The 57,671-nt window shown below is 61.6% G+C and carries 42 protein-coding genes and 1 pseudogene (2 of these 43 running past the window's edge); 6 read left to right on the top strand and 37 right to left on the bottom strand.

Annotated elements, in window-relative coordinates; genetic code table 11:
• On the top strand, positions 1-70 hold the end of the coding sequence (locus ACILSR_RS10045; RefSeq protein WP_395749629.1) for a VPGUxxT family thioredoxin-like (seleno)protein, type 2. The gene continues 869 nt to the left of window position 1, outside the view; 70 of the gene's 939 nt are visible here — the last part of the coding sequence; its start codon lies beyond the left edge, outside the window; it ends in the stop codon at positions 68-70.
• Here ACILSR_RS10045 and ACILSR_RS10040 read toward each other — a convergent pair.
• The 5 genes from ACILSR_RS10040 to ACILSR_RS10020 are packed head-to-tail and all read right to left on the bottom strand — an operon-like array spanning position 54 to position 3,220.
• On the bottom strand, positions 54-1,019 hold the full coding sequence (locus tag ACILSR_RS10040; RefSeq protein WP_395749628.1) for a right-handed parallel beta-helix repeat-containing protein: 966 nt from the start codon (positions 1,017-1,019) through the stop codon (positions 54-56). The two genes, ACILSR_RS10045 and ACILSR_RS10040, sit on opposite strands and share 17 nt — an antisense overlap.
• Positions 1,020-1,057: 38 nt before the next feature.
• Entirely contained in the window at positions 1,058-1,744 is a 687-nt protein-coding gene (locus ACILSR_RS10035; RefSeq protein WP_395749627.1) for an SDR family NAD(P)-dependent oxidoreductase, read from the bottom strand.
• Positions 1,745-1,771: 27 nt separating this feature from the next.
• A complete protein-coding gene (locus ACILSR_RS10030) occupies positions 1,772-2,197 on the bottom strand; it encodes a DUF1348 family protein (RefSeq protein ID WP_395749626.1) in 426 nt (141 codons plus the stop codon).
• Positions 2,194-2,805, bottom strand: a complete 612-nt coding sequence (locus tag ACILSR_RS10025) for a pyridoxamine 5'-phosphate oxidase family protein (RefSeq protein ID WP_395749625.1) — start codon at positions 2,803-2,805, stop codon at positions 2,194-2,196. The genes ACILSR_RS10030 and ACILSR_RS10025 overlap by 4 nt, the downstream gene beginning before the upstream one ends.
• A gap of 43 nt (positions 2,806-2,848) precedes the next feature.
• Entirely contained in the window at positions 2,849-3,220 is a 372-nt protein-coding gene (locus ACILSR_RS10020) for a hypothetical protein (RefSeq protein ID WP_395749624.1), read from the bottom strand.
• A gap of 122 nt (positions 3,221-3,342) precedes the next feature.
• On the opposite strand from ACILSR_RS10020, the gene ACILSR_RS10015 reads away from it, so the two are divergent.
• Positions 3,343-4,236: a LysR family transcriptional regulator gene (locus tag ACILSR_RS10015; RefSeq protein WP_395749623.1), complete on the top strand. Its 894-nt coding sequence runs from the start codon at positions 3,343-3,345 to the stop codon at positions 4,234-4,236.
• Between the two features lie 5 nt (positions 4,237-4,241).
• Here the strand turns inward: ACILSR_RS10015 and ACILSR_RS10010 are convergent, their stop codons facing one another.
• The 14 genes from ACILSR_RS10010 to ACILSR_RS09945 all read right to left on the bottom strand — a co-directional run bounded on the left by ACILSR_RS10010 (position 4,242) and on the right by ACILSR_RS09945 (position 26,150).
• Complete coding sequence (locus ACILSR_RS10010) at positions 4,242-5,126, bottom strand: GH25 family lysozyme (RefSeq protein WP_395749622.1); 885 nt, start codon at positions 5,124-5,126, stop codon at positions 4,242-4,244.
• Positions 5,123-5,860 (bottom strand): phytanoyl-CoA dioxygenase family protein, encoded by a 738-nt coding sequence (locus tag ACILSR_RS10005; RefSeq protein WP_395749621.1) that lies wholly within the window; start codon positions 5,858-5,860, stop codon positions 5,123-5,125. Before ACILSR_RS10005 ends, ACILSR_RS10010 begins: the two co-directional genes overlap by 4 nt.
• Before the next feature lie 15 nt (positions 5,861-5,875).
• Entirely contained in the window at positions 5,876-6,820 is a 945-nt protein-coding gene (locus ACILSR_RS10000; protein ID WP_395749620.1) for an alpha/beta hydrolase fold domain-containing protein, read from the bottom strand.
• 31 nt (positions 6,821-6,851) lie between these two features.
• On the bottom strand, positions 6,852-8,354 hold the full coding sequence (locus ACILSR_RS09995; RefSeq protein ID WP_395749619.1) for a sulfatase-like hydrolase/transferase: 1,503 nt from the start codon (positions 8,352-8,354) through the stop codon (positions 6,852-6,854).
• Positions 8,355-8,404: 50 nt separating this feature from the next.
• On the bottom strand, positions 8,405-10,300 hold the full coding sequence (locus ACILSR_RS09990) for a sulfatase (RefSeq protein WP_395749618.1): 1,896 nt from the start codon (positions 10,298-10,300) through the stop codon (positions 8,405-8,407).
• Positions 10,297-11,673 carry a sulfatase gene (locus ACILSR_RS09985; protein ID WP_395749617.1) on the bottom strand — a complete coding sequence of 459 codons (1,377 nt, stop codon included), beginning with the start codon at positions 11,671-11,673 and terminating at the stop codon, positions 10,297-10,299. The genes ACILSR_RS09990 and ACILSR_RS09985 overlap by 4 nt, the downstream gene beginning before the upstream one ends.
• Positions 11,674-11,723: 50 nt before the next feature.
• The gene (locus tag ACILSR_RS09980) at positions 11,724-13,211 is read right to left on the bottom strand and encodes a hypothetical protein (RefSeq protein ID WP_395749616.1); all 1,488 of its coding nucleotides are present in this window, start codon (positions 13,209-13,211) and stop codon (positions 11,724-11,726) included.
• Positions 13,212-13,243: 32 nt separating this feature from the next.
• On the bottom strand, positions 13,244-14,704 hold the full coding sequence (locus tag ACILSR_RS09975) for a sulfatase (RefSeq protein ID WP_395749615.1): 1,461 nt from the start codon (positions 14,702-14,704) through the stop codon (positions 13,244-13,246).
• A complete protein-coding gene (locus ACILSR_RS09970; RefSeq protein ID WP_395749614.1) occupies positions 14,704-16,473 on the bottom strand; it encodes a sulfatase in 1,770 nt (589 codons plus the stop codon). Before ACILSR_RS09970 ends, ACILSR_RS09975 begins: the two co-directional genes overlap by 1 nt.
• A 5-nt stretch (positions 16,474-16,478) precedes the next feature.
• Entirely contained in the window at positions 16,479-20,222 is a 3,744-nt protein-coding gene (locus ACILSR_RS09965) for a family 16 glycoside hydrolase (protein ID WP_395749613.1), read from the bottom strand.
• 115 nt (positions 20,223-20,337) lie between these two features.
• On the bottom strand, positions 20,338-21,774 hold the full coding sequence (locus tag ACILSR_RS09960; protein ID WP_395749612.1) for a sulfatase-like hydrolase/transferase: 1,437 nt from the start codon (positions 21,772-21,774) through the stop codon (positions 20,338-20,340).
• Positions 21,775-21,797: 23 nt separating this feature from the next.
• Positions 21,798-23,204 (bottom strand): sulfatase, encoded by a 1,407-nt coding sequence (locus tag ACILSR_RS09955; RefSeq protein WP_395749611.1) that lies wholly within the window; start codon positions 23,202-23,204, stop codon positions 21,798-21,800.
• Positions 23,205-23,250: 46 nt separating this feature from the next.
• A complete protein-coding gene (locus ACILSR_RS09950; RefSeq protein WP_395749610.1) occupies positions 23,251-24,681 on the bottom strand; it encodes a sulfatase in 1,431 nt (476 codons plus the stop codon).
• A 41-nt stretch (positions 24,682-24,722) separates the two neighbouring features.
• Positions 24,723-26,150, bottom strand: a complete 1,428-nt coding sequence (locus ACILSR_RS09945; RefSeq protein WP_395749609.1) for a sulfatase — start codon at positions 26,148-26,150, stop codon at positions 24,723-24,725.
• 113 nt (positions 26,151-26,263) lie between these two features.
• On the opposite strand from ACILSR_RS09945, the gene ACILSR_RS09940 reads away from it, so the two are divergent.
• Positions 26,264-26,737 (top strand): hypothetical protein, encoded by a 474-nt coding sequence (locus tag ACILSR_RS09940; protein ID WP_395749608.1) that lies wholly within the window; start codon positions 26,264-26,266, stop codon positions 26,735-26,737.
• A gap of 155 nt (positions 26,738-26,892) precedes the next feature.
• Here the strand turns inward: ACILSR_RS09940 and ACILSR_RS09935 are convergent, their stop codons facing one another.
• The 8 genes from ACILSR_RS09935 to ACILSR_RS09900 form a co-directional block, all read right to left on the bottom strand.
• Positions 26,893-27,954 (bottom strand): cytochrome P450, encoded by a 1,062-nt coding sequence (locus tag ACILSR_RS09935; RefSeq protein WP_395749607.1) that lies wholly within the window; start codon positions 27,952-27,954, stop codon positions 26,893-26,895.
• A gap of 154 nt (positions 27,955-28,108) precedes the next feature.
• Positions 28,109-29,506: a sulfatase gene (locus ACILSR_RS09930; RefSeq protein WP_395749606.1), complete on the bottom strand. Its 1,398-nt coding sequence runs from the start codon at positions 29,504-29,506 to the stop codon at positions 28,109-28,111.
• A gap of 61 nt (positions 29,507-29,567) precedes the next feature.
• On the bottom strand, positions 29,568-29,936 hold the full coding sequence (locus tag ACILSR_RS09925) for a hypothetical protein (protein WP_395749605.1): 369 nt from the start codon (positions 29,934-29,936) through the stop codon (positions 29,568-29,570).
• A 54-nt stretch (positions 29,937-29,990) separates the two neighbouring features.
• The gene (locus ACILSR_RS09920; RefSeq protein ID WP_395749604.1) at positions 29,991-33,350 is read right to left on the bottom strand and encodes a family 16 glycoside hydrolase; all 3,360 of its coding nucleotides are present in this window, start codon (positions 33,348-33,350) and stop codon (positions 29,991-29,993) included.
• A gap of 131 nt (positions 33,351-33,481) precedes the next feature.
• Positions 33,482-37,675 carry a PVC-type heme-binding CxxCH protein gene (locus ACILSR_RS09915; protein ID WP_395749603.1) on the bottom strand — a complete coding sequence of 1,398 codons (4,194 nt, stop codon included), beginning with the start codon at positions 37,673-37,675 and terminating at the stop codon, positions 33,482-33,484.
• Positions 37,676-37,889: 214 nt separating this feature from the next.
• Positions 37,890-39,437: a response regulator gene (locus ACILSR_RS09910; protein ID WP_395749602.1), complete on the bottom strand. Its 1,548-nt coding sequence runs from the start codon at positions 39,435-39,437 to the stop codon at positions 37,890-37,892.
• 44 nt (positions 39,438-39,481) lie between these two features.
• Positions 39,482-41,689 carry an ATP-binding protein gene (locus tag ACILSR_RS09905; RefSeq protein ID WP_395749601.1) on the bottom strand — a complete coding sequence of 736 codons (2,208 nt, stop codon included), beginning with the start codon at positions 41,687-41,689 and terminating at the stop codon, positions 39,482-39,484.
• The gene (locus tag ACILSR_RS09900; RefSeq protein WP_395749600.1) at positions 41,686-42,270 is read right to left on the bottom strand and encodes a biliverdin-producing heme oxygenase; all 585 of its coding nucleotides are present in this window, start codon (positions 42,268-42,270) and stop codon (positions 41,686-41,688) included. Before ACILSR_RS09900 ends, ACILSR_RS09905 begins: the two co-directional genes overlap by 4 nt.
• Positions 42,271-42,600: 330 nt before the next feature.
• On the opposite strand from ACILSR_RS09900, the gene ACILSR_RS09895 reads away from it, so the two are divergent.
• The 3 genes and pseudogenes from ACILSR_RS09895 to ACILSR_RS09885 all read left to right on the top strand — a co-directional run bounded on the left by ACILSR_RS09895 (position 42,601) and on the right by ACILSR_RS09885 (position 44,946).
• The gene (locus tag ACILSR_RS09895) at positions 42,601-43,890 is read left to right on the top strand and encodes a putative DNA modification/repair radical SAM protein (RefSeq protein ID WP_395749599.1); all 1,290 of its coding nucleotides are present in this window, start codon (positions 42,601-42,603) and stop codon (positions 43,888-43,890) included.
• Positions 43,891-43,901: 11 nt separating this feature from the next.
• Positions 43,902-44,798, top strand: a complete 897-nt coding sequence (locus tag ACILSR_RS09890; RefSeq protein ID WP_395749598.1) for a TIGR03915 family putative DNA repair protein — start codon at positions 43,902-43,904, stop codon at positions 44,796-44,798.
• Positions 44,795-44,946, top strand: a pseudogene (locus tag ACILSR_RS09885) (DUF2256 domain-containing protein). Before ACILSR_RS09890 ends, ACILSR_RS09885 begins: the two are co-directional and overlap by 4 nt.
• Here the strand turns inward: ACILSR_RS09885 and ACILSR_RS09880 are convergent.
• The 10 genes from ACILSR_RS09880 to ACILSR_RS09835 all read right to left on the bottom strand — a co-directional run.
• Positions 44,947-46,470 (bottom strand): LamG-like jellyroll fold domain-containing protein, encoded by a 1,524-nt coding sequence (locus tag ACILSR_RS09880; RefSeq protein ID WP_395749597.1) that lies wholly within the window; start codon positions 46,468-46,470, stop codon positions 44,947-44,949.
• Positions 46,463-46,996 (bottom strand): RNA polymerase sigma factor, encoded by a 534-nt coding sequence (locus ACILSR_RS09875; RefSeq protein WP_395749596.1) that lies wholly within the window; start codon positions 46,994-46,996, stop codon positions 46,463-46,465. The genes ACILSR_RS09880 and ACILSR_RS09875 overlap by 8 nt, the downstream gene beginning before the upstream one ends.
• Before the next feature lie 449 nt (positions 46,997-47,445).
• Positions 47,446-51,054: a beta strand repeat-containing protein gene (locus ACILSR_RS09870; RefSeq protein ID WP_395749595.1), complete on the bottom strand. Its 3,609-nt coding sequence runs from the start codon at positions 51,052-51,054 to the stop codon at positions 47,446-47,448.
• A gap of 386 nt (positions 51,055-51,440) precedes the next feature.
• Positions 51,441-52,190 (bottom strand): SDR family NAD(P)-dependent oxidoreductase, encoded by a 750-nt coding sequence (locus ACILSR_RS09865; protein ID WP_395749594.1) that lies wholly within the window; start codon positions 52,188-52,190, stop codon positions 51,441-51,443.
• The gene (locus ACILSR_RS09860; RefSeq protein ID WP_395749593.1) at positions 52,171-53,142 is read right to left on the bottom strand and encodes an amidohydrolase family protein; all 972 of its coding nucleotides are present in this window, start codon (positions 53,140-53,142) and stop codon (positions 52,171-52,173) included. The genes ACILSR_RS09865 and ACILSR_RS09860 overlap by 20 nt, the downstream gene beginning before the upstream one ends.
• 15 nt (positions 53,143-53,157) lie before the next feature.
• On the bottom strand, positions 53,158-54,264 hold the full coding sequence (locus tag ACILSR_RS09855) for a D-TA family PLP-dependent enzyme (protein ID WP_395749592.1): 1,107 nt from the start codon (positions 54,262-54,264) through the stop codon (positions 53,158-53,160).
• Between the two features lie 15 nt (positions 54,265-54,279).
• The gene (locus tag ACILSR_RS09850; RefSeq protein WP_395749591.1) at positions 54,280-54,672 is read right to left on the bottom strand and encodes a RidA family protein; all 393 of its coding nucleotides are present in this window, start codon (positions 54,670-54,672) and stop codon (positions 54,280-54,282) included.
• Positions 54,669-56,138 (bottom strand): M81 family metallopeptidase, encoded by a 1,470-nt coding sequence (locus tag ACILSR_RS09845; protein ID WP_395749590.1) that lies wholly within the window; start codon positions 56,136-56,138, stop codon positions 54,669-54,671. The genes ACILSR_RS09850 and ACILSR_RS09845 overlap by 4 nt, the downstream gene beginning before the upstream one ends.
• A 6-nt stretch (positions 56,139-56,144) precedes the next feature.
• Positions 56,145-57,485 (bottom strand): aspartate aminotransferase family protein, encoded by a 1,341-nt coding sequence (locus tag ACILSR_RS09840; protein ID WP_395749589.1) that lies wholly within the window; start codon positions 57,483-57,485, stop codon positions 56,145-56,147.
• Positions 57,482-57,671, bottom strand: partial view of a fumarylacetoacetate hydrolase family protein gene (locus ACILSR_RS09835; RefSeq protein ID WP_395749588.1) — the 3' end only. The gene runs 692 nt beyond the window's last position; the window shows 190 of its 882 coding nt (coding positions 693-882); its start codon lies off the right edge, out of view; it ends in the stop codon at positions 57,482-57,484. Before ACILSR_RS09835 ends, ACILSR_RS09840 begins: the two co-directional genes overlap by 4 nt.

Here is a 57,671-nt window from a genome sequence, read left to right as displayed (position 1 = left end):
CACCGATCCCGCCAGGGCTTCAGGCTTCCTCACCAAAGCTCAGCAGGCGCAGCTCAAGGGCGGGTCTTGACGATCAGGCTCTCCAACGGTGGTGCCTCGTGCTCCCCGGTGTTTTCATAACCGGGCAGCTCCTTGCCGCCGTGGCGCTCCTCGCGCGTCTTTACCTCCGGACCATAGGCCATGCGCAGGATTTTCAGGTCTTCGATTTTATCCTCAGCCCTCACGCCTAGCAGAGTGTGGTAGATGGCGCAGTCCTCGATGCGCACACGGGCATCCCCACGCCCACCGGGACCGCGTGCGCGGATGGCCACCTCGTTGTCATCAAAGACGCAGTGGGAGATCAGTGCGTCGATGTGCTCCTTCAAATTCAGCGCAGCCCGTGTGCTGATCTGGCTGGGTTGGTTCCAGCCGTGCATGTAGCACTGGCGGATGATGAGCTTGCAGCGCTCGCCATCAGGCGGGGTCTTGGAATCAAAGGCGTTCTCTCCCGGGCTCTGCCCTTTCTTGAAACCGGGAGCGTCCTCGGTGAGAGGGCCGGTCCACAGATGGCATTTTTCAATGGTGAGGCTGCCGCGCTGCTTGCGGTCAGGATCAAACTGGACGCAGTCGCCCGTGATGTGGGAGATGTCGCAGTTGCGGATGGTCACATCGCCCCAGCGTCCGGTGATGCCATGGGCATCCGTCTGCTTTTCAAAGGTGCCATTGAGGAGGTGGTGGATGCGGCAGTTCTCAATGACCACGCGCGTGCCAAACACGCCCACGCCATTGCCCGTGCCGTTGAAGATTTCGCAATTGCGCAGCGTCACGTCATCCGCCGTGATTTTCACGATGTTGCCACCCGCGCCTTGCGCGTCCACGCGGTAGTTTTCATACACACCGGGTTTGGTGATCTCCAGGCGGTGCACGAGCTTGGCGCCTGAGCTGGTGCCCACAGGGCCGGGCGCGCCGGCGAGATCCACAGCGTGAAGCGTGGGCAGGAGGCAGGCGATGGCGGAGCAGAGAAGAAGAGTGCGCGGCATGACACCCACAACGCCGCTTCAGACTCGATGCTTCCAAATCACCATGGAATCACTGCGCGGTCCTTGAGGAATTTCCCGCGCAAATCATGCGGTGCCTCCAGCGCCAGCCAGGTCAGCGTGTCTGCACCCTCGCCCGGGCTGCGCGGTGCATCGCTGCCGCCCATCTCCGTGCGACACCAGCCTGGGCACATGCTGTTCACCATCACATGAGGCAGTGCAGCGGCGAGCTGCTGCGTGAGCATGTTCAGCGCAGTCTTGCTGATACAGTATGCCGGAGCCCAGGCCTGCGGCTCGCCATCGAGCTGACCCGCGCCGCTGGACACATTGATGATGCGCGGTGCGTTGGATTTCGCGAGCAGCGGGGCAAAGGCCTGGCTCACACGCAGCGTGCCAACGACATTTGTGTTCAGCGTCTCCAGCAGCACTTCGGGTTTGAGGTCGAGCAGGCTTTGATAGTGGTCCAGCAGGATGGCGGAGTTGTTTGCCAGTGCGTCCAGGCGGCCGAATTGCTTGTCGATCTCGGCCACCGCCGCCTTCACGCTGCCGACGTCCGTGATGTCCAGCGCCACAGCGCTGACGCCAGAACCCAGCCTTTTTGCCGCCTCTACGGCGCGGTCTTTTTCGCGGCTTCCAATGATGACTTGTGCGCCACGTGCGGCCAGCTGCCCCGCCGCGGCAAAACCAATGCCGCGCGTGGCTCCAGTGATAAGGATGATGGGATTCATGAGTGCTGTCTGGGATGCCACGCAAACTCAGGCGCGCGCCCAGCGGAACTTACGCTCCTCTTCACGAATCGGTTGATCATTGATGCTCGCGTAGCGCTTCGCCATATAGCCGTTTTCATCAAACTCCCAGTTCTCATTGCCATGGCTGCGCCACCATTGGCCGGCGTGGTCATGCCACTCATACTCAAAGCGCACCGCGATGCGGTTTCCGGTGAAGGCCCACAGCGTTTTCTTGAGGCGGTAGTCCAGCTCCCTGGCCCATTTCTTTTTCAGAAACTCCACCACCTCGGCGCGCCCGTTGAGAAAGACATCGCGGTTGCGCCATTCGGTGTCCGGTGTGTAGGCCAGCGAAACGCGTTCAGGATCGCGGCTGTTCCAGGCGTCTTCGGCGGCCTGGATTTTTTGGATGGCTGTTTCTTCGGTGAAGGGCGGCAGCGGTGGTCGTGGGTTCATGGTGTTGAGTTGTGAAGCTTGAGCTGGGATTCGAGTTCGGCAATGCGGGCTTTCAGCGGAGCGATGGCCTCCTGCACTTCCGCGGCGGTGAAGCGCGGTGTGATGAATTTGGGGCAGTTCCAGTCATAGGACAAAACGCTGATGACAAAGATGCGCTCCACCTTCGCGGCATGGCCTCCGGGCGGGGCAATCTTTTCCACCAGATCGGGGTGCTCCCGCGCATCCAGGACTTTCGCATGGCCGAGGATCTTCAGCCGCTCGCGCGCCGGGTAGTCCATGAGGAAGAGGCTCACGCGGTCATTCTTCGCCACACTGCCCACGCTGATCATCTGCCGGTTTCCGCCATGGTCGGCGAACATGAGTTCATTCGGCCCGGTGACACGCAGGAAGCCTTTGGCCCCGCCGCGATGCTGCAGATACGGCCAGCCGTTTTCCGTGATGGTGGCCATGTAGAAGGAGTCGCGTTGTGCTATGAACTCCGCTTCTGCGGCAGTCAGTACATCGCTCTCAGGCGCGGAGTCAAAGGCGGGATAAGTGCGCCCGTAGTAATGACGCTCCGCCTCGAGCACGGCAGGCGTGAGCACGGTATGCATGAATCGGTCGGCCATAATCGAGGTGGAGCGAGGGGTTTGAAGTAGGGGGAGGTGAATATTAGAAAACGAGCGTCTGCCAGCCTTCGGCGAGATAGCGGCGGATGCTGGCCAGTCCTGGCGTGCCGGGCAGGGCGTGGTCCTTGAGCTCCGGCAGGCCGCAGGCCTCCACCTCCTTGGTGGCGCCAAACACCGCGGCACAGCCGCAGGAGGCACCCGTGATGGCCGGGCGCACTGCATCATACAGGCCATGTGCCGGGTGTGTGGGCTTCTTGAGTTCTGCGGGCCAGCGCACGCCGGTGCCGGCAAAGACGACATTCACTTCGTCGTTCTGCGCCTGGGCCTCTGCTGCTAGAGCAAGGCCATTGAAGGCGCGGCCGAGGGCTTCTTCGCCATTGTTGGGATCGGAGGTGATGATGATTGCGAGTTTCATGAGGTGTTGGATGAGGTGGATGTGCTCTTGATTGAGCAAGCCCAGGGTGCCTCACCCGCAGGCCTGCGGGTAATGCCTGTTCCCTGTTGCCGTTATGCCTTTTGTGCATACCCTGCCGTGCCATGCTGGACCGCATCAAAGCCCTGCTCACCGTCATCGAAGAAGGCAGCGTGAACCGCGCCGCCATGAGGCTGCGCATCACCCAGCCTGCACTGAGCCGGCAGATGCAGGCGCTGGAGCAGGAGCTCGGCGGCAGGCTGCTTGAGCGCGAAACGAGCGGCGTGAAACCCACCGGCCTCGGCCATGCTTTGGTGAAAGCCATGCGCCCATTGGTGTCCAACTACGACGCCGCGCTGGCTGATCTGCGCCGCCAGGCACGCGGAGAGCGCTCCGAGCTGCGCGTAGGCTACCTCGCCTCCGCAGCCCAGAGCCTGCTCACGCCGGCGCTTACAAAGCTGCGCAAAGCCCAGCCGCAGGTGAAGCTGAAGCTGCATGACATGTCTCCCCGCGAAATGCTGGGGGCTCTGCGCACAGGGGAGCTGGATGTGGCGCTCATCGGGCAGGAGGGCGTGGCGGCGGCACGGGAGTTTCACAGCGCCAGGCTGTGCTCCCTGCATGTGTGCGTGGCCGTGGCGGATGACGATGAACTCGCTGCGCGAAAGAATATCTCACTCAAAGAACTGAAGGGCCGCGACTTCATCGGCGTGGATGAAGACGAAGTGCCCGGGCGCAACCGCTGGGCGGCAGCGCTGTGCAAAGCGGCCGGGTTCAGGCCGCGTTTCGCCGTCGTGGTGGATGGCATCTCCAATGTGCTTTCGCAGGTGGTTTCGGAATCGGGCGTCACACTGTTGCCTGGTTATTTTGAAAAGCAGCAGCACCCGGGCGTGAGTTTCATTCCCGTGAGCGACGAAAATGCCCGCTGGGATTTCTTTGTGCTGTGGCAAAAAGGCCGCGCCTCCGCCGCCATACGTGCGCTGGTGGATGCCCTGAAGCAGGTCGCGGCAGAGCTGCGCTGAGCCGATCAATGCAGCGGCAGGCCATGCTGCTGCCAGAAGGACTGCATGGCCCCATGCGAGCCGTTGAAGACATTGCGCTCCACCGGACGGTCGAGATTGCCAAAGTAGAGGCTGTTGTGGTTCATGCCGTGATTGTACACTTTCGGCTGGGAGCGGCCGTGCGACCAGTCCACGCCGCCGTACTGCCACATGGCCCAGTCTGACCACACTTGATACTGATGCAGCAGGCCGTGCGGTGTTCCCGGCGCAGGATACACCGGACCCGCTCCGCCATCGTGCGAATACAGCGCCACCCAGTAGGGCATGCGGCGCAGTTTTGCTTTCGTGGCCGGGTCAGCACTGCTGAGCATCTGCTTCAGGTGCGTGCTGTTTTCCAGATACGCCACCGGCACCACGCCGGTGCGGGACTCTACGCGGTCCATGAATCGCAGGATGTCGGACATACGGGAGTTTGCATCAAAGTCTGCGCACAGCAGCAGCGCGGGCGCATTCCACGTGCGGCCCCGTGCCAATGAGCGCGCGCGGGCGCAGAACTGATCCGCCTGAGCCACGGCATCCACATGCGACTGCAGCCGGTAGTAAACACCCGGCAGCATCCCCGCGCGATCCGCCGCAGCCAGGAAGTTCCCGCATTTCTCGTCCAGGTTTCCGCCCTTTCCCGCACGTGCGATCAGCGCGCTCGCACCGTTCGCGCGCAAAGCCGAGACATCGTGCTCCGAGTAGCCCTGCCCCGGGCGCTGCTTCTCCTTGGGGTCGTAAGCCGAAACATTGATGACCTGCGGCATGCCCCAGGAGGACATTGGCGGCTGGCTCGCAGGCGGACCACCGGTGGGAGGTGTGGAGCAACTGGCAACAGCCAGGAGAAAGGGCAGCAACAGGGTGGGTTTCATGGGTATATATTCGTTTGTGGCACCAGTGCTGGATTGACCGGCCTTTGGCAAGGAGCCTCATCCCACGCTAGAGGCTGAGGCAACGAAAAGCTCGCAAACTCCACATGCAGAATGCGGCGGCGCCTGGCGCTGACAGAACGGGAGGACGCATGGAGCAGCAGCGGCCGCATCAGCAGCACGTCACCGGCCCGGGCCTCGCAGAGCACCTCATCTTGCGTCTCCCGACATTGGCGGATGGCCTCGGCGCTCAGCCGGCCCAGACGATGGCTTCCGGGGATCACCCGCAGGGCGCCGTTGTCCGCATCGGTGTCATCAAGATGCAGACGGGCTGTGAGCATGTGGTCCAGCAAATGCATGGGTGGCTGCACATGCGGCACGCCATCCTTCACGCTCCACGGGCCGAATCCCGGAACTTCGGCCTGTTCTTTGAGCGCGAGAGTCAGATCCTGATGCCAGGCCACCAGCCAGTTTCTCTCCGGCCGTTTGTCAAAGTAGATGCCGCGCACGGGTAAAGGCGTATCCGGTAAATGCGGTCGCACGAGATCGCTCAGAGCCGACTGCGCCAGGTCCTCCACCGCCCGCAGGCGCAGCACGCCGCGCGTTCCTGCGCCATCGGCATCTCCCAGCAGAGATGCCAGTGAAAGGCATCCTTCGACATCGAGAACGCTCGGCACAATGGCGAATCCATGGGTGTCCAGATGAGAGGCGAGAGTCATGCCACCGATGAGTTGCATGCTCGCCGCCTTGCTTCAAGGAGCCTTTGCATCCGCCAGATGCTTCAGGAAGAACGCCGTCGTCTGCTGATCGATCTCCGCGATCGTCGGAGAGATGGCATCGCCGCTGAAGCCATGCCCGGCACCCTTGGAGATGATGCATTCCACGGAAGCGCCTTTCGCCTGCGCCGCATCCCGCAAAGCGATGGCATTGTGCACGGAGAGGACTTTGTCATCATCTCCATGCGCCACTAAAACAGCCGGGCTGTCCGCGCGCAGAAGCTCAATCGGGCTGAGCTTCAGCGCCAGCTCGCGCTTTTCGGTCAACAATCCGCCGAGCAGGGGGATCATGCGCTGCGGCCTCTCGAAATTGCCGCCCTTCATGCACTCCGCATCCACAAACGAAACCAGCGGGTAGAAAGCCGCCACGCAGCGGACTTTCGCGGGTGGCCCCTCCATCGCAGGATCACAGGGGTAGTCGCTGTCCTTGCCGAGCGCCGTCACCAGCGTGAGGTGCCCGCCGGCGGAGGAGCCAAATGTGCCGATGCGGTCTGTGTCGATGCCATATTCCTGCGCATGCTTCACCATAAAGCGTAGCGCATCCTTGCAGTCGGCCACGGCATCGGCGGCCAGCGTCGGTTTGCCATCCACCAGACGATATTCAACACTCGCGCACACGAACCCTGCCTGACTGAGGCTGCGGATCACACCGATGACATCTTGCCGCAGCACCTTGTACCTGTCGCCACCGCCCCAGCCGCCGCCATGAATGTAGACGACGAGCGGGGCTTTCTCATACTTCTTCACCAGCGGCTGAAACAGCATGAGCTCCAGCTGCTTCTCACCGATCTGCTTGAAGACAATGTTATCGACGATTTTCAGATCCGTGGGCAGGCGCGGCGCGGCTTCGCGGGCTTTGCCAGCGGCCGTGACGATCTGCGTGGCAAGCAGCAGAGCGCAAAAAATGAGAAGAGGTTTCATGGTCGGAAGTGATCGAGCGGGAAGTGAGAAATCATTCGTCGTTATCTGGCTTCGCGCCTGGCAGGGTGTCCAGCGGCACCGGAAAGTCCTTTGTGAGTTCCTCGTAGATTTTGCGTGAGGTGTTCTTTTTCTCCGTGAAGGCGGCGCTGACGTCCTTCACTTCGGTGATGTCATTCTGAACATCGTAGAATCCGCCGCCCTCAGGATACATGCTCTTGTCCTCACCCTTCCGAATCATCTTCGGTTGCAAGGCCACCGCATCCAGCTTGTGATCCCCATTGCGGATAGACCACGCCTGCCTTCCCAGCCTTCGGAAGAACAAAACATCATGCGGGCTGCCCTCCTTTTTTCCGGTGAGGAAGGGCATCACGTCCACCCCATCCATTGTGCGATCCGTCGGCATCTTTCCTCCTGCAAGCTTCACGGTCGTGGCAAAAATATCCATCGAGCTCACCACCGCCGCCGTGTTGGTGACACCTTGCGGCAGCGTCCCCGGCCAGCTCATCACAAAGGGCACGCGCACGCCGCCGTCATACACCGAGCCCTTGCCGCTGCGCAGCGGCAGATTCACACTTCCCAGATCGTTCGGACGCGCCAGCGCACCACCGTTGTCGCTGAGATAAAAAATCAGCGTGTTCTCGCGCAGCCCCTCCTTCTTCAGCGTGTCCAGCAGGCGGCCCACGCCATCGTCCACCGCCAGCAGCATGGAAAGATACGTCAGGCGCAGCAGCTCCTGGTCGAGATCGGTGCCTTTGAAATTGCCGAAATCGAAATTCGGCGCAGCATACGATGCCTTGCGGCCTTTGGCGGAAGTGTGTGTTTTCATCCGCTCAAAGGCGGCCTTGTAGCTCGGGTCATGCTCCACGATGCGGCGCATCAGCGGCTCCTTGCTGCAAAACGGGCTGTGCGGCGCGTGATGCGCGATGTAGGCAAAGAACGGCTGCTTTTTGTGCTCGCGGATGAAAGCGATCGCCTCGTCGGTGATCGCATCCGTCACATACGGTCCGTACTCGCGCATGCCACCCGCCGCCCAGGCTTTGGGATGCGGCGTTTTCTTCATGAAGAAGTCCTGCGCGGATGTGAGGTAGGCCTGGTCAAAGCCGCGCCCCTTCGGACTCAGCTCGCCTGTGCTGTCTCCATCAGGTCCGCAGTGCCATTTGCCAAACATGGCCGTCGCATAGCCCGTGCCCTGCAGCGCACGTGGAATGAAAATCTCCTTCGCCGTACCAAAGAAGCCGTTTTCCTCCACCGCAAACCGGCTGGCCGAGCGCCCCGTCAGCAGCGACTGCCGTGAAGGGCCGCAGGTGGAGAAGGCGACGTAGCCATTTTTAAACACCACTCCCTCCTTCGCCAGGCGGTCCAGATTCGGCGTCAGCGCCTGCTTCGAAGCCGGCAGCCCTTGAAAGCCCACATCGGCGTAGCCTTGATCGTCCGTCAGAATGACGATCACATTGGGTTTGGCACCCGCCGCAGAAACAGCGGAAGAGACAAAGGCAAAGCAGAACAGGAAGTGAAGGAAGGCAGGCAGCTTCATGGCCGCGCTGAAACGCAGCGTGGCATGCTTTCTAGCCAGCGTTCTCAGACTCAAAATTCCGTCCGCGTCACCTTCGCGCCATTCTCCGAACGCAGCTCGATCCAGTCGATCTCCACAGGCTGCTCCTGCATGGGCAGGTAAAGGCGCACAATGCCAAGCGTGCCTGTGGCGGGAAGCTGCACGTTGATCTCCTGCCAGTCACCACCCTTCAGCGTGAAGGACACGCGCTGCGCCTTTCCGTCGGTAGCCAGCCAGTCGAAGTGAGAAGTTCCCGCCTTGGCCTTGAGGCGGAATTTCGCTGTCGTCGGCCCGCTGTGCTTGCCGGCGGAGAAGCCAAGGAAGCACTCAAAGCCGATGCTGGTCACGCTCACGATGCCGTCCTTCACCGTGGCCTTGCAGTCACGTGCCTTCCAGCCTTGCAGCGCGGGGTCCCCATCATCTTTGGCGGGTGCCTTGGCTTTCGCTTTGCCCTGTGGCTTGCCTTCGAGCTCGGGATGATACTGCTTCGGGTCAAAGGCCGGATTCGGCACGGGCACCACCGCATGGGTGTCTTTGAGGAAATTCTCGATCAAGGTGTCCAGCTCCTGCACGAGTTCAGGCTTCTGCGCAGCGAGATTGATTTTCTCGCCGGGGTCATCGCGCAGATTGAAAAGCAGGTGGCGATGCGCGCCTTTCTCGCCGCCGTGAAAGAGGCGGATGAGCTTCCAATCATCTCGATGCACAGACACACCGGGCGGCAGCCAGTCCGGCACATTGGAAGTGGAATGCGGGAAGTATTGGAAGATGGCCTTCCCGGACAGATCGCCGCCTTTCAGCGCAGGCAGAATGCTGTGGCCATCAAAGATCTGTCCTGGCGCAGGATCGATCGCGAGAGCTTCGAGCAGGCTGGGGTAGTAGTCTTCGCTCTGGATCAGCGCATCGCTGCGTGCTCCCGCCTTGGCAAGACCTGGCCAGACGATCACGCCCGGCACACGCGTGCCGCCCTCAAACAGGCAGGCTTTGCCACCGCGTAGAGGCGCATTGCTGGTGGGCGTGGTGCCGTCCACCTTGTCATACATGTTGCCACCGTTGTCGGCGGTGAAAATGATGATCGTGTTGTCAGCAATCTTGAGCCGGTCCAGCGCATCCAGCAGAGTGCCCACCGCGTCGTCCATGCTCTCCACCATCGCCGCATACGTCGGGCTGCGCTGCGGATCAGCGGGATTCACACGCGCGCGATGTTTTTCGATCAGCGCCTTCTTCGCGTCAAACGGCGCATGCACGCTGAACATCCAGTAGTTCATGTAAAACGGCTGGCCCTTGTGCTTCTCCATGAAGGCCACCGCCTCCTTGGCCATGCGGTCCTCGATGTGCTGGTCCGGCACATCCGGATCTGCGTCAAAGTCCGCGAATTTCCACGGCGCCACATAGCTGCCCGCGGGTCCGGGCCCGGGATGGTGCGGCACATCCACATCAAAGCCATGCTGCAGCGGCGAATAGGGCTCGGGGCCCAGATGCCATTTGCCAAAATGGCCCGTGGCATAGCCTGCATCGTGCAGCGTCTCCGCCAGCGTGCGATATTCGGTCTTCAAACGCGTCGGCGGCGTGGGCTGGATCGCCTTTTGGTCTGCTGCTGATTTTTTGGGCAGCGTCGCTTCCAGCACCACCTGTGGCATGTGGCAGTTCGGCACGGTGATGCCCGTGCGGGCCGGGCTTAGCCCCGTGAGAATGGCGGAGCGCGTGGGCGAGCACAACGGACTCGCGGAATACGCGCGCGTAAAAGTCATGCCACGCTTCGCCAGCCGCTCCACATTCGGTGTCTGGTAAAACTTCGTCGTGCCATACAGCGTTGTGTCACTCCAGCCCAGATCGTCGGCAAGAATGATGATGACATTTGGCTGTGCCGAAAATGACGGCGGCAGCATGATGAAAAGAGCCAGTAATGTGGTCGGGAGAAAAAGTCTCATGGTACGGATACGTTCTTTAAATGCGCCGCAAGACGCTCCCGCATGCGCTTCATGCGATCTGCCTGCGCCGGCTGGTCAGCGAGGTTGTGCAGTTCATCCGGGTCGGTGCGAAGGTCATACAAAAGCTCGCCGCCGTTTTGATCCCAGGCGATGTAGCGAAAGGCGTCCGTGCGCACGCTGTGACCGGTCAGTTTTGTGTTGGTGGCCACCATGGTGCTGACTGCAATCTGACGCCCCTTGGCGGCGGGATCATCGAGCATAGGTTTCAGGCTGCGGCCCTGCAGGTGCTTAGGGAGTGGCAGTCCGGCGAGATCACACAGCGTCGGGTACACATCGACCTGTTCCGCGAGTCCCGCTCGCACTCCGGGCTTTACACCGGGTGCGGCAATGATGAGCGGCACGTGAGTTCCACCTTCAAACAGCGTCTGCTTTGCCCACAGGCCATGTTCGCCCAGCTGATAGCCGTGGTCGCCAGTGAGCACGACGATCGTGTTCTCTGCGAGCTTCAGCTCATTGAGCCTGGCGAGGACACGGCCGATCTGCGAATCCACAAATCCCGTGGCCGCCAGATAGGCCTGCAGCGCATCACGGGCTTCGTCCTGCGTGGGCTCTGCGTAGCGGAAGACGTTGTTGTTGGGCCGCAGCGATGACTGCGGCAGGTGCGTGATCACCTCTCCGCCCTCACGATAAAACGGCGGCAGGCTGAGCCGGTTTTTGTCGATGGCCTCAAAGAACGCCTTTGGCGCCACATACGGGGTGTGCGGCCGGATGAAGCCCACCGCCAGGAAGAAGGATTTCTCTTTAAAAGCATCCAGCGTGGCGATGGCATCATCGGCAATCTGGTAATCGGTGAAATCAGCCGCCGGTCGTGCCGAGGCAGCGTAGGCGCGGTTGTAGCCCTCTCCCTTGGCGGTTCCGTGCGGCTTGTCACCAGGATCGTTCGCCGCCTTGGCTTCGACGAAGTTTTCGGTGTCCTTGTGCAACGCGGTGCGCAGCTCCACATCGAGCTTTGTCTTGGGGTCGGCCACATGGAAGACTTTTCCGATTCGCCCCGTGGCATAGCCATGATCCTTGAAATACTGCGGCAGCGTCACCACCTCAGGCAGCGCCTTTCTCAGGCTGGTCGTGAGATCCATGACCCCCGTTTTCTCCGGATAGCAGCCCGTCAGAAAAGAGCAGCGTGAAGGATTGCACAGGGCAAACTGCGTGTAGGCATGCTCAAACCGCACACCACGCGCCGCCAGCGCATCCATGGCTGGAGTGTGTACGCTCGTGTTGCCATGGCATGAAAGGGTGGTCGTCAGATCATCGACGATGATGAACAGCACATTGGGACGTGCTGCGTTCAGCACAGGCGCGCAGAGCATTGCCATGAAGAGTACAATGGAGCGTAGCATAGGCGGCTGTGGAGTTTGGCTTTCGTTTACGGCTTTGTGCCCCTGCTTTTCTTGTGCAGCCCATCACATTTGGCGATGGCGGCTTTGAGCGGCGTGAGAATGGGATCGATGGGCTCCTCTTGATCGCTGATAAAACCCTCTCGGTACAGGATGCCACGCTGTTCGTAGGATGAGATTTCTCTGGCGTCTCCCTTTTTTAGGGCGGCCAGATAAGGCTGGCGCAGACCGCGCATGTAGCCGCAGTGATGCCAGCCGATGAACCACGGCTGCGCAAACAACTTGGTCAGTGTCTCATCGTAGGTCTGGCCCAGCGCCTTGTAAAATTCAGGGTTCCCACCATTCATCGCGCTGTCCGGCCAGATGGGCTTGCAGGTTGTGTCCCCGTTGATGATGGGCAGGCCGCTCTCTTGATGCACGCTGGCGAGCGTGGCCACCTGCTCGTCGGCAGGGGCATAATATTGCACGTTGATGACATCTACAAATCCATGCATTTGCCGGAGGCACTCCTTCCGTTCCGCAGGGTGTTTGCGGTCGCGGTTCATGTTCAGCTTGTCACCCAGTATAAGATGGTGCGCGTCGTGTTTGCGAATGCTGCGCGCGCGCTCCTCATACCAGCGGTGCATAAGGGCGGAGAGAAAGGCACGGCTGTCGGCTGCGGCGGCAGCGGGGTTTCCCAGCTCGACCCATTGCGTGCATGCGGCGATCTCATCCCAGCTTGTGGCTTTGAGCGCATACACTGCAGCCGCCGTGGCCGGGTCGGCGTGGCGCTTCTGCAGCAGGGAGATCCATGCCTGCTTGCCCGCGGCTGGGGCCGGTTGTGACATCAGGGCATGCACCCACGGGTGCAGCGTCCTTTGCGCAGGAGAAAGCTTCGCATAAGCCGGACTTACTTCTTCATCTTCCACCGTCCACGGCGGGCCGTCGGTATAAGCGTAGCCGAGCAGTGTCGGATCTTGCGCACGCGGTTTCACGAGCTTGTCGGCCACCGCGGCAAGTTCCACGAGGAAACGATCGTCAAACACATCTGTCGGCCGCTTCGCAAACTGGCGCACCAGCTCCGCGCGCTTCATGTTCCAGCCCCACGGCACTTCGACCGGCAGATGGCACACGTAGTAGCCGCCGACTGCCTCCTGCAGGCTTCTGGAGAGCGGGTTGTGAAACCCCAGCGTGTTGAATCCCCATGCCTTGAAGTTCGCCGCCACACGCGAGGCCCACTTCTTCACCGCCACAGATTCATCGTCATACGAGCCGTCTCTGCGGAAAACTTCTCCTCCATAAGTGGTGCGAACAAAGTCCGCATTGCGCGGGCTCTGCCAGTAAACCGGCTCGACATGGTTGGCCCCGATGGACAAAAACGTTTCTCCCGTCGGAGAGCGAAACCACCAGACACCCTCGATCTGGCAGAGGCTCACGGCTGGCTGCGAATCAGCAGCCATGGCCATTCCCGAAGTCAAAAGCACACAGGAAACCAGCGGCATGCAAACGGCAAGAAAGCAGAAGAGGGATCGAATCATGGCAGAGGGGCTGGGTTGGGATGCAGACTGGCTCAGTCGCCGCCGGCCTTCTTGTTCTCCTCGGCGGTCGTCCACCACCGCTTTTCATCGAAGCCGGGATTTTGGGTGGGCCGCCGGGCCCCCGTTCGTTCCAGCCAGGCGTTCAGAGCTTGGGTGAGGTGTGCGGCCTTTTGGGGGCGCTCGGCGGCGAGATCGTGCGCCTCACTGATGTCTTCGCGCACGTTGTAGAGCTCAGTGCGTGGGCCGATGACAAGCTTGCCATAGGGCTTGTCATCCGGGGTGAATCCGGTCGTGTCCAGGTAGTCGCCAAACCAATGGATAAGCTTCCAGTCCCCCTCACGGATGACGGCGCAAGGTGTGCGGCCAAAGTTGGTGGTGTAGGTGGGCATGTGCCAGTGCAGCGCGGTACGTTGGAGGGCGCCACTTTGTTCCAGCAGCGGCATCAGGCTCTCGCCATCGAGCCCATGTTTTGCGGGCGGCGTTGCTCCGGCGAGCGCGGCGTAGGTGGGATAAAAATCGACGGCATGCACCGGCGCGTCGGAGGTGCTTTCAGCCTTCACTTTTCCTGGCCAGCGTACGATGAGCGGCACGCGGATGCCGCCTTCATATGGCGCGCCCTTGCCTTCGCGAAGAGGGGCGTTTTTCGTCACGCGGGAGAGCCCGCCATTGTCGCTGGTGAAGACGACGACCGTGCGTTCACGAAGCCCGAGCTCATCGAGTTTTTCGAGCAGGCGGCCCACCTGGTTGTCGAAATGCTCCAGCATGGCGAGATAGTTTGCGATGGGCCGCTCGGTGGAGCGTCCTTCGTTTGTCGCAGCACGCTGGTAGCCGCGTGCCACATGCTTTGCGATCAGCGCCTCCGGCGCCTCCAGAGGCGTGTGCGGGCTGAAGTGGGAGACGAAGGCAAACCACGGCCTGTCTTTGTTCATCTCCATGAAGTGGATGATGTCATCGGTGATGGCCGTCACGGTTTTGTCCTCGTGATGCTCCGCTCCATTTGCAGGACCGGCGAAATCAAAGCCGTAGGTGTCAAAGTACCCTCCCCCGTCGCGTTTCCTCAGGGGAGCCACGGAGGCATTGTTGGCGATGTGCCACTTTCCGCTGATCCCGGTCGCGTAGCCCGCCTTTCTCAGCGTCGTCGCGAGCGTGGCCACCTCAGGGGCTAAGGCGTCATTGGCTGCAGGAGACTGCATCGGCGCCCTTGAGGGCTCCTTTTCATTGAGCACTTTGAACACGCCCGTGCGTGCTCCGTATTGACCGGACAAAAAGGCCGCGCGGGTCGGCGAGCACTGCGCATCCGCATACGCTGTGGTAAAACGCATGCCCTCTGCTGCAAGACGGTCCAGGTTCGGCGTGGCGACATCCTTGTTGCCATAGCAGCTCAGGGCGTTCCATCCCATGTCGTCCGCGAGAATGTGGAGAACATTAGGCTGCGCCGCGAGGGACGAACGATCTAGGATGCAAAGAAAGATCAGGGCGCAGAGACTTTTCATCAGTTCGCAGGTTTGATATCCAGCGTGCGAAACTCCGCCGCACCAGGCGGCAGATGCACACGCACATGAATGACACGCCCCTCTGCCGGGATTGTAATCTCCTGTGTCTGCCATTCATCTCCCGCTTTCACTTCAAACGGCACACGGTTCGCAGGGAGAAAGTCTTTGTCTCCTTCCATCCGCCAGGCGATGGCGCCCTGGCCGGAGGCCGATGTTTTTAAAACGATTCTGGCCTTCGCAGGCGCGGCCAGCTTGATCTGGCTGCGGGTGATAAAGGTGCCTTTGCCACCTTTGTCAGGAGTGAGGACCAGTACGCCGTCTTTTTCGACAAGGCTGCCTCCACGCGCCAGCCAGCCGCGTGTGGCTTTCGTGTCGGCCTGGTCGGCTTTGGCATCGGGTTTCGGTGCGGGCTTTCCTTCAAGGTAAAAGTCAAAATAGTCATTCCACACCCCTGCCATGTGCCCAAGAGCGAGGCCGGGCGGATTCAGATCCGCACACCATGTGGTGAGTTTGCCACGCAGGCGTGTCGCGATGTCCGGATGCTGCGAAGCGAGGCTGTGCTTTTCCTCCAGGTCGGTGGAGAGATCGTAAAGATACTCACGCTCGCCCCCGCGCAGCAGCTTCCAGTTTCCCTCGCGGATGGCGCTCTGGGCCATCCAGCGCCACATCAGCGCCTCATGCGGTGGCTGAGTGTTTTCACCTTTGAGATAAGGAAGGAGATTCACCCCATCGAGATCTCCGGGCTTCACGGCAACGTCTGCCAGCGCCGCCGCCGTGGCTGCGACATCCAGCGCGCTCACAGCATGCTCATAAGTCTGCCCGCCTGGGATCGTCCCGGGCCATGCGATGAGAAAAGGCACATGCATGCCACCTTCGGCCAGCATGCCTTTTTCGCCATTCAGGGGCGTGTTCAGGCTGCCATCCCAGCCGCCTGCATCTCCTTCGAGCGGGGAGTCGGTTTTGTGAATCTTCAGCGGCGCGCCGTTGTCGCCAATGAGGAAGATCAGCGTCTTCTCTGTCAGCCCATGCTGCTTCAGCGTGTCGGTGATCAAGCCGACGCCATCATCCACCGCAGCCAGCATGCCCAGCGCGGCACGGCGGCGCTCGGGCATCGAACCCGGAAAGCGGTCCTTGTACGACTGCGGTGCATCCAGCGGCGTGTGCGGCGCGCGCAGGGCGACATATAGAAAGAACGGCTGCTCCTTGTAGCGTGTGACGATCGCCGCCGCCGCCCGCGTGCAGCCTTCCACATGATAAAGCTCCGGCTTCATCTCGCCCATCGGCTGATCCTTTCCATCCACCGAGATGTTGGCGGTGAACCTCTGCTGCCCGTGCTGCGAGTACGCGTGGGTGAAGCCGTGATTTGTAATCTCGTTCGTGGGTCCCAGGTGCCATTTGCCAAACTGCGCCGTCACATAGCCCGCACGCTGCAGCCGCGTGGCAATGGTGGTCTCCTTGTTAAAACCATCCAGCGCGGAGCCGTTGTTGTCCAGGTTGAAGCGGCCCTGAAACTTCCCCGTCATCAATCCGCCGCGTGAAGGCACGCACTGCGGCGCGGTGCTGTAGCCATTTTTGGCAATGACGCCGCTGCGCGCCAGCGCGTCGATGTGCGGCGTTTTCACATCCTTCTCCACACCCCGGATGCCCAGGTCGGCAAAGCCGTGGTCATCGGTGTAGAAGACAATGAGGTTCGGTTTGTCTGCGGCCGGGCTCGAAACCGCCAGAGTGATTGCAAACCAGCCACAAGCCCATGGAAATCGCTTCAGCATAAGTTTCACTTCTTGAACATCTTGTTCCGTTTGTCTCCGCCCGAGAGAATGTAGGCGAGGAGGTCCTCCACCTCGTCCTGGTTCATGCTGTTGATGAGGCCGGGAGGCATGAGGGAGACGGGCGAAACGGTGCGGCTTTGGATCTTGTCGCTGCGGACTTCGGTGATTTCGCCGGGCGCAGCGGGATTGGTGGCCACCTGCAGGAAACCGCCCTCTTCTCCGGTGATGCGGCCCACCACAGTGCTTCCGTTCCTCAGCGTGATGACGCTGCTCTCATACTGGTCGGAGATGACCTTGCTGGGATCGATGATGTTCTCCAGCAGATCGCGCAGCGTGTAGCGGTTCCCGGCGCCGGTGAGGTCCGGGCCCACGCCGCCGCCTTCATTGCCCAGACGATGGCAGGCCTGGCATGCGGCGGCGATGAAGAGCTCGTGCCCGCGCTCGAAATTGCGCCCGCTTTTGGCGTTCCTGGCGAAGGCCACGACTTCATCGATGCTGTAATTTTTACCGGGGCCCTTCGGCGGATGGATCACGGCGGGCACCGCGTTTTGTACTTTCGGAATGGCGAGGGTGGCGAGCTGCGCGCGTTCTTTGGCCTCCGGCACTGAAGCGAGCGCATCCATGCGGATGGTGTCGAGGAAACCGCGGAACTGATTGCCGCCCTGCCATGGCCCAGTGCTGGCAAACCACGCGAAAAACTCCCGCCGCAGCTCCGGCGTCCAGCCCTCCTTCGTAAACCGCAGCCCATACGCATACGCGATCTGCTGCTGGTTCGGTCGCGCCTCGCCGCTGCGCAGGAAATTCGGGCCGTAGCGGTCATTGCGCGCCATGCGCTCCACCGAGAGCCACGAGACAGGATCGTCCTTGGCCGTGCGCATGAGCTTGAGCGTTTTGGCGACGACTTCCTTCGAACCCAGCGCAGCCAGCGTGCGCGAGAGCTCGCGGTTGAGGTCGTTGGTCTTGGCAGGAAACACCGCATCCAGCCGGGCGATCGTTTGTACGAGCGAGTCTCCTTCCGGCAGGCCGCTGCGTGACACTGTGACTTCATACACGCGCACCAGTGCAATCTGCTGTGCGGGGTCCAGTTTGGCGAAATCGAGCGCATTGAGCATGGCCAGCAATGCCGGCTGGTTATCCTTTCCACCGAAGCGGGCGAGTGCGAGCCCGCTCTCGATCACGGCCCATGGCTCCGTCTGCTTCAGCGCACGCGCGGCCCAGAGCTTGGCGGGCTGGCGCTCGATGGACACACGTGCGGCATAACGCACCAGACGGTCCGCATGACCAAGATAAGGCCAGGCTTTGTCGATGGCTTCGGGCCCGGTACCTTCTTCGTGCAGGTGCTCCAGTTCCACGCGCAGTTTGTGCTCCATCGTTTCAGCGGGGGCGGCGGCGGGGGCGGTGCTCTCCCTGCCCTCATACGTCACGCGATACATGGCCGACTGCGTGCGACGACCGCCGATGGTGAAATACATGGCGCCGTCTTTGCCGATGACGGCATCGGTCAGCGGCAAGGGCTTGCCATAGATGAACTCCTCCAGCTTTGCTTCATAGCCAGCGCCCTTGGGCGTGAGGTGCACGGCGTAAAGCGTGCCATAGGTCCAGTCGCAGGCATAGATGGCGTGCTGATACTTTGCAGGAAATGCCGCGCCGAGTCCGGAGACGACCCCTGTGGGACAACCCGGGCCCACTTCGACCAGCGGCGGCACGATGTCCGGGCAGTAGCCCATGAGTTTGCCCGAAGACTCGCGGAAGCCGTAGTCGCCACCGCTGACGAGGTGGTAGATGCGCGTAGGCCGGTACCAAGGCATGCCCGCGTCCCACTCCATGTCGCTGTCATAGGTGAAAAGATCGCCCAAAGCATTGAAGGCGCTGTCGAAGTGATTGCGCATGCCGTCGGCGATCATTTCAAAGCGTTTGCCATCGGGTGAGACCTTGAGCGTGAAGGCCTGCGGCTCGGTGTCGGAAAACTCCGCGCCTTTGCTGGTGCGCGGCACGATCTGGTCGTCCGCAAACGGCCGCGAACCACGCGTGTGTTCGATCTGCGGCTGCGCCGTGCCGTTGCCGCAAGAAAGATACAGGCTCTTTCCATCCGGCGAGAGTGTGATGCTGTGGTTGCCGTGCTCGCCCTGGCCTTTGATCTCTCGCAGCAGCACCTTCTCATCAAACTGGCCCGTGCCCTTGGTATCACGCAGCCGGTACAGGCCCGCGACATTCGGCTTCTCATTCACCAGTGCGTACAGGCTGTCGAAGGCATACAGCAGACCGTGTGCGCCATTGATCTCCGCGTTGAGTTTTTCCACCTGCGCCTTGTCACCGCTGCCCACCGGCGGCGGCGTGAGGCGGAAGAGGCCGCCATACTGGTCCGTGGCCAGGATGCGGCCTTTGTCATCCACCGTCATTCCCACCCAGGAGCCTTCGTTGTCTTTCGTGACCTTGTAAATCAGCTCCACCTTAAATCCCGGCAGCGCCTTGATGTCCGCAGGTGCGGTGACTTCGTCCGAGACCGCTGCAGGATTCTTCGTGCGGTCTTTGCTGAAGATCTCGCCATACGGCTTTTTGCCGTACGTGTTCACCACCTTCGCCGGCTTCCACTCTTCGGTATTCGGCGCTGCTGCCAGCCATGAGGCATCCGTAAAGAGGGACTGCTCCTTGCCATCGGCAAAGGTCACACTTAGCACGGCCAGAAAGCCTGCGGCGCTGCCTTTGTTGGTGGCTTCGGAACGCAGCTCGTTCTTCCCCCGCTTGAGTTTTTGGGTCACATTTGCCTGCGTGGGCCGCTGCCAGTCAGGATTGGTCAGCACCAGCTCGCCGTTGAGGAAGACCTGCGCGCCATTGTCGCAGCTAACGCGCAGGACAGCGCTCTTGATGGCAGCTTCACCCAGATCGAACTCTTTTTTCAGCCTCGCGGCGTCTTTTGCAGTGGGCGCATCGCTCCACAGCCATTTCCACTCCGCGTTCGCCGCGGCGCTGCCACCCGTCGGGGGCGTGGCCGCTTCCGCCTTCGGCTGCGGTTTGCCTTTGGCCTTTGCCTCCAGCGGCTTTGCGTTTGCGATGATGCTCTTGTCAAAGCTAACCACACCGCCCTCGGGCAGTTCCTTGAGCAGCACGTCCTTGATCTGCACCTTCATGGCCGGACCGCGATGAATCTGAAAAGCAACGATGCCCTCCAGCAGCTGCGTCTTCGCGCCAAAGTCCAGAAGATCGATGGTCTGCTGCCCATCAATCTTGTGCACCAGATGATTCCCCTGCGCGATGATCGTGTACTCATGCCATTCGGCGATGTCCACCTCCACGGGTTCATGCTCGGCCTTCAGCCACTTGGCACCATCGGGATCGATCACCATGCTCTGCCCGTTTTGCACCAGAATGCCGCCCCACTTTTCTCCGTATACCATCGCGTTGTTTGGAGCGGCTGGGTGGATGTCGCACTGATACCCGCCCACGGACCATTTCCCGGTTTCAGGAAATTCGCGGCTGCGATACTGGATGCCGGTGTTGTTGCCCGCCTGCTTCACTTTCACCCGCAGCTCGAAGTTTTTCACCTTCCCGCCACGCCAGATGAGGAACTGGTTGTACTTCAGCTGCTCCGGTCCCGTGGTCTTGCCCGTGATGCAGCCATCTTCCACGCTCCACAGCTCGGGATTCCCATCCCAGCCGCTGAGGTCTTTGCCATTGAAGAGCGGTTTAAAACCTTCCTGGGCCGTGGCGGTGGTGGCAAACAGGAGTGAGAGAAGGAGGAGACGGTTCATGGTGCGAGCGTGGTAAAACGCTCGCACTTGGCGGGAAATACTGGCAAACTATGTGTCGGATTCCGCAATTGAGCCGTGCTGGACCGCAGCGCCGGGACTCAGAACTGCAGGGATTCTATTTCGCCTTCTTCTTTGGCTGCTCGATCAAGGCATTGGCTTCCTGCCCCAACTGGCCGGGTTTTGCGGCGTCTTTCAGAAGTTCCGCGAGCCGGGCACGCATGGCGGCCACGCGTTCGGGCTCGGCGAGGGCGAGGTTTTTCTTTTCGCCGATGTCCGTGGCGAGATTGTAGAGGGCGAGGGTTTCGCCAAACTGCGCTTCTGTGGCTGCATCTGCCGTGCTTCCGGCCTTGGTCTTTTTGCCTTTGCCTTTGCCTTTCCCCTTTGCGCCTGCCGCCGGGGCCTCTTCGCTGTCGGCATCGCTGCCGTTCATCACGAGCTTCCAGTCGCCCATGCGCACGGCGGCGACGGTGGGGGACTGCACGCAAAGGATCGCATCGTGCGGTGAGGGAGCGCCCTGGGTGAGCATGGGCCACACGTCCTTGCCATCGAGCGTTGTTTTTTGCTCCAGGGAACCGCCGGCGAGTTTCACCAGGGTGGGGTACCAGTCCACCGTATGCATGGGCTCTTTGAGGCGCTTGCCCTCGGGGATGTGGCCGGGCCAGTTGGCAAAGGCGCAGCCGCGCACGCCGCCTTCGTAAATACTGCCTTTGAAGGCGCGCAGTGGTGTGTTGGTGCCGGGAGGCGGGCCGCCGTTGTCGGTGGAGAAGATGATGAGCGTGTTTTCCCGCTGGCCGCTGCTTTCCAGGGCGGCGACGATTTGACCGATGGCCTCGTCCACCGCCGCCAGCATCCCCGCAAGCTTTTGCCGTCCGCCCGTAAGTGCGCCGTAGGGCTTCAGGTATTCATCCGGCACCTCCAGGGGGCCATGCACCCCGTTGAATGGTACATAGAGAAAGAGTGGCTTCGCCTTGTCCTTCTCCGTGATGGTGCGGCAGGCCTCCTTCGCGAGAAGATGCGTCGTGTAACCTTCCTCCTTGATCTGCTTGCCATCGCGGTACCAGTCCAGGTCCTGGCCGCGCATGTGGGTGAAGTAGTCCAGCATGCCAAAGTAGTGGCCGTAGTGGTGGTCAAAGCCGCGTGCGGTGGGCAGATAGGCGGGCTCAAATTCACCCAGATGCCATTTGCCGATGATGGAGGTGGCGTAGCCAGCGTCGTGCAACGCATTGGCCAGGGTGCGTTCCGTCAGCGGCAGGCCCCAGGTGGCATGCGGGCGCACGATAGTATAGACACCGGTGTGCGTGGCGTAGCGCCCGGTCATCAATGCGGCTCGTGTGGGAGAGCAAACGGGCTGCACATAGAGCGACTCCAGCACCGTGCCTCCCGCCGCGAGCTTGTCGATGTTTGGCGTATGCATTTCCTTGCCGCCATTGAAGCCGCAGTCCGCATAGCCGAGATCATCCACGAGGAGGAAGACGATGTTCGGTTGTTTCTCAGCGGCGAATGCCGACACCGAGAGGAGCAGCGATGAAAAAAGGAGTGCGATGGTTTTCATGGGAGGAGAATAGAGATGAGCAGTCATTTGGCTTTCTTCTTTTTGCCGGCGCCGGGATCCACCATGGTGACGGGTTCGCCAATTAGCAGTGGTTTTCCAAAGACGGTCTGCTTGTCGCCCTGCTGCTGCATCCAGGCATCCACATCGGCACGCATCTGCTGCAGGCGCTCCGCCTGCGCGGGCTCGGCGGCGAGATTGTGCAGTTCATCGGGGTCGCTCTTCAGATCGTAGAGCTCCTCCGCCGGGCGAATGGAGTAGCGTTTCACGACGGCGGCGGCGGCGGTGCTGGTTTCTGCGGCGGTGAGCCAGCTCTGCCAGTAGTTGTAACCGCTCAGCACATTGCTGGAGCGCGAGATGTGGGTGTGATGCTGAAACTCGGGGTGCAGATTGCGGATGTATTTCCAATCGCGTGTGCGCACGCTGCGAATGGGATAGACATTGAAGTCGCCATCCCCGCTTTGGGTGGTGAAGATTTTTTCGCGGTGAGTGGTGGCCTTTCCCAGCAGCACGGGGGCAAAAGATTTACCGTCAATGCCCTCCGGCACCGTGCCGCCACCGAGCTCGATGAAGGTGGGGATGAGATCCGGCCAGGCGATCAAGGCATCACTCCTGGATGCCGGTTTCAAATGACCCGGCCATGCCGCGATGAAGGGAATGCGGATGCCTGCATCGTACAGATTCCATTTCCCAAACGGCCACTGCCCGCCGTGATCGGCGGTGTAGATGAAGAGCGTGTCTCCCGGCACCTTGTCTTTGGCCAGCGCACGCAGCTCGCCAAGCAGTGTGTCTGCGCGCGTGATGTCCGAACAGTAGCGCGCGCGCTGCTCCCGCGTCGCTGCGGTGTCCAGGTGAGTGGGCGGCAGTTTGATGGTGCCAGCGTCATAGCCTGCATTTTCTCCCCAGGGCACATGCGGGTGATGAGTGCCAAAGAAAAGGCAGAGTGGCTTGGAGGCATCTCGGGTGTTGAGAAATTTGGCCACTTCCACGGTGTCTGAATCGCCCTGCTGCTGGCCGCCGAGAACATCAAAGCCATGGTCCTTGCCGTAGTTGCCATGCGCCACTTTGCCAAAAGCGGCCACCTCATAACCCAGCGCATGCAGCACGGGCGGCAGAGATTTCACCTCGGGATTCTTCGCCTTGTGGTTTGGCTCCGCCCCGTTCCGCGCCGGCCACAGGCCTGTGCACAATGTGGTACGGCTGGGTCCACAGGCTGGAGAGGCTACAAACGCATGCGTAAACTTCATTCCCTCCGCCGCCAGCCTGGCCATGTTGGGCGTGCGGATATCCGTAGCTCCATAGGGCTCGGAGTCCAGCATGCTGTGATCGTCCGAGATGAACACGACAATGTTTGGCGGCGTGATTTTTTCAGCGCCAGAAAGAGGCAGGCTCAGGAGAGCCGCAGCGAACAATGTCAGGGTCAGGTTGGACATGAGCCGGTAACGAACGATTTTGAGGCAACATCTCAGCAAATGCGCATCAGGGTGCCGCCTGCTTTTTCTTCTTTGCCTTTTTCGGGGTGAAGGTCTCTTGCTTCGCGTTTGGATCAAAGTTCGGATTGGGCGTCGGCATCAGTGCGCCGACTTCCTTGCGCCAGGCGATGAGCTTCGCATGCAGCTCCTTCACCTTGTCAGGCTGTGCAGCGGCCAGATTGTTCTTTTCGCCGATGTCCTGAGGGATGTTGTAAAGCTCCAGCGCGCCGTCCTCGTGCCACTCAATGAGTTTCCAGTCGCCATCGCGGATGGTGGTGCATGGCGGGCCGCCTTGATTCGCATAATGCGGGTAGTGCCAGAAAAGCGGCTTGCCACGAGTTGCGGACTCGCCTTTCAGCAAGGGCAGAAAGCTCACGCCATCGAGATGCTGCTCGGGTTTCAACGACTGGCCTGTGAGCTGCAGCAGGGTGGGATAAAAATCCGTGCTGATGACAGGTGAATCGCAGGTTGTGTCCGGCTTGGTCACGCCGGGAGCCACGACGATCATCGGTTCGCGCACGCCGCCTTCATAGGGCCAGCCTTTGCCGGCACGCAGCGGCAGATTTGAGGTGGGATGTCCTTCGGCAGTGGCGAGTCCGCCGTTGTCAGACATGAAGACGACAATCGTTTTCTCCGTGAGTCCGTTCTTTTCCAAAGTGGACAGCACTCGGCCAATGGCGGCGTCAAACTGCTCCAGCATCGCAGCATAGACCGGATTGTTTTGCACGAGGCGCACCTGGTTCGTCCGCTCCTGGCCCCAGGCGTCTGCGGGTGCCTGCTTGGCCTTTTCCTGCCATTTCGCTACGAGTTCGGCGCGTGCGCCGATGGGCACATGCGGTGCGTTGTAGGGCAGGTAGGCATAGAAAGGCTTGTCTTTGTTCGCCTCGATGAACTTCACCGCCGCATCGGTGATGCTGTCGGTGTTCTTCGGATCGTCCTGCTTTTTGCCCTTGCCGCCCTTCGGCCCGGTGCTTTCGCTTGCGTCATGCGTGAAGCCTTGATCACTCGGCATGAAGCCCGCGCCGCCCAGATGCCATTTGCCTGCAAAGAACGTTTCATAACCTGCATCGCGCAGAGACTCCGCAATGGTGACCTCCGCCAGCGGCAGCTGACCTGCATTCGGCGCTGGCAGCAGTTTGCCCGCACGGCCTCCAGGAATGAAATTGGTGACGCCAAAGCGCGGCGGATACTTCCCGGTCATGAGGCTGCCACGCGTGGGCGAGCACACACAGCAGGCCGCATAACCCTGCGTGAACTTCATCCCGCGCTTTGCCAGCCCGTCGATGTTCGGCGTTTCATAAAACGACTTCGGGTTGAACGCACCGATGTCCATCTGGCCAAGGTCATCGGCCAGGATGAAGACGATGTTCGGTTTTGTCTCCGCGAACAGGGACGTGACAAAGGTCAGCGCGAGCAGGGCGAGGAACGGGGCTTTCATGGCTTTGTGAGAAATGTGCGATGGGGGGCGGTGGATGATCTTCAAGGCAGAGGCGGCAGAATCATGGTGTTGTCCTGAGTGTCTGCGTGCCATTGTTTCAGGGCAGCATAGAGGCGTTCGAGGTGCTGGCGCTGCGCGGGGTCGGCAGCCAGGTTGTGGAGTTCGTCGGGATCACTTTGGAGATCGTAGAGCTCGATCAGCGGGGGTTTTCCACCCAGAGCGTGCGGGTCCATTTCCTGCAGGATGCGAAAGGCCTCGGGAAACTGGGCTTTGACGCGCACGGTCTCGCCGTAGATGCGATTGATCCAAGGTTTCATGTCACGGAGGTCGGCATTGATAACCTTGGGCTCGTCGAGATGGCTGCGGACAATGAGCTGATGCGTGGCGTCGAGCACACTGCGCTCCTCCATGCCACGCTGCTGGTTCAAGGAGCGGCCGGAGACCTCGCTGAAGATGAAGTCGTGGCCTTTGGCGTCTGGCTTGCTTTCGAGCAGGGGTCTGAGGCTGATGCCGTGGAGCGGTGAATCATACGGAATGCCGAGCACATCCAGCAGTGTGGGCAAGAGGTCGAGCTCACTGACCAATGCATCGCTCACAAGCGGTTTGCCTCCGGGAAGGCGAATGACAAGCGGAATGTGCAGGCCCAGATGAAACGGAGTCATCTTGCCATGCGGGTAGGCCGGGCCGTGATCACCCATGAAGATGACGAGGGTGTTTGCTTCCTGACCGGACTCCCGCAGAGCGGTCATGACCTCGCCGACGATCTGGTCGTTGTGCTGCACACCGTCGAGATACTCGGCCCAGTCACGGCGTGCGACGGGTGTGTCTGGCAGATGCGCGGGCAGTTTCACCTTTGCGGGGTCAATGGTGATGGGCTGCTTCTCGCTGTTCACAAACGGCCGGTGCGTGTAGGTCGTGCTGTTGTGCAGCAGGAACCACGGCTTTCCCGCCGCCCGAGCGATGACTCCGGTGAGGGCTTGCTTGGAGCCCGGCTTCGGGATGAAGTCATTGTAGGGAAAGCGTTCGTTTGGAGAGACGTGGAGCTTTCCGCACACCGCCGTGTGATAGCCCTGCGCGGCGAGCACCTCAACCATCGTGGCGCCCTGGGAGCGGATGCGCGTGTGCAGGTAGGGAGGAGCTTGTTTCTCCGCTTCCGTGAGTTTGGCAGCGGGCTTGAGGTAATTGTTGGTGTTGTTGACCAGGCCGTTCGTGTGCGAGTGCAGGCCGGTCATGATGCAGGCCTTTGATGCCGAGCAAACTGGATACCCCACATAGGCCCGGCGAAACAAGGCCCCGCTGGCCGCCAGCGCATCCATGTGGGGTGTTTTGACATCCGTCGTGCCCAGAGCGCCCATGTGCGCGCCTTGATCCTCGGTGAGAATGAAGAGGATGTTGGGGCGCTGCTCCGCCGCGAATGACGAGAGAGCGCTGAAGAATGACAAAACAAGAAGGGCCGGGACGCGATGCATGGTGGGTGGTGCGCGTGTAACGAAGGGCTCTGTCATGACATCTCAGCAAAAACTGTGTCGGATTCAGCATGCAGGCTTGTCATTCAAAGAGCGGCATTTTAATTTTTCGCGCCATGACCTCGAAATCGACCGCCGGTTCCTCGACTGCTGCCGCCACCAAGCAGTCCGCTGAATATGCCATCTACAAACCCAACGGGCGCGGCACCGGGGGTGTGATTCGTTTCGAGTTCAACCGTGGCAAAGGCGCCGTATTTGTGGATGCGGCTTCGCAGAGCGGGGAGAAGCAGTTCGACTGGGAGCAGAAGATCACCATGAAGTGGGCCCTCTCGGATCTCGGCGCGGTACTGGCGACGCTGCAGGGACGGCAGGAGCAGGCCAAGCTCTTCCACCAGTCTGAAAAGGCCAACAGCGCCTTTGAGCTGACCTTTCGCGATGATCCGCAGAAGGCACCTTATTTCATGAGCATGTCACGCCAGGATGCGGCGTCGAAAAGCGTGAAGAAGGTCACGATTCCTGTCACGCATGCTGAGGCGGTGATTCTCGAAACCGCGCTCCGGGCGGCGATCACGCGGCTGATCGGGTGGTGAGGTCTTTTTTCGTAGGTTGGGTGTGTTTGGCGCGTGACGCGTGTTCAACACCCGGGGACTGCTTCGCCAAACCGCCCGACTTCGGGAGGGTGCGAGTTATGGGGCGTCTTCACACGCTGACAGACGGGCGGGCTGTCGCCACATCCATCCTACGTTCATGCAAGCGCCTCAAGCTTCACCGTCAGAGAATCGTAGCCGAGGGTGCGATCGAACTTGGCTTCATGCTCGACGCGCTCTTCGGCTTTGAGAATGGTAATGCTCTTCACGCGCTCGCAGCACAGCCTAAGCAGGGTGCGCAGGATGAGGCGTGCATGCGGAGCGCCGAGGCAGAGATGCGTACCAAAGCCGAAGGAGAGATGCGGGTTGGGTTTGCGATCAAGGCGGACTTCTTCGGGCTGCGGGAAGGCGGTGGAGTCGAAGTTGGCGGAGGCCCAGGTGAGAGAGATGCGGTCGCCGGCTTTGACGGTGGTGCCATTGACATCCGTGTCTGCGGGACAGACGCGGCCGATGTGCGTGAGAGGCATGAAGACGCGGAAGAACTCCTCGCTGGCGAGGGTGATGCGCTTGGGATCTTCGCGCAGAAATTCCAAGGCTTCCGGATGTTCCGCCAGATAACCCAGGGCGCAGGAAATGGTGTGGATGATGGTGTCACGGCCACCGGCGAAGGCGAGGTTGGCGAAGCCCATCATCTCCTCACGTGTGAGCTTGCGGCCGCGATACTCGGCTTGTGTGAGCGCGCTGAAAAAGTCTGCGCCGGGATTCGCCTCGGCGCGGTCGAACTGCGCGTGGAGGTAATCCTCCAGCACGTTGCCGGTTTTAAACTCGCCGCCAGTGACTTTGAAGACGTGGATGCCCCAGCCGATCCAGGTTTCGCCTTCGGATGCAGGCACGTTGAGCAGGTGGGTCAGGGCACGTGACTGGATGGGCAGCGCGAACTCGTTGACGATCTCAATCGAGTCGCGGCCCAGCGCCTGCGAGAGCATGCCGTCCATCAGCGCCTCGACCTGTGCAATCACTGCAGGATCTTTGGAACGTTGGAAAAAAGGCTCCACGATGGCGCGGTAGTCGGTGTGCTCCGGCGGATTGGTCTCGATGGGCAGCTGGCGCATGGTGCGCACGGCCTCCTCAGAAGGGATCGGCACCCGGAAGGGCGCGTCGGAGCTGAAGGTCTGCCAGTCCTTCGCCGCCTTGCGCACGTCTTCGTGGCGCAGGATCATGGTGATGTCTGCGGACTTCGCGGAAGGGATCGGAAAAGGCGGGCATGAGAGAGAATAACGAATGCTGAAACAGGAACGCTGAACGCGGACAGCATTCTGCGCAATGGCTGCTCTTTGTAGAATGATGCCTGCGGCCTGTGCTAAGGCCGTTTGGTCACTTCTTTTTCGCCTTGCCCTGCTTGGCTGCCTGTTTTGCCGGAGCGGTGGGGTCTTCGTTCGGAGAGCCATGCCACTGTGGCGCGATATTTTTCGCATTCCATTCATCCCAGGATTTCGCCAGTTTGGCGGCGAGCTCGGGCTTTTCAGCGGCGAGGTTGTGCTGCTCGCCGATATCGGTGCTCAGGTCGTAAAGCTGCCAGCCGGATTGGGTCTTGGTCTCCATGTCTCGCACATCCACCAGCTTCCAGCTTCCCTGACGGATGGCTTTTTGGGGACCAAAGCGCCACGCCAGCATCTCATGCGGCGCGGTTGAGACTTCGCCTTTCAAATGAGGGAGAAGGTTCACACCTTCGACGCCGTCCGGCTGCTTCGCAGCGGTGATGGCGCAGGCGGTGGGCAGAATGTCCATGGTGCTCACCGGTTGGTCATAGGTCTTGCCAGCCGGCAGCTTGCCCGGCCAGCTCACGAAGAACGGTACGCGGATGCCGCCTTCCAGCGTCTGGCCTTTGTCTCCCCGCAGCGGAGTATTGACGCCCGTGTTGTAGGCAAAGAAGGGCTTCCTGCCGGAGCCGCCGTTGTCGCTGAAAAAGAACACCAGCGTGTTCGGATGCTTCGCCTTCAGCTCAGCAGTGACTCGGCCGATGTCATCGTCCAGCGCCAGCAGCAGCGAAAGATAGCCGCGGCGGTTCTCATCGGTGACATCCGCAGGAATGCGGCCCTTGACTCTGTCTGCGATCTCCAGCGGCGTATGCACGGCATTGTAAGCCAGATACAGAAACCACGGCTTGGCCGCGCTGCGGTTCATAAATCCGAGCGCCTCATTCGTGAAGAGATCCGTCGCATAACCTTCCAGATGCTGCAGCTCACGGCCGCGGTAGATCATGTCGTGCGAATGCGCGGAGCCAAACTCCGGCTCCGCATCCTTGTGCAGCAAATAATTGTGTCCGCCCACCAGGAAACCAAAGAACTCATCAAACCCGCGCGACTGCGGATGATGCGCCGCATCAAAGCCCTGATGCCATTTGCCAATAAGCGAAGTCGCATAGCCCTCGTCATGCAGCACATTGGCGATCGTTTTCTGATCCAGTGGCAGCCCCAGCTTCGCCTCATCCCCCACATGCGGATTGAACTCATGCCCAAACCGCGTCTGCGACTTCCCCGTGAGAAACCCCGCCCGCGACGGGCTGCAGTATGGAGCGGTGACATAGCCGTTCGTGCAGCGCACGCCGCTGGCCGCCAGCGCATCAATGTTCGGCGTCGGCACCGCCTTCCCCCCATGCACACCAATGTCCGCATAACCAAGATCATCCGCGACGATGACGAGGATGTTGGGTTTCTCCGCGGCGAGCAGGGAGGGGCAAATGGCAAGCAAGAGCAAGGCGAGACGTTTCATGGGACTAGAGATAACGATGGGGAGAGCGAGTTCTGGCAAAAGTGCGGCACTGGTGTCGTCATCAATTGGCCGATTGCAGTTTTGATAGGAAATCCGACAAATCTTCTCCAGTGTCGGTTGCGCCAAGGCTTTGCAGGTAACGGCGCACCAACTTGCAAAACCTGTTTTGCAGAAAAGCCAGCCAAGTTCTCTGCCTCTCAAGCAGCACGAAGAACCATAGACGGTTGTACTGGGCACTCTGCCGAGGCTGAACATCGACGATTTGGAGGACGATTTTGAACCTGCCCTTATCAAAGAAGAAGGTGCTTGGTGTCGGGTCGTCCGAACCTACTGGACCCTGACAGTTACTGATCCGTATGTCTGGATGTCCCGGCACATGGGCAGGCAGTGATCTGAGCACTCGCTCTGGGATAGAATGGACACTGAGCATGGCGGCTTGAGAGAAGATCTGTCGCACCGCCATTCTGGCAACTAGCGATTCAGCTCACTTCCCAAACATCTTGTTCTCCTTGTCCCCGCCGCTCAGCACGTAGGCCACGAGATCAAGAATCTCGTCCTTCTTCAGCATGGCGAGGAGCATCGGCGGCATGGGGGAGACAGTGCTGAGCTCGATGCTCTTTACTTCCTTGCGGTCCACGTTCACGCGCTGATTCGGATCGGTGAGGTCGGTGTTCAGGGTCACGCCGTCGCCGCTGAGATTCACCACCACTCCGCTCATGATGGTGCCGTCGTTCTTGGTGACGATGATGGGGACGAACTGCTCGTTGATGACCTTGCTGGGGTTGATGATGTTGTCGAGCAGATCGTGCGGGCTGTAGCGGCCGCCGGCACCGGTGAGATCCGGACCGGTCATGCCGCCGGCGTTGCCGAAACGGTGGCAGGTGTAGCAGGCGGCGGCGGTGAACATCTTTCTGCCGTTCTCAAAGCTGCGGCCCTTCATACCAGTTTTGGAAGCGGCGCTGAGTTCGTCCAGCGTCCACATGGTCGGCGTGCGGCCCACGAACATGGCTCCGACGTTCTCGATGGCGCTCTTCACTTCGGGCTTCTTGGCGATGAGTTCGGCAAGCTGCGTGTTTTCTTCAGGTGTGAAGGTGGCGAGCGAGTCTTTGCGGATGAAGTCGATGAAGATGGAGAAGCTGCTGCCACCTTTGTAGTTGGCGGCCTTGAGGAAGAACTCAAGCTGCTGCGTGCGCAGCTCCTTGGTCCAGCCAGTCTTCAGGAAGCGCAGGCTGCGGGCATATTCGACCTGCGGCTCCTGGCTTTCCGCGGAAGCGATGAGGGCCATGGCTTTCGCTGCGGTGTTCGGCGCCTGGAGATAAGCGAGCGTTTCGGTGAGCAGCCAGTTGAGTTCAAAGTTGTCCGCTGGATACGCGGGATCGAGCTTGGCGATGATAGCAGCGACCGTGGCGTCATCTGGATTGCCAAAGCGGTGCAGGACGATCTCAACGAGGCGCACATAGGCCATGCGCTGCTCGTTGCTGAGTTTCTTGAAGTCGCGCTTTAGCAACGCGGCGAGGATTTCATCACGCCTGGCGGTGTTCACCACATGGCCTGCGGTGCGGTGGGTGGGGCACACGCCGGTCATGCGCGTCAGCGCCAGCAGCGCTTCGAGCTGCGCGGTGGCATTCTTTTCATTGAGCGCCTTGCTCTCCCATTCAGAGATGGGGTTGTGCTCCAGCACCGTGCGTGCGGCGCTGCGGATGAAGCGGTCCTTGTCACTGAGATGCGGCCAGGCAAAAGCGACGGCTTTCGGGTCAGCTTTGCCGTGGTAGGCGGCAAGCTCATGGCGCAGTTCCGCTGCGGGTGTGATCTTCGGCTTGGATGTCACCGGGGCTGTCGATTCCTTCCCGGTGTAGGTCACGCGATAAAGTCCGGACTGCACACGGCGGCCGCCGATGGTGAAGTACATCGCGCCGTCTTTGCCGATGATGGCATCGCTCACAGGCAGCGGGCCACCGGTGACGAATTCTTCCTTCGTTGCGGTGTAGGTCGATCCGCTCGGCGTGAGATGAACGGCGTAGATTTTTCCCCAGCTCCAGTCGAGCGCGTAGAAAGCATCCTGGTATTTGGCGGGGAACTTCGCGCCATAACCAAAAGTGCAGCCGGTGGGTGATCCGGGGCCGATGTTCAGCGTTGCGGGCAGGCTGTCATAGTAGAACTCGGGATACTTGCCCGCGCCGTTGCGCCAGCCGTACTCTGCACCGCTGACGACGTGATTGATGCGCGTTGGGCGATACCAGGAAGTGTTGAAGTCATACTCCATGTCGGCGTCATAGACGAAGAGCTCGCCCTCGCGGTTCACGCCGCCGTCGAAGATGTTGCGGAAGCCGTTGGCGAACTGGATGAATTCTTTTCCATCGGGGGAGACGCGATAAACATTCCCGCCCGGGGCCATGACATGGCGGTTGTGACCGCGACCGTCAGGCATGCGCGGCAGCAGGTGGTCATCTCCCCAAAGCTTCTGCACGGGCGAGGTCGGGACGGTTTCCGTGAGCACGGCGTTGTTGCCCGTGATGAGATACAGGCCCTTGCCGTCAGGAGTGAGTAGCACCGCGTGCACGCCGTGATCGCCGCCGGAATCAATCGCACGCAGCATTTCCACCTTGTCGGGCATGTCGTCGTTGTCGCTGTCAGTGATCCGGTACAGGCCGCTGGGGATCTTCTTTTCGTAGTCGTTCACGCCAACGTAGAGCGCGCCAAAGGCAAACAGCATGCCGTTCACCGCACGGATGTCGGCGGGAACCTTCTGCACGTCGCCCGGTTTCAGCGTCTGGCCGGGGGCGGGCATGTTGAAGCGATAGAGACCGCCATACTGGTCGCTGGCATAGATGCGGCATTTGTCGTCTGTGCAGAGATTCACCCAGGAGCCTTCATCGCCACCGGGAACGGAGTAGAGGAGCTCCACTTTGAAATCCGGCAGGGTTTTGATGTTGGTGACCGGTGTGGCCACATTTGCGCCGATGGCCGGACCGACGGCATCTGGACGTTTCGGCTTTCCTTTGGCGGCTGCATTCTTGCCTTTGGCATCGCCCTTGGCCGGAGCAGGTGTAGGCGCAGGAACCGGAGCGGCAGCGGGTGGCTGCGCTTTGCCTTTACCTTTGCCCTTCGCGGGAGCCTTGGCCTCGATGATCTGCGCATCGCTGGGGATGGCCGACTTTTCGAATGAGATGACGCCGCCGTCTGGCAGCTCCTTGAGCATGACGTCCTTGATCTGCACGTTCATGGCCGGACCACGATGAATCTGAAATGCGATCAGGCCCTCCAGCGCGCGCTTCGATTCCTCAAAGTCGAGCAGATCGATCGTCACCTTGCCGTCGATCTTGTGAATCAAATGATTCCCCTGCGCGATGACCGTGTACTCATGCCATTCCGCGATGTCCACCTTCACCGGCTCATGCTCGGAGGCCAGCCAGCGCTTGCCCTCGGGATCAATCACCACGCCCTGCCCGTTTTGCACGATGATGCCGCGCCCGCGTTCTTCATAGACCATCGCATTGTTCGGTGTGGCAGGGTGGATGTCGCACTGATAGCCGCCGATGGACCACTTGCCATTCTCCGGAAGTTCCTTGCTGCGGTACTGGATGCCCGTGTTGTTGCCCGTTTCCTTGATCTTCGCATGCAGCTCAAAGTTCTTCACCTTGCCACCGCGCCAGATGAGGAACTGATTGTAACTGAGCTGCTCAGGTCCGGTGGTTTTGCCGGTGATGCAGCCGTCTTCAACGCTCCAGAGCTCGGGGTTGCCGTCCCAGCCGGTGAGGTCCTTGCCATTGAATAGCGGTTTGAAGCCCTCCTGCGCGGTGGCGAAGGAGGAGAACAGAAGGGAGAAAAGAAGGAGACGGTTCATGGTTGGGCGCGTGGTAAAACGCGCCCGTCTGTCAAAAACTACCGGCAAAGGATGTGTCGGATTCGGCAAAACGACAACGCCGGGCCTGTGAGGGCCCGGCGTTGGGGGATCATTCGTTTTGTAGCTGCTGCTTACTTCATCGGATGCTGCTTCAGCAGCTCGTCGGTGGTGTAGAGCATCATGCGGCCGGGGTTGGCGTCGCGGATGGATTTGACTTCGGCGGGGGTGATGGGGTCGGCTTTGTTGCCGAAGTGGTTGCGGACGAAGGTGAGGACGCTGGCGATTTCTTCGTCCTTGAGCATGCCGCCGAAGGGGGTCATGGGGACCTGGCCGTTGTATTCTTTGTTGCCGACTTTGATGGGGCCCATCAAGCCGTACATGGCGATCTTGATGAGGCGGTCGCGGTCGGTGGTGATCCAGGGGCTGTTGACGATGCTGGGGAAGGCGGGGTCAAGGCCGGCGCCATTTGGCTGATGGCAGGTGACGCAGTGGCCTTCGCGGAAATAGATTTCCTGGCCGAGCTTGAACTGCTTCTTGGCGGCATCGCTCAGGTAGGCTGGAGCAGGCACGACGGGGTGCTCGGGCTTCACGACTTCTGCCACGCCGGCGAGGCGGTCGGCGGCGGTTTTGATGGCGGCTTTGTTCCAGTCATCCTGCGGAAGCTTGGCGGCGATGGCGACGATGTTTTTGGCGGCAGGAATGTTCGGCAGCCAGGAGGCGGCGACGACGGCTTCCAGACGCACGCGGCCGTGTTCATCGGCGGCGGCTTTTTCCAGCAGGGCCACGTGATCGGCGATACGGTGCGTGTTATAGCGCAGGACGCGCACGGCGGCGGCGCGGGCGTGGAAGTCGGGGGAGGCGAGCATCTCGCGCAGGAGGCCTTCATCGGCCTCGTTCAGGCCCCAGGTGGTCCAGAGGGCTTCGAGCTTGGCGTGAGTGTCTTTCTGCTCGGCGGCCCAGGCTTTGACGGCGGGGAGGACTTCCTTGGCATCGTGCGCGCGCAGTTCGCGGCGGGTACGGTAGCGGGTGCGGAGCTCGGGTTCCTTGAGGTTTTCGAAGAGGGTCTTGAGCGGGGCGCCGGCGACTTGCGCGGGCTTCACCAATGGGCGGCCGGGGTAGGTGATGCGGTAGATGCGGCCGTGGACGTGGTCGCGCAGAGGATCGCGTGCGTTGTGCTGCATGTGGCCGATGAGGACGTTGTGCCAGTCGATGACGTAGAGGGAGCCATCGGGGGCGAACTCGAGATCGACGGGACGGAAGTTCCCGTCCTTGCTGGTGAGCAGGTCGTGGCGGTGGGCGGTTTTCCAGCCGGTGCCGTTGTCTTCGATTTTGACCTGCTTGATGCCAAGGAAGCCGATGGCGTTGCAGTAGATCAGGTCGCCCTGCACTTCATCGGGGAAGTGGCGGGAGGAGACGACTTCGAGGCCGCTGGTGGGGCGGACTTTGTGGCCGTCTGGCACGAGGTCGGCGGTGGAGGGGGTCTTGCTGCCAAAGGAGGGTTTCACCTCCACGGGAAGAGCCCAGTTCATGGTGGTGCCGGAGGTGTGGAGGAGGAAGTCCTGGCCCCACTGGTCAAAAACGAAGCCCCAGGGATTGGGGATGCCCATCTGGATGGTGCGCTCCAGCATGCCACGCTGCGGGCTGTAGCGGAAGAAGCCGCCATCGACGCAGCGTACGGGGCCGTAAGGCGTTTCGATATTGGAGTGGAGGAAGACGCCCTCGCAGAGCATGAAGGCACCGCTGGGATCTGCGGTGAAGGCGCTGATGGCGTGATGGGTGTCGTGGGTGTCAAAGCCACCGAGCACGATCTCCATGCTGTCGGCTTTGTCGTCGCCGTTGGTGTCGCGCAGCAGGACGAGATTGGGCTCCTGGGTGACGTAGATGCCTTCCGTGGCGAACTCGAAGCCGATGGGCAGATGGAGCTTGTCGGCGAATACGGTTTCCTTGTCGGCCTTGCCGTCGTTGTTGGTGTCCTCGTAGATGAGGATTTTGTCGTCCGGCATGGCATCACCGGGGCGGTAGTGCGGGTAGGTGGGCATGGTGGCGACCCAGAGGCGGCCTTTGTTGTCAAAGGACATCTGCATGGGGTTCGCGAGATTGGGGAACTCTTTTTCGGAGGCAAACATCTCAACCTTGTAGCCTTCGGGCACGGTGAGGGATTTCACGGCTTCCTCTCCATACATGTACTTCTCACTGCCGTTCTTCACGCTCGGCACATAGTTCGTCGGCACGGGAGGCAGCGCGTGGGTCTTGCTGTCGTCCACCTTCAGTTCGGTGGTTTTGCCGGCGGCCACGGCGTGGATGAGGTTGTCGCGCAGCGCGGTCATTTCGCGGCTCTTCTGCACTTCATCCGGGTAGTTCTGCGGGCCGTAGGGATTGTAGCGGCGGCCGTGGGCGTGGACGCCGTTGAGGATGTTGTAGTCGGTGTTCCAGAACCAGTCTTTTTCCTTCACGGCCTCATGCACGAGCTTGGGGTCGGCCTTGGATTCACGGCTGGCGTGGCCGTAAAGGCCGGTGGCGAGGAGCTTGCCGATTTCTTCATAACCTTTCTCGGTGGGGATGAAGCCACCGGTGGTGAAGAATTCGCTGCCGCCTTTGGACTCGATCTCCTGCGTGGGAGTGAATAGATCGATGTAGGTGAGGCCGTGTTTTTTGGCGACTTTCTCGATGGCGGCGGCATAGAGGAGGAGGTTGGCGTTTTCCACATCTCCCTTGGGCAAGTCGCGTTTCGCGCTCTGATTTTCGTAGGCAATGGGGCTGACGAGCACGACGCGGGGGGCGGTCTTGCCGTTGTAGGCCTTGCTCAAAGTGTGCACCACCCAGGCGTCGAGTTCGGCTTCGAAGTTGCCCACTTTGGAGGGGCCGTCGAATGATTCATTGTAGCCGAAGAAGGCGACGATGGTGTCTGCCTGGAGATGGGTGAGCCACTGGTCGGGGGTGGAGTAGAAGCCCTGGCCGTTGTGGATGGTCTTGTCGGGGTGGAATTTCTCCGCGCCGGGGAAGGCCCACTGAGAGCCGCGTGAGGGATGGGGACGGAAGCCGGGGGTGTCTCCCACGTGGCCCATGTTGCGGAAGAAGAGGTCGCGGTCGGGGTAGCGAAGCTGCAGCTCGGTTTCGATCTTGCTGTACCAAGTGTCGCGCTCGGCAAGGCCGTTGCCGATGAGGACGATGTGCTCGCCCTTGCTGGGTGGTGCGACGGCTTGCGGGCGCGCGGCGGTGGCGGCGGAAGGTTCAGCGCTGGGCTGATGCGGGGCTTTGACTTCTTCGGGTTTTTTGGCGTCTGCTTTTTTGCCGGAGGTTTGCTTGGATTTGTCTTCGGGCATTCCCATCGAAGGGCTGCTCCCGGTGGCGAAGTCGCCGGGTTTCAGATTGCGCTGCTTGAAGTAGGCCGAGTCTTTGATGAAGCCGAAGGCGGTGGGATTAAAGGGATCGATGAAGGCGACGTCTGCCTTGGCAGGCACGGGCAGCTTGAGCAGGGAGTGCACCGCATTGACGATGAGGCGGCGGAGGTTTTCGTCGGTGTAGTCCAGGGAGGCACCCATGGTGGTGCAGAAGGAGCGGCCTTTGGCGCTGCCGTCCGGAGAGGTGTAGTCGTGCAGCCAGGCGATGGGCTGCATGGGGTCGTTCTTGGCGGTGGCTACGGCTTTCGATTTGGGATCAAGGGTTTCGGTGACCGCGCCGCGAAGCAGGATGGTGTCGCTGTCTGGCCTCACATCAGGCGCGCCATAGACGTCTGTTGTGCAGAAGATTTCGCCGACGCCGCGCAGGATTTCGTTCTGGCCGTTGGCCTCGACGACGACGCTGCGGGTGCCTTCCTTTTTGTGCGAGCCGTGGTGGCTGACCCATTTCTCGCCGAGGATTTTAAGGCCGAATTCGCTCCACTTGAAGTCGCCGGTTTTGGCACTGCCGGTGAAGGCGTGTGTGGCGGTGCGGAAACCGATGACGGGTTTGCCGGCATTCAGGAACTTGGCGAAGTGGGCGAGGCTGTCGTCTGGAAGCTGGCGGAAGCGGGTGCCGATGATGAGGAGGTCGGCGTCGTCGATCACCTCGGTGCCGCGGATGTTCTTCTGGTTGTTGGGGTCGATGTAGCCGCCTTTTTCGTCGGTGGAGAAAAGGACGATGCAGTTGAAGCCGTGGGTCTTGGCCAGGATTTTGGCCAGCATGGGCATGCTCTCCTCGGTGCGGTACTCCTCGTCACCTGCCACCAGGACGATCTTTTTGCCTTTGCCAGCGCCGACCGGATTGGCGGCGACTTCGAGATATTCCTGGGCGGACGCGGATGCGACCGAGCCGAGGAGGGCGAGGGTGAACAGGAGATGCTTCATGGTTGGAAAAAACGGGCGGGAAAGCTATTACCGCACGGGGCGACGAAACCGGACAAGAAAAATGTGCGTTTTGACACGGGATTGAACTTTCGGCACTGGTGATGCAAGCTTGACATCCAGACACGTAACCCAAATTCCGTGGTTCCAGTTTAGACTGGGTTTGGAACCCTCTTGCGGAGGGCCATGGCGACTCCCCGGAGCTGCCTGACACCCTTCAACCCAGCAAATCCTGGAGCGCGCTGAGAACCTGCTGAAAGTCCACGGGCTTGGTCAGGTGATATCTAAAGCCGGCGGCGAGAGAGCGCTGCACATCACTCTCCATGCCGTAGCCGCTCAGAGCGATGGCCGGGAGGGGAGTGGTGGTGGAGAGGGTCTTCATGAGTTCGAGGCCGCTGGCATCCGGCAGGCCGAGATCGCTGATGAGACAGTCGAAGGAGTGGGCGGCAGCCAGATCCAGGGCCTGCCCCGCGGTGGATGCGACCTGCACGTGGAAGCCGCGGGAGGCGAGCATGCGGCTGAGCACCGAGGCGCTGTCTGCATGATCCTCCACGAGGAGAATGGACGCGCCCTTGGCGGCGGCCGGGCTGACCGACCGGGAGGTGCTACGTGGCTGGGAGGTCTGCGGCGGCTGGGACTGACCGAGCGGCAGGCGGACTCTGAACACAGCACCGCTGCCTTCCGCGCGGTTGGCGGCCTGGATGGTGCCGCCGTGTGCAGTGACGAGGGCCTTTGAAATGGCCAGCCCCAGGCCGAGGCCGCCAAACTTGCGCGTCACCTCCGAGCTTCCCTGCTCAAAGGCGTCGAATATTTTCTCGGCGTTGTCCACCGGCAGGCCGATGCCGGTGTCCGCGACTTCGATCTGCACCTCCCCGCCGTCCCTGCGGGTGGTTACGGTGATGACGCCACCGGAGGGCGTGAACTTCACCGCATTCTTGAAGAGGTTCCAGAAGACCTGCTGGACCCGGCCGGCGTCCGCGCTGAGCAGGATGCGCTCCTGGGCCAGACGCCACTCCAGGCGGATGTGCTTTGCCTCACGCTCGGACTCGCAGGCCTCCGCGGCGTAGTGCAGCACCTCATGCAGGTCAATAGTGCGGGCATGGATCTGCAGCTTGCCGGTGCTGATGCGCGTGAGATCGAGCATGTCGTCAATGAGGCGCGCCTCCAGCTCGATGTTGCGCCGGATCATTGCAAACGTTTCGATGAAGTCCTGGTTCGTCACGCCGGTGAAATCCGTCTGGCTCACGGCGGTGAGCACCGGGGTCAGAGGGGTGCGGAGTTCGTGGGAAAGATTGGCCAGGAACTGGTCTTTGCGGGTGTTGGCGTCTTGCGCCTCCAGGTAGAGCCGCGCCATTTCGATGCGCTGCTCCTCCAGCAGGCGCTCCGTGCGCGCGCGGTAGATGGCTGCCTCGATGGTGCGGTGCAGCAGCTCAGGATTCAGGCTCTCCTTGGAAAGGTAGTCCTGCGCGCCGGTCTTCATCACCTCCACCGCAATTTGCTCATTTCCCGTGCCAGTGAGCATCACCACCGGGTAACGGCGCGGGCCGCCAATCTCACTGAGAGACTCGAGGAACTGCAGCCCGGTGCCATCGTGCAGGTGGTAGTCCAGCAGGATGCAATGAGGGTCCCACTCACGCACACGGTCCAGGGCGCCGTCCACGGAGTTGTGCTCCACAAACTCATAGGCCACCACCTCCACCCGGGCCAGGCTGCGCCGGCAGGCCTCACGGTCGATGTCATTGTCATCGAGGAGGAAGATTCTCAATTGCACGGTGCCTGAACCGCTCGGGGAAGATGTGGCCGGAATAGTCACTGGGGCTGAAATTGGAAGTAAAACGTGGTGCCCTGGCCAAACGCAGATTCAAGCCAGATCCGGCCGCCGTGGCGTTCGACGATGTTTTTGGCGATGGTCAAGCCCGCACCGGTGCCACCGGTATAAGCGTCGTGAGGGTGCAGGCGTCGAAACATGCGGAATATATCGGTGAAATGCTTCTCCCGGATGCCTATGCCGTTGTCCCGCACGTAAAAAGTGGGCGGCTCGCCCGGCTGCCCGGCCATGGAGCCCACCTCGATCCACTTGCGCTCGCTGTCGCTGTACTTGGCCGCGTTGGTGAGGAGGTTGGAAAAGACTTCGCGCGTCAGCACGGGGTCACAGGAGATGGTGGGGAGCGGGTGGGGACGCCGGACTTCGACGCCCAGCTCACGGAGCATGCCGGAGAGGCTGACGAGCACTTCATCCACCACCGTGTCCAGATTCACCGTATGAGCACTGATCTCCATGCGGCCGATGCGGGAGTAGCGGTTCAGGGTCTCGATCAGTTCCTTGGACTGCGCCACCAAGGACTCCATGGTCTGCACTTTGCGCAGAGCCTCGCTGGAGAGCTCCCGGCCGTGGTCCTCCCGCATGAAGACGAGGTAGTTCTGCAGGCCGCGCAGGGGTTCCCGGAGATCGTGCGCGGCGATGTAGGCGAAGGAGTTCAGGTCCGTGTTCCGGCGCTCCAGCTCCATGTTTTCGCTGAGCAGGGTCTGCGTACGGCGGAGCACCAGGGCATTGATGGCCAGCATCAGCTCCTGTGCCCCTCTGCGCTCCGCCTCTCCCCAGGACCGGGCGCGGCCGGTCACCTTCTCCTGCCAGGCGGCAAACGATTTTCTGGGGTTGAGGCGTTCATTGGCGTCCAGTGGCTTGTCGGGGCGTCCGGCCCAGGTGACGGTCTGCACCACCTCCGGGCGGAACCACAACAGGTAGTGGGGCTCGACACGGGAGAGCTTCACCGCAAGGAGGCCGCTGCCGGTGGCATGAAAGGCGGCGGCCGGCGGGTAGTGCTGAGAGAGTGCCTCGGTCTCAAAAACGGGGTTCAGCTCCTGCGTCTGCAGCCAGGAGATGAGGCCGCCCACCTGCTCCGCCGAGGGAGTTTCTCCCAGCAGGGTGGTCTGCTGGTTCACATGCACGGCGGCACCGCCCGCGCCCATGAACTCCAGCAGCTGCGGCGTGTACTTCACCAGCGCATCCAGCACGTTTTTCTCTCCGGCGATGACATCGAAAAAGCGCGACTGGATTTCGGTGGCCTGCACGTATTGAGACAAACGCTGCGCCTCCTGCCGGGCGCCGATCTCAAACGAGACCACCTGCCCGAAGATCTCGCATACGGCACGAATGGCAAAGGGCAGCACGCGTGGCGTGCGGTGGTGGCAGGCGATGAGGCCCCACAAACGACCCTCCACAATCAGCGAGATGGACATGGAAGCGGCCACATTCATGTTTCGCAGGTATTCCAGATGGATCGGTGAGACGCTGCGCAGGGAGACAAAGCTCATGTCCAGCGGTTTGCCGGTGGCGGGATTCACCACAGGCTCCACGGGCACGGGCTGGTAGGAGGAGCTGGGGATGAGGCGCAGCCAGCTCTTGCGATAAAGCTCGCGCGCCTGCGGGGGGATGTCCGTGGCGGGGAAGTGCAGACCGTCATAGGACTCCACCGGAGCGCTCAAGTGCTCCGCCACCACCTGGCCATGCCAGTCCGGATCAAACCGGTACATCATCACGCGCTCAAAGCCCGTAAGCTGGCTCACAAAGGCAAGCGCACGCTGGTGCTGGGTGGTGAGGTCTGGCGCCGCCTTCAGGTCTGAGAGCGCCTGCTGGAGGTGGCGGTGGTAGTGGGCGTCCTGAGGCCCCGCGGCTTCGAACTCCGTGATCAAGCCCGCTTCCGTGCGGTGAAGTGAGACATCGAAAGACTCCTGCCCGATTTCCACCGTGATGGGGGATGGAAGGACTTCAGACGCCCCGGCCAGCACCTGCATAATCCTGGCTGCCGCACCCGGCGCGACATCCTCCAGCCTCCGCCCGACGACGCCGGTGAATTTGCCGCCGAGAAACGCCCCGCAGTTTGCACTGGCCTGCACGCAGATGAGATCCGCCTCCTGCAGCACCAGCAGTGCGCCATGTGGCTGGATCGATCCAGGGATGTGGATGGGCTCGAGGCCGCAGCCGTCGAGCTGAGCGGGGGTCACAGGATCGTTCATTGGCGTTTGAGGAGCCAGCTCCCGAGCGTGTCGAAAGTTTTCACGGCCGCTGCGGTCATCGCATCGGCACCGGTCTCTGGAAGTGCGGCGAGCATGGCGCAAAACTCCCGCCAGCGCGCAGGCACGTCTTCGCCGTAGCTGGCGAAGTAGTGCCGGGCGTCTTCAGGGATGGCGCTCTTTGCGAGGACTCCCATGATGTGACGGCCGCCCAACGTCGAACCTTCCAGCACATAGGCGCAGCCAAAAGCTTCCGCCAAGGTGGCGGGCTGTGGGAAAGCGGTGCAGCGGGGAAGGGCCGCCACCTCGTTCTGGCTGCGACCAAGTGCACGCAGGTCCTTCCGCAGCATGGGCGGCTTGGCCCGTTCGCTCCAATGGAAGCCGCGCTCCTCCCAGCCAGGAATTATTTGCAGCGCTGCCTCCATGGGTTCGAAGAAGCCCAGAAAGCCTTCAAGGAGGCGGGTGTAGGTTTCACGGCTCGCGCAGGCCTTTGCAATATCGATCTGGTCTTCCAACTGCTGATGCGCGGCTCCCGTCGTGGCACGGAGTCGGGAGAGGATGTCTGAAGGCGGGTCTTGGGTCATGGAGGCGGTTACCCGTCGTTTGGTGCATTTTAAAGCCTCGCGGCCGGGGTCGCGAGTTAGCTGTGTACGTCCACATATCGCGAATGAAAAAGAGCGTGGATGCCTGCCGCTATTGAAGGAGGCGGGGGGAACAGCCGCGGAGAGCGGCTGAAGCGCAGGGGTGTCTTCATCGTGTTTATCATTGAACTGTTCTAAAGAACAGGCAAATATGGGAGGCATGCCCGCTCTGTACCTGAAAAAGACGCTCACTGACCCTTTGGAGGGTAAGGGACATTTTTCGCGCTGAAAAAGGGACGGCGCGGTCAGCAGGCGCGTAAAGCCACCATCCCCATGGACATCACCCGCAAACTTGAGATCCTGGCCGATGCGGCGAAGTATGACGCTTCGTGCGCGAGCAGCGGCGCGGCGCGGAAGGATTCCCGGGGCGGGACAGGTGTGGGGTCCACGGGCGGGATGGGGATCTGCCACTCCTACACGCCGGACGGGCGCTGCGTCTCGCTGATGAAGGTGCTCATGACGAACGCCTGCCTGTATGACTGCCACTACTGCATTAACCGGAGGTCCAGCAATGTGACGCGCGCGCGGTTCACGCCGGACGAGGTGGTGCAGCTGACGCTGGATTTCTACAAGCGGAACTACATCGAGGGCCTGTTTCTGAGCAGCGGGATCATCCGCAGCGCGGATCATACAATGGAGCTGGTGATCGAGGTGGCGCGCAAGCTGCGTGAGGTGCATCAGTTTCGCGGCTACATTCACTTGAAGACCATTCCCGAGGCCTCGCAGGACCTGATCGCCCTGGCCGGGAGATATGCGGACCGCATCAGCATCAATGTCGAACTGCCGAGCCAGCAGAGCCTGAACACGCTGGCCCCGGAGAAAAACCTGGCGCGCACGGAGCAGGCGATGGGGCATATCCGGGGCAAGATCGACGAGCGGCATGCGGAGAAACGCAAGCCGGATGCGCCGAAGCCGCCGCCCTTTGCCACCGGGCAGAGCACACAGATGCTGGTGGGGGCGGACTCTTCGAACGATGCGATGATCCTGGGATGTGCAAACAAGCTGTACACCGCGCACCGGCTGCGGCGCGTGTACTATTCGGCCTTCAGCCCGATCCCGGAGCCGTCGTCGATTTTGCCGCTGAAAGCGCCGCCGCTGATTCGTGAGCACCGGCTTTATCAGGCGGACTGGCTGCTGCGCTTTTACGAATTCAAGGTGGAGGAGATTGCCTCCGCGAGCGCACCGAATCTCGATCTGGCGCTGGACCCGAAGCTCTCCTGGGCGCTGCGAAACCGCGCCAGCTTTCCCGTGGACGTGAACAGGGCGCCGCGGGAGATGCTGCTGCGAATTCCCGGGATGGGCGTGCGCAATGTGGAGCGCATCCTGGCTGCGCGGCGCTACACCCGGCTGCGGCTGGCGGACCTGATACGCCTGCGGCTGCAGATGAAGAAGCTGCTGCCTTTCATCACCACGGCGGATCATCATCCGGCTCGGCTGGGGCTGGACAGCGACGCGCTGCGTGCGCGGTTTTTACCGCCGCCGGAGCAGCTTGAAATCAACTTTGACGCAGCGCCGACACCGGCCGTGAGCGACTTCCTCGCGGTGAGATCCGGAGAACTCTAGAAGGCCTGAGCATGCGCAGCGTCGTCATCGAACCTGAGTATGAAGCCTGGAGGGCGGCGGCGCGGCAGCTGCTGGCGCAGGGCGTGCGTCCCGAGGAGGTGCTGTGGGTGGATGATCAGCGGGAGGGATCGTTGTTTCTGAGTGAAACGCCTGCCGCCTACAACGCGGTGGGAGCAAAAGGGAATGGCATCAAAGTGCCGCCGGCGTTTCTGGACATGGCACGCAGCGCGGCGGCGCATACGGATGCGCGGCGCTGGGCAGTGCTGTACCGGGTGCTGTGGCGGCTCACGCTGGGAGCGGAGCGGCATCTGCTGGCAATGGCCACGGACCGCGATGTGCGGCAGCTGCAGGACTGGTGCAAGGCGGTGGGGAGGGACATCCACAAGATGCATGCCTTTGTGCGGTTCCGGCTGGTGGGCACGGATGCCGCCACGGGGCGCGAGCAGTTCGTGGCGTGGTTTGAGCCGGAGCACCGCATCGTGCGGCTGGCCACGCCTTTTTTTGAGAAGCGCTTTGTCGGCATGGACTGGTCCATCCTGACGCCCTATGAGTGCGCACACTGGGATGGGAAGCGGCTGCATTTCACCGAAGGCGTGCCGCGCAGCAGCGCGCCGGATGAGGACGCGCTGGACGATCTCTGGCGCACCTACTACCGAAACATTTTCAATCCGGCGCGGGTGAAGATCAGCGCCATGCAGTCGGAGATGCCGAAGAAGTACTGGAAGAATTTACCGGAGGCATCGCTGATCGCCGGACTTATTGCCGGAAGTGCGCAGCGGGTGCAGGGCATGCTGGAAACCGAGGAGCGGGCGGTGAAGCCTGCGCCCAACAATGCCTATTTAAAATCGCTTCACGCCCTGAATCAGGGCGAGGCCGCCGATGGAAACGACGAATGTGACCGACCATGAAAGGTGTGAAGAAACAGCATCTGCCGAGCAAGCCGTGCCTCGTATGCGGGCGCCCCTTCACCTGGCGCAAGAAATGGGAGAAAGTGTGGGATGAAGTGAAGTTTGCAGTGAGCGCTGCCGACGCAGCAAGGGAGCGCAGGGAGGATGATCACTTTGCCAGGGCGGTGATTTCCGCATCGCTCAGCGGTCGGTCCCAGAGGGCGAACTCGTCCATGGCGCCGCTGAGGTGGCGGATGGCGACACCTTTGGTAGAGTGGTCGTTCCAGTTGCCGAGTTCGGCGATGCCGATCTTTAGCGGACTGGTGTCTTTGAGCGGGGAGCGGGTGAGCAGCTCGCCGTTGACGTAGTGGCGGACTTCTTTGGCGGCGGGGTCAAACACGACTGCCAGATGGGTCCAGCGGCCGAAGCGTTCCGGTGTGAAGAGGACGGGCGTGTCGTGGTCCGCGTGGCCCACTCCCTTGCCACCGGCAACCCCGAGGCGGACTTTGCCATCGCGGGTGATCTGCCAGTGGATCTTGCGCTCGCCCCAGCGTTCGGACATGAAGAGGGAATTGAAGGCGCGGTCGAGGCCGTTCACGCGCACCCAGACGGCCATGGTCAGCGCCTGGGTTTCGCCAGGAATGTTGAGACGGACGCGGTCGCTGACGTTGCGGAACTCGAGGGCGCGCTTGCCGGGCCAGCGTCCGGTCGTCCAGGAGGCGCCGACGATGCTTCCGTCTTCGATTTGGGCACCGTTCACGGCGTGATTGCGCAGGGAGCGCGAGCCTTCGTCGTCCTGGAAGTCAAAGCGCAGGCGCAGGCCGGGGTCGGCGTTCAGTTTGGCGCTGGAGGCCAGCCATTTTTCAAACTGGAAGCGCTGGGACATCGCGCTGCGGGCATCGATCTCATTGAGCGAGGCAAAGCTGGAGGCATTGGCCGGGAGCAGGGCGGTGTTTCCCGCGATGGCCATGGCCTGGCCTTCTTTGAGCGACTTCATGGTGGCGGCGGGCTGATGCAGCTCCACCTCGCCTTTGAAGACATGCACCTCCTCATTGGCGGCGCTGACGTCCAAACCGAACTCGGTACCGAGATCGACGATGGTGCCTTTGGGAGTGTTGATGCGGAAGCCTTTGGCCTGCGGCGGCACCTGGGCGCTGAGCTTGCCACGAGTGCAGGTGGCCTCGCCGGAGGAGACGAGCTGGAGCTCGGCGGGGCCTTCGATCAAGACGCGGGCACCCTGATAGAATTCGATCTGGGCGATGCCGGATTTCAGCCTGAGCCAGCCGGGAGAGAGCGGCGTACCGGGGGCGAGGGTGGCGGATTCCCATTCGAGGTTTACGCCGCGTGTCAGCACCGCGACGGAGGCGGTGGTTTCCTCTTCCGCCTCGGGGCGCAGGTTCACGCTCTCGTTGATGAACCATGCGCCTAGTAGCGTGATGCACGCAGCCATGGCCGCCACGCTGGTGACGGTGGCGAAGGTGAAGCGGCGTTTCGGCAGCAGGGCGGGCCTGGTGATTTTGTTTTCTGGCAGCAGCGGCTTGGTCGCGCGCAGCATGGCGTCCATGTCGAAGTGCAGCAGCAGGCGCTCGCCGAGTTCGGGGTGGGTTTGCAGCAACGCGTGCAGTTCCTCGGCTTCGGCGGTGGTGAGCGAGCCTTCGAGGTAGTGCTGGATGAGGGTGTCGGTGTCAGGCATGGGCGGGGCCTCCCTGGTTTGACGAGCGCTCGATGCACTCGCGGAGTTTTTCGCGCACGCGGGAAAGGGCGCGGCAGACGGTGTCCGCTTTCATATTGATCTGGTCGGCGATCTGTGGCGTGCCGATGTCATTGTAGTAGTAGAGTTCGACGAGCTCGCGGCTTTTCTCCGGCAGCTTTTGCAGGCAGTTTCGCAGGACGCTGATCTCCTCCTCGTAGCGCGGCGGGGCTTCGCGCTCTTCGGCCAGCAGGCGGATGTGGTCGGCGAGTTTTTGCACGACTTCGGGCTGCTGCCGGGTGCGCTCGCGCCATTGCCGCAGCGCGATGTGGCGTGTCATGGTGGCGAGAAGCGGGCGTGCATCGGTGCTGAGATCCCACTTCGACTCCTTCGCCATGAATTCGAGAAACACCTGCTGCGTGATGTCCTCCATCAGCCCCGGCCAGGGTGCATACTTCAGCGCCACTCCCCTCACAAAATCGTGATGGGCTAGGAAAACCTGCGCGGCCTGGGTTTCGTGCGTGTTCATGGGTATGGCAGTATCTCACGCGGGACGCGGGAACCGGACAGGGAATTTTGTGCAAGGCGCCAGTCATATCAAAGGTATTCACGCGCATCCCACAGAAGCCGCTGAAGTTTTGGGTTATTACCCAACTTTCGCTGTCCGCATTAACGAAGAAGGCTCAACACACGCTCCGGCCACTCAGCCGTCGCGGCTTTCGACATCACACCGCCTTCGCGCAACAACCTCACCAACTTCAGCAGGGTTCGCACTGCATTGATGAGCGATGCCCCGCCTGACATCTTCCTAGGCGACGCGCGGTTAAACCTGAAGGCGCCTGGCGATAGAACGAATGAAGTCATTTCAAAAACCTGCCTCAGCCTGCATTGCCAAATCGCCTTCTCCACAAGAAACGAGGTGCTGCTTCGCTCAAACCCTTGCTACAGGCTGGGATGGTTCTGCACTCCTGAGCATTCCTACCTCCGGCGGCGCAGCATCAGGCAGGCCAGCGCTGCGGCCATGAAACTCACGCGCCCAGGCTCCGGCACCGCCGCAAAGCTGATGTTTCCCAGCGTGTAAAGATCCGCAGTGTTCAGCATCAGATTCGCCGGCAGGTTCAAGTCTGAGGCATCGATGCTGAAGGTGCCGTTGCGGGAGACGAGGCCGCTCCAGTCAAAGAGCTTGAACGTATCGCCATCCGCCCAGGTTCCGCTGGCGATGCCGTTGGGATTTTCCAGCTTCAAGACGGCTCCGAGGGTGATGGTGAGATTCCCGGACAAATCCAGAATGTCCGCGGCAAAAGCATTGCCAGTGCTGTCGCCGAGTCCGGCACCGCCGAAGATGCCGAGGTGCAGTGTACTGGTGCCGCCGAGAATGGTGCTGCCAGCACCGCTGGTGGTGAGAGCCAGGGAGGAGCCGGTGGTATCGCCAGGATTGCCAACAACCAGCGATCCGTTCACGGTGACGGACTTGTCTGCTCCCAAGATGACGGAACCGCTACCGCCCAGGGCCGCGACAACATCGACAGTGACATCGCCAGTACCGAGGCCGGAGCCGCTGGTGTTGTTGACGTAAACGGTGCCGCCCGTGATGGTGCTTCCGCCGCTGTAAGTATTCGCTGCGGTGAGCGCCAGCGCGCCTGCGCCGCTTTTTTCCAAGGTGTCCGTGCTCGAACCGGCGATCACGCCATTGACGGTGAGCGAGGTTCCGGCATCGACGCTCACACCACCGCCACCATTGCTGAGCAGCACGCCACGAGTGGCGCTGAGCGAGAGAGTGGCCGTGGTCTGCAGCACGCCGCCGCGAATGCGCAGGCTGTTGCTGACGACCGTCCCGGGCGTCGCGCCGAGATTTCCCTCGCTGGAGATTTTAACCGTGCCCGCGGCGATCGTGGTGATACCAGTGTAACTATTGCCCGGATTGCTGAGCGTAAGCGTGCCGCCACCGACGCTGGATTTAAACAGCGCGAGCGTGCCGGAAACAACGCCGCTGACTTCGATGTCGGCATTGCCGCCGATGTTGAAATTGCCTGTGCCGGCGGTGGAAATATTGCCGCTGATCAGGAGGCTGCCAGCATCGGAATTAATGCGAGTGTTTCCCGCCGCAATGGCGAGATTGCCGGTCCAGGTGTTGGCGCCGGAGACGTTGCGAAGCGCTCCCGCGTTCGTCGCGGTGCCGTCGCCATTGAGGGAGAGAGCTTCGCCTGCGACGGTGATGTCGCCGGACAGGGCAAGCGTGGCGCCGCTGGCTACGCTGACACCGCCTGCGCCGGTGCCGAGGGCGGCATCGTTTGAAATGCCGAGCGTGCCTGCAATGACGGTGGTCGCTCCGCTGTAGCTGCTGGCGGCGGTGAAATTCAGCGTGCCGGTGCCGGTCTTGGCCAGAGATCCTGCGCCAGCCACACTGCCGCCATAGGTGACAGCGGTCCCAGTTCCGACATCGATCGTGCCTCCCGACGCGCCCAAAGAGACACCCCGGGTGGAATTCAAGGTGAGATCCGCGGTGGTGGCGAGTGTGCCCCCATCGAACGTGAGCTGGGCCAGGGTGGCGGATGTGGGGGCGGCACCAAGTGCGGAGTCGGCGGAGATGCTCAAGGTGCCTCCGCTGATGAAAGTCGCTCCGCCGTAAGTATTGACCCCGGAGAGCGCGAGCGTGCCTGCGCCAGACTTTTGCAGTCCAGCGCTGCCGGCGATGACGCCGCCGTAGCTGAGAGTGCCGGTGGTGGCATTGATCTGGCCGCCAGTGGTGCCGAGATCGATGCCGCGATTCGCATTCAAAGTGAAGCCCGCAGTCGTCGTGAGCGCGCCGCCGTTGATGACAAGCTGGCCTGCAGTGGCTGCCGCAGGCGCGGTGCCCAAGGCGGAATCTGTGGCGATGGAAATGCTGCCTGCATTGATCACCGTCCCGCCGGTGTAGCTGTTGCCGGTGTTGGCCAGCGTGAGCACGCTCGTTCCGATTTTCGTCAGTGCATGAGAGCCGCCGCTTTCAGAAACGATGCCATTGATGGTGATGTCGCCGCTGCCACCGATGGTGCTGTCTCCTTCGAGAACGATGCCCGCCACTTTGGCCGTGGCCGCAAAGGTGCCGCTGCTGAAGGCGATGGTGGGCGCGCTGGTATAGCCGCTGCCGGAGGCGGAGATGGTGTAGCCCACGGTTGTGTAGTTGCTGGCATTGCCGGTGCCGGTGGGATTGGTCCCCGCAGCTGTCACTGTTCCACCGGAGAACGTGATGGTGGGCGCCGTGGTATAGCCCGCCCCGATATTGTTCAGCGTGATGCTGGTGACAATGCCGTTGGTGAGATTCGCCGTCGCGGTGGCATTGGTCGTGCCGCCTGTGATGGACACCGTGGGCGCGACGGAGTACACGGTGGTGCCGCCGTTGATGGTGAAGGAGGCGTTGGTGACGCCCATGGACAGCGTGGCCGTAGCGCCCGTGCCACCGCCGCCCGAGAGAGTCAGATTCGTGGCCACCGTGCCGCTCGCAGTCTGCACGATGTCGGCGATGCCGCTGCTAATGCTCGCAGCATTGCCGGAGGAATTGATCAGCGCACCATTGCCGCCGAAGCCGGTGCCATTGAGGCGGATGACTTCCGTAATGCCCGTCTGCCCCCCCAGGTCCAGCGTGCCGGTGCCGGACACACGGGTGCCGTTGTCCGTGTTGGTTGCGACGATGCCCGCGCGCCCGCCCAAGGCCGAGGCGTTACCCAGCTTCAGCGTGCCGTTGGTGATGGAGGTCAGGCCGGTGTAGCTGTTGGCGCCGGTCAGCGCCTGTGTCCCGGCGCCCGCCTTGGTGACGAGCAGCGTCGCACCCAGCGTGGTGGCCAGACCGTCGCGCAAGACGGTGGAGGAGCTAAAGTCCGCCGTGTTGGTGATGGCGAGCGTGGAGGCATTGCCGTTGTGCCCGCCTACTCCGGCGGTCGTGGCCGTGGTCTGGATGAAACCGCCCGTGCCATTGAGTCCGGTAACGTTTCCGGTGGAATCCGCCTTGCCGCTCGGCGCATTGTTCAGGCTGACGATGCCAGTGCTGCTGACAGTGAGCAGGCCCAGCGAGTAACTGCTGGTTGCATTGAGTATGTTGACGCGCAGCTCTCCGCCGGAGACGCTGGTGGTGCCGCTGACGGAAAGGCCGTGGAGCGCATTGGTGGCGCCGCTCGCGTTCAGGCCAAACTGTGTGGAGCCTCCTGTCACGGTGATGTTCCCCGCGTTCACATTCAGCCCGCCGCCGCCGGTGTTGTCGTAGAAATTCATGTTGAGCGTGCCGCTCGTGATGGTGCTGACATTGAGCATGCTGAGGGAGGAGGAGTTTCCCACGATGTTCCAGCGGTTGGTCACGGTCTTGGTGAGGTTGTTGATCGTGCGCGTGGTGCCGCCGAGCGCCAGCGTAGCGCCGCTGCTGCCGATGAGCGTGGCGTCGATGTTGTCCCCGGCTCCGGGCGTACCGTTCGGAGTCCAGATCGTCGTCGTGGACCAGGAAACCGTGCCGCTGGTCGGATTGAATATGTAGTCCGTGGCGAAGGCCTGAGTGCCAGCCAGCAAAAGAGCACATGCCGCAGCGCGGCGGGTGAAGGGTGCAAAGAAAGTGGTCATGGAGTTGTGCAGGTGAAATTTTTCGAGTGGCAAATGACTGCGAAACAACACTGCACTTTGCGCACCAGAATCCCGCGCCGCCCGGTCCATGTCGTGGTAACATCACGGAACCACGAAAGACCGTTGGTCGTCTTGGATCACAGCATGCCCATGCGACTGCAAAGAGGGTTTTGTAACAGCCCCTCACCCGGCCTCTCCCCGAAGCAAAGGCATAGCTAAGATGACTGGGGCGGGGAGAGGGGATCCGCGCTGAGATGCTCGAAAGCTCAATCGGAGTTCAACGCGCTGCCCCTCTCCCCGCCGAGAGCTTGATTGCCGCTAGGCTTCTTCGGGGAGAGGCCGGGTGAGGGGTGACATCAAGTCTTCTTCATCTGCCGTCACCCCGCTCACTCCACTCTCCCAATCTGCACCGTGGTCAGCCCGCCATCGACGACGATGACCTCACCGGTAATATAGTTTGCCGCTGGCGAGCACAGGAAGGCCACGGCTCCGGCACAATCCTCAGGCCGGCCAAGTTTGCCCAGCAAGATTTTGTTCTCATACTGCGCTACCGCAGCACTGGCACCGGGAGCAGTCCAGGCGCTGTTCAGCGGCGTACGGATCAAGCCCGGAGCGATGGCGTTTACACGAATCCCATGCGGTGCGAGTGAGACAGCCAGCGACTTCATCATCATGAGCACGCCGCCTTTGCTGGTGTCATAGGCCACACTGTCCATCTCGGCCTGAAAGCCGTTGGTGGAGGCCACCATCACCACACTGCCACCGCCGCCCTGAGCCACACGATGTTTCGCAAAAGCCTGCACGAGGAAAAAGGCGGCGCGCAGATTGAGCTGCACGGTCTTGTCCCACTGCGCCTCCGTCATGGTGAGAAAAGGAGTGTCGAAAAAACTGCCAGCATTGCAGACGAGGGTGTCGAGCGTGGGCTGTAGCTCACACGTTTGCTGAATCAGCCGAGCGGGTGCGGATGGGGCGCACAGATCACATGGCACATAAGATTCCCATGCTGTCTCAGATTGCAGTCCATGCCGTACCACGGCTGCGCCACACTCCTCCAGGCCCTGCGCGATCGCAGCGCCGATGCCCTGGGATGACCCCGTCACCAATGCGGCGCGGCCCTCAAGCGAGAATGCTTTCATCGGGCAGCTTCAGGTACTTCAGCGTGTTGGTGGCGGCGATGCGGCGCACCACGTCGGCGGGGCTGGCATGAAGGGCGGCCATCTCGCGCTCATAGGTGCTGATGAGCTTCACCACCTTGCCGCCAAGCTGCGCGGCGTAGCTGTAAAAGGGAGAATCACTGCCCCACATGAACTTGTCCGGATATGCGGCGGCGAGATCGGCGATGACGCGCGCGGGATCGCTGTAGTCGCTGTCAAAACGACGGGCTGGTGGCGCGATATTCGGCATCTCCTTGAGCACGCAGTCGCAGTGGATGCAGTGCGCGGAATTGTCAAACCACGCATTGGGCAGGGCCTGCACGCGGTCGAGACATTCCTTGTCAAACCGGCAGGAATGCGCGGCACAGAAACGGATATCGGGATTGGCCTCGGCAATGTCGAGAATGTCATGCGCCTGCGCCCAGAGATCGTCCGGCGCGACGCTGCTGTGAATGAGGAAGGGCACATCCCACTCGCGGGCGAGATCGAGAAACACGCGGCCCTCATTCATGAGGCGTTTGATGTCCGCCTGCAGGATGGTGCTTTGAATTTTGATGCCGTGAAAGCGAAACTCGGAGCGCAGCTTCAGCAGTTCAGCGGCCTGCGCATCGGTGTGGCGCATGGGGTCCACCATGACGAAGGGCAGAGTCTTTTCGCCCACCTCTGGGAAGAGCCGCTGGCACTCCTCCAGCAGGCGGCGGTTTTCAAAAGCGTATGGCACGCTCTCCAGTCCCGGACCATCGGCGATCTCGCCCTTCCGAAACTTCGTCACGTCCAGGGCCGCGTAGGAGACGAAAGGAAACACCACCCAGTGCGTGATGCCGAGCGCGCCGCCCATGTGTGTCATGTCCACGAGCTGCTGGGCATAGGGGAAATCGCCGTGAAGGTAGAACAACAGGTCGGCGCCGATGTGGTTGTGGCAATCGATGAGCATAATGTGTGTCGTGTTTTAAAGGGTGATCTGGCGTCTGCGTGCAGTGACTTCCCAGCGTTCGGAAGCGCGGCCTTCGCGCACGGCCCAGACATCGTGATGCAGGGCGATGGTGGGGCAGATGTGGCGCGGGATGGCATAGAATACGTGGCCCACGGCAAACTCTTCGGCGCGGGGTGTTTCGATGACGAGATGCTCCTCGCTGTGCATCACAAAGACGGCATCTTCCAGGCCGAGAAGGCGCACACGCGGGTGCGGCATTTCCGAGGCAACGGCCTTGTGCCCCAGATCGAGGCAAAGACGATGCGGCGCGGGTTTGCTGATCACACGCGTGAGCAGCAGCGCGGCATGGAGAAAATCGAGATCGGGAGAAATCTGCGCCTGGCCAAAGTCCCACAGCACCGTGGTGCCGCAGCCCACCTCCACCTCCGGATGCTGCGCATAAAGGGGAAACGTAGGCGTGCCGCTGGCGATGATGCGCGGCACTGCACAGGCCTCCGCCCGTAGATTCTCGGCAAGATCGAGCACGGTTTGAAACGTGCGCTGTGCGGCGCTGACGAGCGCCGCGTGGTCCACATCATGCAAATGCCCGTCATAGGCATGCAGCCCGCCTGCGTGCAGTCCGGGCGCGGTGGCGATGGCGCGGTAAACAGCAGCGGCCTCCTCTCCCGGCACGATTCCAGTGCGATTCATGCCCACATTGAGATCGAGGTAGATTTCCAGCGTGAGCTTTGCCGCCACGGCTGCGCGGCTCAGTTCGCTGACGGTGCCCAGATTATCCGCCAGCATGGCGAAGTGTGTTTGCGGATACGTTTGCACGAGTGCGATGAAACGATCCACATTTGGTCCCACGGGCTGATAGGAAAGCAGCACATCTTTGCCGCCTGCAGCAGCGGTCATCTCCGCCTCGGCGATGGTCGCGGCCTTGAAGCGCGTGATGCCAGCCTTCAGCTTCATCGCGATGATTTGCGGCAGCTTGTGCGTCTTCACATGCGGGCGCAGGCGGTGAGCGCCTCCGGCCTGCTGAATCATGCGCCGCAGGTTTTCCTCCACCCGGTCCGGGTACAGCAGCATGGCCGGTGAAGGCACCGCGCTTTCATTGGAGATGGAAAACCAGTCGGGCATAAGGTGGATCAATCATCATTTCACACGACGCACGGCCACGGCTTCGATCTCGTAGCGCAGTGATGCGGGCAGGCAGTTCGTGATGGTGGTTCGGGCGGGGAAGGGCGCGCTGAAGTACTCGCGGTAAAGCGCATTGAAGGCCGGGACGTCCACGTCATCGCGCACGTAATTGCGCGTCTGCACCACGTGCGCGAGATCGCTGCCGGCGGCTTCCAGCACCTTGCGCAGGTTTTCCACCGAGCGGCGGAATTCGCCCTCGAAGCTGTCTCCCACGATCTTGCCGGTTGCATCCACGGAGGCCTGGCCGGAGACGAAGATGAGATCCCCCACAACGACGGAAGGGCTGAAGGGCAGATGCGAGACGGGTGTGTCAGGGTCTTGCGGATAGGAGACGAGCGGATGAGTCATGAGTCGAGCGGGTAGATGGGACGGCTGACCTTGCGAAAGGGCAGGGATTTCAGATTACTGCTGCATGGCCCGGGTGTGTCCACCCAGAGCATGCGTGCTGCGATGGGATCATACGCACGGCGATGCGCAACCGCAGCCTTCACCACGATGAAATCAAAACTCCCCGGGTCAAAGCCCTGGCTGCGCCATTGCGCGAGGTCAAACGGCGGCGTGCTCTGCGTGGTGAGCAGGATGGTGATGCCACGGTGCCGCACGACGGCGCATGGGCCCATGCTGTAGTGATCGCCAAACATGGAGGCGAGGTGGCTCTGTTTGTCCTCCAGTTCAAAGTGGCCGCCGCTGAGCCTCAGCAGCTCCACTTTGAGAGGCAGCGGTCCTTCATCCAGCGCGCTCCGCCGGCCACCGATGGGCAGCGTGAGCATGGCGCCCTGGGAGTGAGACCAGAGGCGCTGCACGGCGCTGGCATCATTGATGCAGATGGCCGCGCGGCGCACCTGGTGCTTCACCAGCGCGCGCAGCATGCCGGTGCCGTCGCCCGGCGCACCACCGCCGATGTTATCAGAGGCTTCCACCAGCACCGTGAGTCCCGGAGCGGCGGAGTCCAGCGTGGCAAAGACTTCATCCACGGAAGGCTCGGTGATATTGCCCTCCGCCTTCTTTTCAAGCGCGAGAGTGGAGAGGGACTGCAGCGCGGTGCGCGCCTCGCTTTCCCGCCCAGTGGTGGCGATGACGAAGCTCACACCTGCATCCGCCATGTCTGCAAACGCGAAGCCCGCGCACACATTCACCACCCAGAAGGAAGTGGATGCCGCCTCCAGCGAACGGGCGCGCCGCTCCAGGGAAAGCATCGGCTCCACGGCGGTGGCGGTGCCCGTGGGCGGCCACATCACAGGAGGGTGCTGCCAGTACATTTTTGGCAGGCGCTGCGAGGTCAGGCAGCGCTGTAGCAGGCGTGCCGCACGCTGCGCTGACTGCCGGGCATCGCTATGCGGATTCTCGCGATAGGCCACGAGGCAGTTTGCGTGATCCGCCATTCGCTGGGTGAAATTGGCATGCAGATCAAACACGCCAAAGATGGGGACGTGCGGGCCGACCACACGCCGCAGACGCTCCAGCACCTCGCCTTCCACATCGTCGAAGGATTGGGAAACCATCGCGCCATGCAACACGATGAAAACACCTTCGAGCGCAGCGCCCGCCGCGCGGCTTGTCAGCTCGTGGCAGAAAGACTCCACAATGGTATCTTCTACCATCGCTCCCGGCGAGGCGCGAAAATCAGCCGCAGGAATCACCTCCCAGCCAAACTCCCGGGCGATCTCCAAAGCGCCGCCCATGGGCGAGCTGTCTCCCAGCGCGGCGAGCATGTCCTCCCCGAGGATCTGGGTGAACTCACGCGTGCCGCTTGTGCCGTCGAGAAACGTGTGCGTCTCGTGAAACAGGCCTGCGAATAGAATGCGCTTGGGCATGGTCAATCAGGAGGCGGTCCACTCACTCGCATGTTTCGCAAAGGCGCGCGCGGCTCCGGCCAGTGCGGCCTCGATGTCAGCCTCACGATGCGCGAGGCTGATGAACCACAGGCCGCGCTCGATGGCTCGCACACCTTCATCCAGCAGGCAGCGGCGCAGGTGCGTCCAGCGCGGCACGTCCTGACGCCGGGCGTAGTCACGGTAGTCGCGCACGGGGCCTTCGGCCGCGCCGGGCTTGAGCATCACGGTATGAAATACCAGACCGGGACCCTGCGGGCGCAGCGGGATGCCGTGCTGATCCGCGAGAATGCGCAGGCCATACATCAGCTTGCGGCCGAGTTCGGTGATGGCGGCAGGGTGGCTGTCCCCCAAAGACTGCACCTCATCCAGGCACCACTTGCTGGCGGCCAGGCAGAGCGGATTGCCATTGAGCGTGCCTGCGTGCACCACCGTGCCGTCGATGATCTTCTGCATGGCCGAGACCTTGCCAGCCAGCGCCGCAAAGGGCAGACCGCCGCCGATGGCCTTGCCGAGGATCGTCAGATCCGGCACAAAGCCGAGATACTTCTGCGCACCCCCGGCACCGAATCGAAAACCGGTGATGGTTTCGTCCGCAATCATGAGCATGCCTTCGCTGTCGCACAGTTCGCGGATGGTTTCGATCATGCCGGGCAGCGGCTCCATGCAGCAGGTGTTGCAGATGATGGGTTCAAAGATGATCGCGGCGATCTCTCCCGCGTGTTTGGACACCATGCGCCGCAGATGATCGGGATCATTCCAGCGCGCGACGACGAAGGTGTCGAGCACTTCGGGAATCACGCCCTGGCTGGGGTGCAGCTTCGCGGGAGCTTCGTCATCGCCCCAGACATCCGGCGGCGGGCCGTAGCCGACGAGGCCCTCATCGGACCAGCCGTGATACGCGCCCTCGAATTTCAAAATCTTGCGGCGACCGGTGTGCGCTCGCGCAAGCCGAAACGCATGCAGCACCACTTCGGTGGCGGAGTTGTTGAAGCGCACCAGTTCCGCCGAAGGGATCATGGCCTGCAGACGCTCGGCCACCTCGATCTCCAGTTCGCTCTGGGCGGCCCAGTGCGTGCCAAACCGTGCCTGCATGCCGATGGCGTTTGCCATGCCTTCCGGCGCATGGCCGTAGAGCAGCGCACCCTGGCCAATCTGGAAGTCGATGTATTCGTTGCCATCCACATCCCACAGGCGCGGGCCGCGACCGTATTGAAAGTAGAGCGGCACGGGCTGCTCCAGCTTGCGGATGCCGCTGTTCACCCCGGCGGCGATGCTGCGCGCGGCGCGTTGGAAAAGCTGGCGGGATTGCGTGTAGTTGTCAGTCATGGGTTTGAGATGGGAGTTGAAGGCTGAAAAAAATCGGCGCAGGCCACCTGGCGCTGCGCTCCGAGGCCGGTGATTCCGAGTTCCACGACGTCTCCCGGCTTGAGATAACGCGGCGGCTTCATGCCCAGCCCCACGCCCGGCGGCGTGCCGGTGCTGACGACGTCACCGGGCAGCAGCGTCATGAAG

Origin of the sequence: Prosthecobacter sp. (assembly GCF_044222565.1) — a bacterium.
In the GTDB taxonomy this organism is placed as follows: domain Bacteria; phylum Verrucomicrobiota; class Verrucomicrobiia; order Verrucomicrobiales; family Verrucomicrobiaceae; genus Prosthecobacter.
This window is presented reverse-complemented; position numbering and strand designations above follow the sequence as displayed.

Bases quoted from the DNA above. Each gene is read 5' to 3' on its own strand.
- ACILSR_RS10040 (WP_395749628.1), bottom strand. From the start codon at position 1,019: ATGCCGCGCACTCTTCTTCTCTGCTCCGCCATCGCCTGCCTCCTGCCC.
- ACILSR_RS10035 (WP_395749627.1), bottom strand. From the start codon at position 1,744: ATGAATCCCATCATCCTTATCACTGGAGCCACGCGCGGCATTGGTTTT.
- ACILSR_RS10030 (WP_395749626.1), bottom strand. From the start codon at position 2,197: ATGAACCCACGACCACCGCTGCCGCCCTTCACCGAAGAAACAGCCATC.
- ACILSR_RS10025 (WP_395749625.1), bottom strand. From the start codon at position 2,805: ATGGCCGACCGATTCATGCATACCGTGCTCACGCCTGCCGTGCTCGAG.
- ACILSR_RS10020 (WP_395749624.1), bottom strand. From the start codon at position 3,220: ATGAAACTCGCAATCATCATCACCTCCGATCCCAACAATGGCGAAGAA.
- ACILSR_RS10015 (WP_395749623.1), top strand. From the start codon at position 3,343: ATGCTGGACCGCATCAAAGCCCTGCTCACCGTCATCGAAGAAGGCAGC.
- ACILSR_RS10010 (WP_395749622.1), bottom strand. From the start codon at position 5,126: ATGAAACCCACCCTGTTGCTGCCCTTTCTCCTGGCTGTTGCCAGTTGC.
- ACILSR_RS10005 (WP_395749621.1), bottom strand. From the start codon at position 5,860: ATGCAACTCATCGGTGGCATGACTCTCGCCTCTCATCTGGACACCCAT.
- ACILSR_RS10000 (WP_395749620.1), bottom strand. From the start codon at position 6,820: ATGAAACCTCTTCTCATTTTTTGCGCTCTGCTGCTTGCCACGCAGATC.
- ACILSR_RS09995 (WP_395749619.1), bottom strand. From the start codon at position 8,354: ATGAAGCTGCCTGCCTTCCTTCACTTCCTGTTCTGCTTTGCCTTTGTC.
- ACILSR_RS09990 (WP_395749618.1), bottom strand. From the start codon at position 10,300: ATGAGACTTTTTCTCCCGACCACATTACTGGCTCTTTTCATCATGCTG.
- ACILSR_RS09985 (WP_395749617.1), bottom strand. From the start codon at position 11,673: ATGGCAATGCTCTGCGCGCCTGTGCTGAACGCAGCACGTCCCAATGTG.
- ACILSR_RS09980 (WP_395749616.1), bottom strand. From the start codon at position 13,211: ATGATTCGATCCCTCTTCTGCTTTCTTGCCGTTTGCATGCCGCTGGTT.
- ACILSR_RS09975 (WP_395749615.1), bottom strand. From the start codon at position 14,704: ATGAAAAGTCTCTGCGCCCTGATCTTTCTTTGCATCCTAGATCGTTCG.
- ACILSR_RS09970 (WP_395749614.1), bottom strand. From the start codon at position 16,473: ATGCTGAAGCGATTTCCATGGGCTTGTGGCTGGTTTGCAATCACTCTG.
- ACILSR_RS09965 (WP_395749613.1), bottom strand. From the start codon at position 20,222: ATGAACCGTCTCCTCCTTCTCTCACTCCTGTTTGCCACCACCGCCACG.
- ACILSR_RS09960 (WP_395749612.1), bottom strand. From the start codon at position 21,774: ATGAAAACCATCGCACTCCTTTTTTCATCGCTGCTCCTCTCGGTGTCG.
- ACILSR_RS09955 (WP_395749611.1), bottom strand. From the start codon at position 23,204: ATGTCCAACCTGACCCTGACATTGTTCGCTGCGGCTCTCCTGAGCCTG.
- ACILSR_RS09950 (WP_395749610.1), bottom strand. From the start codon at position 24,681: ATGAAAGCCCCGTTCCTCGCCCTGCTCGCGCTGACCTTTGTCACGTCC.
- ACILSR_RS09945 (WP_395749609.1), bottom strand. From the start codon at position 26,150: ATGCATCGCGTCCCGGCCCTTCTTGTTTTGTCATTCTTCAGCGCTCTC.
- ACILSR_RS09940 (WP_395749608.1), top strand. From the start codon at position 26,264: ATGACCTCGAAATCGACCGCCGGTTCCTCGACTGCTGCCGCCACCAAG.
- ACILSR_RS09935 (WP_395749607.1), bottom strand. From the start codon at position 27,954: ATGATCCTGCGCCACGAAGACGTGCGCAAGGCGGCGAAGGACTGGCAG.
- ACILSR_RS09930 (WP_395749606.1), bottom strand. From the start codon at position 29,506: ATGAAACGTCTCGCCTTGCTCTTGCTTGCCATTTGCCCCTCCCTGCTC.
- ACILSR_RS09925 (WP_395749605.1), bottom strand. From the start codon at position 29,936: ATGCTCAGTGTCCATTCTATCCCAGAGCGAGTGCTCAGATCACTGCCT.
- ACILSR_RS09920 (WP_395749604.1), bottom strand. From the start codon at position 33,350: ATGAACCGTCTCCTTCTTTTCTCCCTTCTGTTCTCCTCCTTCGCCACC.
- ACILSR_RS09915 (WP_395749603.1), bottom strand. From the start codon at position 37,675: ATGAAGCATCTCCTGTTCACCCTCGCCCTCCTCGGCTCGGTCGCATCC.
- ACILSR_RS09905 (WP_395749601.1), bottom strand. From the start codon at position 41,689: ATGAACGATCCTGTGACCCCCGCTCAGCTCGACGGCTGCGGCCTCGAG.
- ACILSR_RS09900 (WP_395749600.1), bottom strand. From the start codon at position 42,270: ATGACCCAAGACCCGCCTTCAGACATCCTCTCCCGACTCCGTGCCACG.
- ACILSR_RS09895 (WP_395749599.1), top strand. From the start codon at position 42,601: ATGGACATCACCCGCAAACTTGAGATCCTGGCCGATGCGGCGAAGTAT.
- ACILSR_RS09890 (WP_395749598.1), top strand. From the start codon at position 43,902: ATGCGCAGCGTCGTCATCGAACCTGAGTATGAAGCCTGGAGGGCGGCG.
- ACILSR_RS09880 (WP_395749597.1), bottom strand. From the start codon at position 46,470: ATGCCTGACACCGACACCCTCATCCAGCACTACCTCGAAGGCTCGCTC.
- ACILSR_RS09875 (WP_395749596.1), bottom strand. From the start codon at position 46,996: ATGAACACGCACGAAACCCAGGCCGCGCAGGTTTTCCTAGCCCATCAC.
- ACILSR_RS09870 (WP_395749595.1), bottom strand. From the start codon at position 51,054: ATGACCACTTTCTTTGCACCCTTCACCCGCCGCGCTGCGGCATGTGCT.
- ACILSR_RS09865 (WP_395749594.1), bottom strand. From the start codon at position 52,190: ATGAAAGCATTCTCGCTTGAGGGCCGCGCCGCATTGGTGACGGGGTCA.
- ACILSR_RS09860 (WP_395749593.1), bottom strand. From the start codon at position 53,142: ATGCTCATCGATTGCCACAACCACATCGGCGCCGACCTGTTGTTCTAC.
- ACILSR_RS09855 (WP_395749592.1), bottom strand. From the start codon at position 54,264: ATGCCCGACTGGTTTTCCATCTCCAATGAAAGCGCGGTGCCTTCACCG.
- ACILSR_RS09850 (WP_395749591.1), bottom strand. From the start codon at position 54,672: ATGACTCATCCGCTCGTCTCCTATCCGCAAGACCCTGACACACCCGTC.
- ACILSR_RS09845 (WP_395749590.1), bottom strand. From the start codon at position 56,138: ATGCCCAAGCGCATTCTATTCGCAGGCCTGTTTCACGAGACGCACACG.
- ACILSR_RS09840 (WP_395749589.1), bottom strand. From the start codon at position 57,485: ATGACTGACAACTACACGCAATCCCGCCAGCTTTTCCAACGCGCCGCG.